This is a genomic window from Sodalis sp. RH24 (assembly GCF_047324145.1).
Taxonomy (GTDB): domain Bacteria; phylum Pseudomonadota; class Gammaproteobacteria; order Enterobacterales; family Enterobacteriaceae; genus Acerihabitans.
The window spans coordinates 3,388,487-3,444,724 of sequence record NZ_CP178729.1 but is presented as its reverse complement, the minus strand read 5'-3'; the positions used below and the strand labels follow the sequence as shown (position 1 = coordinate 3,444,724).

The 56,238-nt window shown below is 54.9% G+C and carries 59 protein-coding genes (2 of these 59 only partly in view); 29 read left to right on the top strand and 30 right to left on the bottom strand.

The features are described from left to right. On the bottom strand, positions 1 to 226 hold the beginning of the coding sequence (gene idnD / locus ACL2XG_RS15660; RefSeq protein WP_413721786.1) for an L-idonate 5-dehydrogenase. 806 nt of this gene lie to the left of the window's left edge; the window shows 226 of its 1,032 coding nt (coding positions 1-226); it begins with the start codon at positions 224 to 226; its stop codon lies off the left edge, out of view. Between the two features lie 407 nt (positions 227 to 633). Beyond that, a complete protein-coding gene (locus ACL2XG_RS15655) occupies positions 634 to 1,353 on the bottom strand; it encodes a sulfite exporter TauE/SafE family protein (RefSeq protein WP_410016663.1) in 720 nt (239 codons plus the stop codon). A gap of 107 nt (positions 1,354 to 1,460) precedes the next feature. On the opposite strand from ACL2XG_RS15655, the gene ACL2XG_RS15650 reads away from it, so the two are divergent. Then, positions 1,461 to 2,378 (top strand): LysR substrate-binding domain-containing protein, encoded by a 918-nt coding sequence (locus ACL2XG_RS15650; protein WP_413721787.1) that lies wholly within the window; start codon positions 1,461 to 1,463, stop codon positions 2,376 to 2,378. A gap of 105 nt (positions 2,379 to 2,483) precedes the next feature. Here ACL2XG_RS15650 and ACL2XG_RS15645 read toward each other — a convergent pair whose 3' ends face one another. Beyond that, positions 2,484 to 3,050, bottom strand: a complete 567-nt coding sequence (locus ACL2XG_RS15645) for an AAA family ATPase (protein WP_413721788.1) — start codon at positions 3,048 to 3,050, stop codon at positions 2,484 to 2,486. A 1,297-nt stretch (positions 3,051 to 4,347) separates the two neighbouring features. On the opposite strand from ACL2XG_RS15645, the gene ACL2XG_RS15640 reads away from it, so the two are divergent. From ACL2XG_RS15640 to ACL2XG_RS15615, 6 genes are all read left to right on the top strand, one after another. Then, complete coding sequence (locus tag ACL2XG_RS15640) at positions 4,348 to 5,817, top strand: MFS transporter (RefSeq protein ID WP_413721789.1); 1,470 nt, start codon at positions 4,348 to 4,350, stop codon at positions 5,815 to 5,817. A 2-nt stretch (positions 5,818 to 5,819) separates the two neighbouring features. Continuing rightward, on the top strand, positions 5,820 to 6,923 hold the full coding sequence (locus tag ACL2XG_RS15635) for a mandelate racemase/muconate lactonizing enzyme family protein (RefSeq protein WP_410012762.1): 1,104 nt from the start codon (positions 5,820 to 5,822) through the stop codon (positions 6,921 to 6,923). Between the two features lie 28 nt (positions 6,924 to 6,951). After that, on the top strand, positions 6,952 to 7,779 hold the full coding sequence (locus ACL2XG_RS15630; RefSeq protein WP_410012761.1) for an SDR family oxidoreductase: 828 nt from the start codon (positions 6,952 to 6,954) through the stop codon (positions 7,777 to 7,779). Then, positions 7,773 to 8,684: a dihydrodipicolinate synthase family protein gene (locus ACL2XG_RS15625; protein WP_413721790.1), complete on the top strand. Its 912-nt coding sequence runs from the start codon at positions 7,773 to 7,775 to the stop codon at positions 8,682 to 8,684. Before ACL2XG_RS15630 ends, ACL2XG_RS15625 begins: the two co-directional genes overlap by 7 nt. Beyond that, on the top strand, positions 8,674 to 9,108 hold the full coding sequence (locus tag ACL2XG_RS15620) for a GlcG/HbpS family heme-binding protein (protein WP_410012759.1): 435 nt from the start codon (positions 8,674 to 8,676) through the stop codon (positions 9,106 to 9,108). The genes ACL2XG_RS15625 and ACL2XG_RS15620 overlap by 11 nt, the downstream gene beginning before the upstream one ends. A gap of 348 nt (positions 9,109 to 9,456) precedes the next feature. Further along, the gene (locus ACL2XG_RS15615; RefSeq protein WP_413721791.1) at positions 9,457 to 9,795 is read left to right on the top strand and encodes a YebG family protein; all 339 of its coding nucleotides are present in this window, start codon (positions 9,457 to 9,459) and stop codon (positions 9,793 to 9,795) included. A 238-nt stretch (positions 9,796 to 10,033) separates the two neighbouring features. Here the strand turns inward: ACL2XG_RS15615 and ACL2XG_RS15610 are convergent, their stop codons facing one another. The 4 genes from ACL2XG_RS15610 to ACL2XG_RS15595 all read right to left on the bottom strand — a co-directional run bounded on the left by ACL2XG_RS15610 (position 10,034) and on the right by ACL2XG_RS15595 (position 13,641). After that, a complete protein-coding gene (locus ACL2XG_RS15610) occupies positions 10,034 to 10,651 on the bottom strand; it encodes a LysE family translocator (RefSeq protein ID WP_413721792.1) in 618 nt (205 codons plus the stop codon). A 452-nt stretch (positions 10,652 to 11,103) separates the two neighbouring features. Continuing rightward, positions 11,104 to 12,186: a mechanosensitive ion channel family protein gene (locus ACL2XG_RS15605; RefSeq protein ID WP_413721793.1), complete on the bottom strand. Its 1,083-nt coding sequence runs from the start codon at positions 12,184 to 12,186 to the stop codon at positions 11,104 to 11,106. 424 nt (positions 12,187 to 12,610) lie between these two features. Continuing rightward, positions 12,611 to 13,213 carry a site-specific integrase gene (locus ACL2XG_RS15600; RefSeq protein WP_413721794.1) on the bottom strand — a complete coding sequence of 201 codons (603 nt, stop codon included), beginning with the start codon at positions 13,211 to 13,213 and terminating at the stop codon, positions 12,611 to 12,613. Between the two features lie 191 nt (positions 13,214 to 13,404). Then, entirely contained in the window at positions 13,405 to 13,641 is a 237-nt protein-coding gene (locus ACL2XG_RS15595) for a hypothetical protein (RefSeq protein WP_413721795.1), read from the bottom strand. Between the two features lie 143 nt (positions 13,642 to 13,784). On the opposite strand from ACL2XG_RS15595, the gene ACL2XG_RS15590 reads away from it, so the two are divergent. Together ACL2XG_RS15590 and ACL2XG_RS15585 are read left to right on the top strand one after the other, a co-directional pair. After that, positions 13,785 to 13,973, top strand: a complete 189-nt coding sequence (locus tag ACL2XG_RS15590; RefSeq protein WP_413721796.1) for a hypothetical protein — start codon at positions 13,785 to 13,787, stop codon at positions 13,971 to 13,973. 342 nt (positions 13,974 to 14,315) lie between these two features. Beyond that, on the top strand, positions 14,316 to 14,807 hold the full coding sequence (locus ACL2XG_RS15585; protein WP_413721221.1) for a lysozyme inhibitor LprI family protein: 492 nt from the start codon (positions 14,316 to 14,318) through the stop codon (positions 14,805 to 14,807). Between the two features lie 314 nt (positions 14,808 to 15,121). Here ACL2XG_RS15585 and ACL2XG_RS15580 read toward each other — a convergent pair whose 3' ends face one another. Then, positions 15,122 to 15,985 (bottom strand): YicC/YloC family endoribonuclease, encoded by an 864-nt coding sequence (locus tag ACL2XG_RS15580; RefSeq protein ID WP_413721797.1) that lies wholly within the window; start codon positions 15,983 to 15,985, stop codon positions 15,122 to 15,124. Positions 15,986 to 16,112: 127 nt separating this feature from the next. Here ACL2XG_RS15580 and rph point away from each other — a divergent pair, with 127 nt between their 5' ends. Both rph and pyrE read left to right on the top strand, forming a co-directional pair. After that, positions 16,113 to 16,829: a ribonuclease PH gene (gene rph, locus ACL2XG_RS15575; protein WP_413721798.1), complete on the top strand. Its 717-nt coding sequence runs from the start codon at positions 16,113 to 16,115 to the stop codon at positions 16,827 to 16,829. A gap of 52 nt (positions 16,830 to 16,881) precedes the next feature. After that, the gene (pyrE, locus tag ACL2XG_RS15570) at positions 16,882 to 17,523 is read left to right on the top strand and encodes an orotate phosphoribosyltransferase (RefSeq protein ID WP_410012749.1); all 642 of its coding nucleotides are present in this window, start codon (positions 16,882 to 16,884) and stop codon (positions 17,521 to 17,523) included. A 94-nt stretch (positions 17,524 to 17,617) separates the two neighbouring features. Here pyrE and slmA read toward each other — a convergent pair whose 3' ends face one another. From slmA to coaBC, 3 genes are all read right to left on the bottom strand, one after another. Next, complete coding sequence (gene slmA, locus ACL2XG_RS15565; protein ID WP_410012748.1) at positions 17,618 to 18,214, bottom strand: nucleoid occlusion factor SlmA; 597 nt, start codon at positions 18,212 to 18,214, stop codon at positions 17,618 to 17,620. Between the two features lie 127 nt (positions 18,215 to 18,341). Next, positions 18,342 to 18,800, bottom strand: a complete 459-nt coding sequence (gene dut, locus ACL2XG_RS15560) for a dUTP diphosphatase (protein WP_410012747.1) — start codon at positions 18,798 to 18,800, stop codon at positions 18,342 to 18,344. After that, on the bottom strand, positions 18,778 to 19,992 hold the full coding sequence (gene coaBC / locus ACL2XG_RS15555) for a bifunctional phosphopantothenoylcysteine decarboxylase/phosphopantothenate--cysteine ligase CoaBC (RefSeq protein ID WP_413721799.1): 1,215 nt from the start codon (positions 19,990 to 19,992) through the stop codon (positions 18,778 to 18,780). The genes dut and coaBC overlap by 23 nt, the downstream gene beginning before the upstream one ends. A 186-nt stretch (positions 19,993 to 20,178) precedes the next feature. On the opposite strand from coaBC, the gene radC reads away from it, so the two are divergent. From radC to mutM, 4 genes are all read left to right on the top strand, one after another. Then, complete coding sequence (radC, locus tag ACL2XG_RS15550; protein ID WP_410012745.1) at positions 20,179 to 20,865, top strand: RadC family protein; 687 nt, start codon at positions 20,179 to 20,181, stop codon at positions 20,863 to 20,865. A gap of 240 nt (positions 20,866 to 21,105) precedes the next feature. Next, a complete protein-coding gene (gene rpmB / locus ACL2XG_RS15545) occupies positions 21,106 to 21,342 on the top strand; it encodes a 50S ribosomal protein L28 (RefSeq protein WP_132924257.1) in 237 nt (78 codons plus the stop codon). Between the two features lie 11 nt (positions 21,343 to 21,353). Next, the gene (rpmG, locus tag ACL2XG_RS15540) at positions 21,354 to 21,521 is read left to right on the top strand and encodes a 50S ribosomal protein L33 (RefSeq protein WP_012882902.1); all 168 of its coding nucleotides are present in this window, start codon (positions 21,354 to 21,356) and stop codon (positions 21,519 to 21,521) included. Between the two features lie 163 nt (positions 21,522 to 21,684). After that, positions 21,685 to 22,494 carry a bifunctional DNA-formamidopyrimidine glycosylase/DNA-(apurinic or apyrimidinic site) lyase gene (mutM, locus tag ACL2XG_RS15535; RefSeq protein WP_410012744.1) on the top strand — a complete coding sequence of 270 codons (810 nt, stop codon included), beginning with the start codon at positions 21,685 to 21,687 and terminating at the stop codon, positions 22,492 to 22,494. A 1-nt stretch (position 22,495) separates the two neighbouring features. Here mutM and coaD read toward each other — a convergent pair whose 3' ends face one another. The 16 genes from coaD to envC all read right to left on the bottom strand — a co-directional run bounded on the left by coaD (position 22,496) and on the right by envC (position 39,536). Next, positions 22,496 to 22,978, bottom strand: a complete 483-nt coding sequence (gene coaD, locus ACL2XG_RS15530) for a pantetheine-phosphate adenylyltransferase (RefSeq protein ID WP_410012743.1) — start codon at positions 22,976 to 22,978, stop codon at positions 22,496 to 22,498. Further along, the gene (locus tag ACL2XG_RS15525; protein ID WP_413721800.1) at positions 22,978 to 23,757 is read right to left on the bottom strand and encodes a glycosyltransferase family 2 protein; all 780 of its coding nucleotides are present in this window, start codon (positions 23,755 to 23,757) and stop codon (positions 22,978 to 22,980) included. Before ACL2XG_RS15525 ends, coaD begins: the two co-directional genes overlap by 1 nt. Continuing rightward, positions 23,758 to 25,026 carry a lipid IV(A) 3-deoxy-D-manno-octulosonic acid transferase gene (gene waaA, locus ACL2XG_RS15520; RefSeq protein ID WP_413721801.1) on the bottom strand — a complete coding sequence of 423 codons (1,269 nt, stop codon included), beginning with the start codon at positions 25,024 to 25,026 and terminating at the stop codon, positions 23,758 to 23,760. A gap of 128 nt (positions 25,027 to 25,154) precedes the next feature. Next, on the bottom strand, positions 25,155 to 26,285 hold the full coding sequence (locus tag ACL2XG_RS15515) for a glycosyltransferase family 4 protein (protein ID WP_413723525.1): 1,131 nt from the start codon (positions 26,283 to 26,285) through the stop codon (positions 25,155 to 25,157). Between the two features lie 10 nt (positions 26,286 to 26,295). Next, positions 26,296 to 27,381, bottom strand: coding sequence for a putative lipopolysaccharide heptosyltransferase III (gene rfaQ, locus ACL2XG_RS15510; RefSeq protein WP_410012740.1), 1,086 nt, complete (start codon positions 27,379 to 27,381; stop codon positions 26,296 to 26,298). Between the two features lie 56 nt (positions 27,382 to 27,437). After that, positions 27,438 to 28,442, bottom strand: coding sequence for a glycosyltransferase (locus ACL2XG_RS15505; protein WP_410012739.1), 1,005 nt, complete (start codon positions 28,440 to 28,442; stop codon positions 27,438 to 27,440). A 66-nt stretch (positions 28,443 to 28,508) separates the two neighbouring features. After that, complete coding sequence (locus ACL2XG_RS15500) at positions 28,509 to 29,831, bottom strand: O-antigen ligase family protein (protein WP_413721802.1); 1,323 nt, start codon at positions 29,829 to 29,831, stop codon at positions 28,509 to 28,511. Continuing rightward, positions 29,828 to 30,835 carry a glycosyltransferase family 8 protein gene (locus ACL2XG_RS15495; RefSeq protein WP_410012737.1) on the bottom strand — a complete coding sequence of 336 codons (1,008 nt, stop codon included), beginning with the start codon at positions 30,833 to 30,835 and terminating at the stop codon, positions 29,828 to 29,830. The genes ACL2XG_RS15500 and ACL2XG_RS15495 overlap by 4 nt, the downstream gene beginning before the upstream one ends. Then, positions 30,828 to 31,919: a glycosyltransferase family 9 protein gene (locus tag ACL2XG_RS15490; protein WP_413721803.1), complete on the bottom strand. Its 1,092-nt coding sequence runs from the start codon at positions 31,917 to 31,919 to the stop codon at positions 30,828 to 30,830. Before ACL2XG_RS15490 ends, ACL2XG_RS15495 begins: the two co-directional genes overlap by 8 nt. Beyond that, entirely contained in the window at positions 31,919 to 32,914 is a 996-nt protein-coding gene (rfaC, locus tag ACL2XG_RS15485) for a lipopolysaccharide heptosyltransferase RfaC (protein WP_410012735.1), read from the bottom strand. The genes ACL2XG_RS15490 and rfaC overlap by 1 nt, the downstream gene beginning before the upstream one ends. Beyond that, on the bottom strand, positions 32,914 to 33,963 hold the full coding sequence (gene rfaF / locus ACL2XG_RS15480) for an ADP-heptose--LPS heptosyltransferase RfaF (protein WP_413721804.1): 1,050 nt from the start codon (positions 33,961 to 33,963) through the stop codon (positions 32,914 to 32,916). The genes rfaC and rfaF overlap by 1 nt, the downstream gene beginning before the upstream one ends. 27 nt (positions 33,964 to 33,990) lie before the next feature. Next, positions 33,991 to 34,923 carry an ADP-glyceromanno-heptose 6-epimerase gene (gene rfaD, locus ACL2XG_RS15475; RefSeq protein WP_410012733.1) on the bottom strand — a complete coding sequence of 311 codons (933 nt, stop codon included), beginning with the start codon at positions 34,921 to 34,923 and terminating at the stop codon, positions 33,991 to 33,993. A gap of 142 nt (positions 34,924 to 35,065) precedes the next feature. After that, complete coding sequence (locus tag ACL2XG_RS15470; RefSeq protein ID WP_410012732.1) at positions 35,066 to 35,983, bottom strand: hypothetical protein; 918 nt, start codon at positions 35,981 to 35,983, stop codon at positions 35,066 to 35,068. A 7-nt stretch (positions 35,984 to 35,990) separates the two neighbouring features. Next, complete coding sequence (locus ACL2XG_RS15465; RefSeq protein WP_410016661.1) at positions 35,991 to 37,208, bottom strand: glycosyltransferase; 1,218 nt, start codon at positions 37,206 to 37,208, stop codon at positions 35,991 to 35,993. A 95-nt stretch (positions 37,209 to 37,303) separates the two neighbouring features. Beyond that, positions 37,304 to 38,236: a divergent polysaccharide deacetylase family protein gene (locus ACL2XG_RS15460; RefSeq protein WP_410012731.1), complete on the bottom strand. Its 933-nt coding sequence runs from the start codon at positions 38,234 to 38,236 to the stop codon at positions 37,304 to 37,306. 1 nt (position 38,237) lies between these two features. Further along, entirely contained in the window at positions 38,238 to 39,536 is a 1,299-nt protein-coding gene (gene envC, locus ACL2XG_RS15455; RefSeq protein ID WP_410012730.1) for a murein hydrolase activator EnvC, read from the bottom strand. Between the two features lie 240 nt (positions 39,537 to 39,776). On the opposite strand from envC, the gene ACL2XG_RS15450 reads away from it, so the two are divergent. The 5 genes from ACL2XG_RS15450 to cysE are packed head-to-tail and all read left to right on the top strand — an operon-like array spanning position 39,777 to position 42,889. After that, complete coding sequence (locus ACL2XG_RS15450) at positions 39,777 to 40,208, top strand: rhodanese-like domain-containing protein (RefSeq protein ID WP_410012729.1); 432 nt, start codon at positions 39,777 to 39,779, stop codon at positions 40,206 to 40,208. Positions 40,209 to 40,231: 23 nt separating this feature from the next. Further along, on the top strand, positions 40,232 to 40,483 hold the full coding sequence (gene grxC, locus ACL2XG_RS15445) for a glutaredoxin 3 (protein WP_331122111.1): 252 nt from the start codon (positions 40,232 to 40,234) through the stop codon (positions 40,481 to 40,483). Between the two features lie 57 nt (positions 40,484 to 40,540). Further along, the gene (secB, locus tag ACL2XG_RS15440; RefSeq protein WP_410012728.1) at positions 40,541 to 41,011 is read left to right on the top strand and encodes a protein-export chaperone SecB; all 471 of its coding nucleotides are present in this window, start codon (positions 40,541 to 40,543) and stop codon (positions 41,009 to 41,011) included. Between the two features lie 2 nt (positions 41,012 to 41,013). Further along, positions 41,014 to 42,030, top strand: coding sequence for an NAD(P)H-dependent glycerol-3-phosphate dehydrogenase (gpsA, locus tag ACL2XG_RS15435; protein ID WP_410012727.1), 1,017 nt, complete (start codon positions 41,014 to 41,016; stop codon positions 42,028 to 42,030). Between the two features lie 43 nt (positions 42,031 to 42,073). Further along, positions 42,074 to 42,889, top strand: a complete 816-nt coding sequence (cysE, locus tag ACL2XG_RS15430; protein ID WP_410012726.1) for a serine O-acetyltransferase — start codon at positions 42,074 to 42,076, stop codon at positions 42,887 to 42,889. Between the two features lie 13 nt (positions 42,890 to 42,902). On the opposite strand, the gene trmL is transcribed toward cysE, so the two are convergent. The 3 genes from trmL to cpxR all read right to left on the bottom strand — a co-directional run bounded on the left by trmL (position 42,903) and on the right by cpxR (position 45,550). Then, positions 42,903 to 43,370, bottom strand: a complete 468-nt coding sequence (trmL, locus tag ACL2XG_RS15425) for a tRNA (uridine(34)/cytosine(34)/5-carboxymethylaminomethyluridine(34)-2'-O)-methyltransferase TrmL (protein ID WP_410012725.1) — start codon at positions 43,368 to 43,370, stop codon at positions 42,903 to 42,905. Positions 43,371 to 43,445: 75 nt separating this feature from the next. Next, complete coding sequence (cpxA, locus tag ACL2XG_RS15420; RefSeq protein WP_410012724.1) at positions 43,446 to 44,855, bottom strand: envelope stress sensor histidine kinase CpxA; 1,410 nt, start codon at positions 44,853 to 44,855, stop codon at positions 43,446 to 43,448. Beyond that, a complete protein-coding gene (gene cpxR, locus ACL2XG_RS15415) occupies positions 44,852 to 45,550 on the bottom strand; it encodes an envelope stress response regulator transcription factor CpxR (RefSeq protein ID WP_410012723.1) in 699 nt (232 codons plus the stop codon). The genes cpxA and cpxR overlap by 4 nt, the downstream gene beginning before the upstream one ends. A gap of 148 nt (positions 45,551 to 45,698) precedes the next feature. On the opposite strand from cpxR, the gene cpxP reads away from it, so the two are divergent. The 9 genes from cpxP to rbsK form a co-directional block, all read left to right on the top strand. Next, on the top strand, positions 45,699 to 46,190 hold the full coding sequence (gene cpxP, locus ACL2XG_RS15410) for a cell-envelope stress modulator CpxP (RefSeq protein WP_410012722.1): 492 nt from the start codon (positions 45,699 to 45,701) through the stop codon (positions 46,188 to 46,190). 523 nt (positions 46,191 to 46,713) lie between these two features. After that, positions 46,714 to 47,676 (top strand): 6-phosphofructokinase, encoded by a 963-nt coding sequence (gene pfkA / locus ACL2XG_RS15405; protein WP_410012721.1) that lies wholly within the window; start codon positions 46,714 to 46,716, stop codon positions 47,674 to 47,676. Positions 47,677 to 48,014: 338 nt separating this feature from the next. Continuing rightward, positions 48,015 to 49,004, top strand: coding sequence for a sulfate ABC transporter substrate-binding protein (locus ACL2XG_RS15400; RefSeq protein ID WP_410012720.1), 990 nt, complete (start codon positions 48,015 to 48,017; stop codon positions 49,002 to 49,004). Between the two features lie 334 nt (positions 49,005 to 49,338). Then, positions 49,339 to 52,116 (top strand): hypothetical protein, encoded by a 2,778-nt coding sequence (locus ACL2XG_RS15395; RefSeq protein ID WP_413721805.1) that lies wholly within the window; start codon positions 49,339 to 49,341, stop codon positions 52,114 to 52,116. 197 nt (positions 52,117 to 52,313) lie between these two features. Next, positions 52,314 to 52,733, top strand: a complete 420-nt coding sequence (gene rbsD / locus ACL2XG_RS15390) for a D-ribose pyranase (RefSeq protein WP_413721806.1) — start codon at positions 52,314 to 52,316, stop codon at positions 52,731 to 52,733. A 7-nt stretch (positions 52,734 to 52,740) separates the two neighbouring features. Continuing rightward, positions 52,741 to 54,252, top strand: coding sequence for a ribose ABC transporter ATP-binding protein RbsA (gene rbsA, locus ACL2XG_RS15385; RefSeq protein WP_410012717.1), 1,512 nt, complete (start codon positions 52,741 to 52,743; stop codon positions 54,250 to 54,252). Beyond that, on the top strand, positions 54,252 to 55,220 hold the full coding sequence (rbsC, locus tag ACL2XG_RS15380; protein ID WP_410012716.1) for a ribose ABC transporter permease: 969 nt from the start codon (positions 54,252 to 54,254) through the stop codon (positions 55,218 to 55,220). The genes rbsA and rbsC overlap by 1 nt, the downstream gene beginning before the upstream one ends. Positions 55,221 to 55,243: 23 nt before the next feature. Then, a complete protein-coding gene (gene rbsB / locus ACL2XG_RS15375; RefSeq protein ID WP_410012715.1) occupies positions 55,244 to 56,131 on the top strand; it encodes a ribose ABC transporter substrate-binding protein RbsB in 888 nt (295 codons plus the stop codon). Positions 56,132 to 56,208: 77 nt separating this feature from the next. Next, a protein-coding gene (gene rbsK, locus ACL2XG_RS15370) for a ribokinase (protein WP_413721807.1) crosses the window boundary here: on the top strand, positions 56,209 to 56,238 show its start. It continues 891 nt past the right edge of the window; only the first 30 of its 921 coding nucleotides appear in the window; it begins with the start codon at positions 56,209 to 56,211; its stop codon lies off the right edge, out of view.

Here is a 56,238-nt window from a genome sequence, read left to right as displayed (position 1 = left end):
CATCGCTTTTTACCACATGGCCGATAACTTCGTGCCCCAGAATCATGGGCTGGCGCACTTTGAAATTTCCGACCGCACCCTCCTGGTAATAATGCAGATCGGATCCGCAAATCCCGCCGCGGGATATTTTAACCAAGGTCCCCTGGCCGGAATATTCTACGTTTTGCGCCACCACGGCAACGGCTTTTTTTCCGGTAACCACGCAAGACTGGGTATCAACGTTCATTTTTATTTCCTCAACGGTAATGTCGTTGAGGTGCAGTTAAACGGCTATGGATGTGCAAAACTGTGATGGATGTCACTTAAAAATGATGTAACGAAAATGATGTAACGCATAACGTGATTGACTTAATAAAAAGCAACCTCCGTTCAAAATGAACAAGAAATAATGTGAATAACCCGGTATGGTAAATTGGCCGCTAAATAGATGCTAATTATGTTATTAGGTATTTGCTATCCCTCATTATTACGGATCGCGAGAGTACGCCTCTGATAAACAGGCGATAGTTACCGCCGCCGCCTGTCCAGGCATTGTCGGTTGCCGGTGCTGGCTTTATGTATGCTTGGCCATTGGGTTCTATTTTTTATTTTTATGGATTTTATAGCGCGTTATATTCCGCAGGGAATCATTTATCAATTAAGCGCGTCCCAAATCATTGAGGCGCCCGCCACCAGCATCATGGCGTCAATCAGGCGGTTAAAGGTTTTTTCAGCCATTTTCACCAAGAATATTTTACCGATGTACATGCCGGCAACCAGCGTACCGCCTACCATCAGGCCACTGATAACGACGGACCGCGGCAGGGCGCCGATGGCCCCGAACGCCGATGCCTTGGCAAGGTAGATAGCAAAGGAGGCGGCCGCTTCCGTCGACAGCAGCGCGCCTTTTGTCAGCCCATACCCGGCAAAAAGGGGGATGGTCAGCGGGCCCGTGGAGAAAACCACCCCGGTGAGGTAACCGACCAGTGCGCCCGCCAGCGCCAGTTGCATGGGGTTGAGCGTTATTGCCCGGGCATTGGCCCAGTGGCGCGCCGGGATCAGCAGGAAGAAAAACAGGCCGATGCAGAAGTTGGAGAGGGGCGCAGGCATCAGCCACAGCGTATTGGCGCCCAGGACGGCGGCGGGGATACCCGGCAGGGAATACCACAGAAAGGCCCTGATATTGATGTCCCTGCGCCACATAAGCACACGCGAAACATTACCCATAATGGCGGCGATGGCCATGATGGGAACCGCGGCCTTGGGACCAAAGGTATACGCCAGCGCCGGCAACAGCATGATGGAAGCGCCTGTGCCCACCATGCCGCTGATGATGCCGGCCGCTATTCCAATAATGACAATGATCAGATACATCACGCCGGCACGTCCTTTTTCAGGGGGTAGTAACCATGATGATAGCGATCAGAAATGGAATGGCTCGTGATAAAATATCACGCAATAGTGATAAAAAAGGACTGGTTATGCATTCACTCCCACCCCTGGCGGCATTACGGGCATTTTTGGTTGCATGCCATGCCGGCAGCTATACCGCCGCCGCCAAAGAATTATGTATTACCCATGGGGCGGTCAGCCGCCATATGCAGGTGGTTGAAAAATGGTTCGGCGTTAATTTATTCAGCCGGGAAGGCCAGCGACGCGTGCCGACGCCTTACGCCCTGACGCTGGCCGGGGAGCTGGGGAGCGCGTTTGATAACCTGTCCGACATCGCCCTGCGCTACGGCAACGGTGGACGTAATAATGTCTTTAATGTCAGCGTGCCGACCACACTGTGCCTGAAATGGCTGCTGCCCCGCCTCGATGATTTTTATACGCGCTTTCCCCAGGCAAATTTGCAGATTTCCACGGCCAATACCGAGCAATTGCACATTATCGGGCACTATGACCTGTTGATCCGGCGTGATATCAGCGTAGCGGAGTATTCCGCGATCGCGTTTTTGCAAGATCAGCATTGCCTGATGGCCTCCCCCGCGCTGCTTAAGCGTTATCCGCTCCGCCTGCCCGCGGATGTCCTCGCCTGTCCCCGCATTGAAACCCTGACAAGGCCTGAGCAGTGGAATCTGTGGCTGGCGGCGGCCGGCCTGCGAAAAACACCCGCGAGCTTATTTCGCCGTTACGACCATTTCCACGTTTCCCTGCAGGCGATGCTGGAAGGGATCGGGGTGGGATTGGGGCCGGTCAACACGCTGTCGGCGGAGATAATGCATGGCCGTCTTGTCCCGCTGTTTCCGCAATTTACCGTTGCCCCCTGTCAATACCAGGCCTTAACGCCGGTGAGCGTGCAAAAAACCGTATTGCACCAAGCGTTTGAGCAGTGGCTGGTGGTGCAGGGGAAAGCGCTAAATGCCGATGGCGATAACGACGCAAACACAACAGTCTGAGCGAATGCCGTGCCGGATACGGGGGTCAGGAATGCCGGCAGCAATGGAATAGTCGGGGCGCTGGCAACGTTTACTTCACCGGCGGCGTGCGGTGCGGCGGTGGTATTATTCTCCGTTGCCGGACAGAGCATCAAGAACAAACGTGGCCCGATCCGCTACGTTGGTTTTTGGTATTGCCAAAATGTCATAATCCAATGCCGGGTAGGCGGTGACCAGCAGGCCGTATTCAGCCAAAGCCGCGTCAAAAGAATGCCGCCGTTCTGGATCTTCGGCATAAATTTCGGCCCAGGGCGGCGTTAAAAAAACCTTGTGATGATAGCGCAAAGAAATGCCATAGCGCTTTAAATAAGGCTTACCCGTGATGTGCTCAAGGTTGGCCGCCGCGTCCACCACCCCGCGATCGAAAAATATCCATTCGTTTGCGGTGCCGGCCCTGGTCCAATCGGTTATGGACAGTTGGATAACGTTGCGTAAGAACGCCGCCATATCAATCCAGGGTAATGCCTGGCCGCCTCGTTTCAACTCTTCGCTCACGACGCGCCGGCCGGGTTCTTCGACAACGGTATAGCCGCGTCGCTTCAGCTCGGCGAGTAACGTGGATTTCCCACCACCGGAACAGCCGGAAATAACGACAAGTCGATTCATGTTTTCCTGTGCCTGCTGGATATGCATGCCACGATAGAATTATGCCAGGTTTGAACGTTGAGCCACCATGGGTAAAGGCCATCCTGGCCTGTTAACGTCTTTGATGATCCCCGCTATTGATGACCGGTATGGGCTTAGAAAGAGACGCGCGCGGGGGAAGGCTTGCCCACCCGCGGTCAGAAAGCATGGCATCGCCTTAACGGCCGGGATCCCCTTGCTTAAATTATCGGCACTCAGTCAATAGATGAGGGTATTGGAGCAAAAATGGATCCGGCAGGGTGTAAAAATCGCCGGGCCCGAAAGCCCGGCCAGCAACATTAGCCTACCAATGCAACCCGCCCATAGCTCACAGAACCAAAGCTTGAATGAGACTGTATAGTGGCAGAACGAATCTTAATGGTTCCCTAACTGTTCCTAATCTTGCCAAATCAGCGTAGTGAGGCCATAGGACGACGTCTCGCCCGGCATAGCGCGTTTGCCGCCGGCGCGCCTGCAAAAGCGGATTGAGGATCATTCGCCCCAATACAACGTGCACTTCACTTCTCTCAATGCGATCTCCTCACCCACCCTTATCCAGCCGCAATTCCGGGGCGGCCGCCAGGCATCCGAATCCCGCGCAGATATTTCGGCCGCCTTTGCGGGTGGCGGAAAACGTGATTATTTTTAATGACATAAAGCTACCCAGGCTAAAATATGTATTAATTATTTTTCAGTTTCTTAATCAAATTGTCGTGAACGTTATCACAAATCTTACAGGGCATTATTGCCGGGGTAAAAATCTTCGGTAAAAATGCTAACTCGAATTAGCAAGAATATCTTTACCTGAAAAAACGTGCCGGCGGCAAAGCCTGTGCTCATTTTATACAGGCAAGCATGTTAACGCATTGTTTTGAAAATGCTTAATGATGTAACGGGACGGGTGAGGTTTCGTCTTCACCCGGCGGCGATGGCGGCGGACCCGTATTGACGGCCCATGGGGCGGGTTGTGAGGCAGAGCCGCCGGTGGGCGGATAACGCGCAATGCCGCGCCTGTGAGCTTAAGCATTGTTTCCCCTGTATTTTTTTTGTCGCCAAAGCTAACTCGAAGCAGCCTGTTAAATGTCATTGGATACACGTCATGGCATTTGGCGCCCGGGCGCTGACGCAATATAGACGGGTCTTTATCGCCGGCGATGCGGTGAAACCTAGCAACGCGTGACCCTGTTGCCGGCCGCTGCGTCTGGCGCGGCCAACAGGAAGCGCCGGCATCAACGAAGGATGAGTAGGACAGACAGAACGGCGAAATACTCGTGTACCTCAATAAGCAAGGTAAATGGGAGTATATATGCACCAGAATATGAATATCGACAAGCTGATCCTGATGGCCAAGAAACGGCTGGATTTGCAGGAGGCTCCCGGATCCACCAAAGCAGGATGGCTGATGATCACCGCCCTGCTTATCGAGTCATGGGATATCTATTCGATGGCGTTTATTATCTACGCTCTCAAAGATATCTATCATCCGAGCAGCTGGCTGCTGGGATTCACCGCCGCCGGCACCCAGTTCGGCGCCATTATCGGCGCCATGTTGGGCGGCTGGCTAACGGACAAGGTGGGCAGGCGTAAAATCTTCCTCGGCTCAATGCTGATGTTTGCGCTGTTCGCCATACTGCAGGGGCTGGCGCCGAATATCTACTGGCTGGCGATTATCCGCTGCTTCGCCGGCATTCCGGTGGGCGCCGATGTCGCCAACGGCTTCACCTACATCATGGAGGTGATGCCGAAAGGCAAACGGGAGGTGATGGCCAACCGATGGCAGTTTATGTTCGCCCTCGGCATCCTCGCGGCGATTTCCCTGGTCACTCTGTTGGTCGCCCTTGGCGTGCATAGCGATCATGTTTGGCGCATCGTCCTGGCGGTACCCGCCATCCCCGCCTTTATACTGCTGATGCTGCGCCGTGAACTGCCCGAAACCCCCGCCTGGTTTGTGGAACGGGGCCGGTTTGTCGACGCCCGCAAGGCAGCGCGCCAGTACTATGGCGATCGCGATGGACAACTGCTGGACGATCTGCTGCCTGAACACGATGTCACTATCCAACAGCCGAGCATGGGCGAAGCGCTAAAAGATTTGTTCAGTCGCAAATTTTCGCGCCGCACCACGCTGTTCGGCTGGATTTCCTGCGCGGTCCAGTCGTTTGAAAACTACGCTTTTTCCTTTTACCTGCCCCTGATCCTGGTGACCATCGGCATTTCCGGCCAGATCCAGAACAACCTGGCGCTGCTGGCGGTGAACTGCGTGGCGGCGCTTTCGGCCTTTGTCGGACCGCTGTTGCTCAAACGGCTGGGACATCGCGGCTTAAGCCAGCTCGGCTTCCTGCTGGTGACTTTCGGCATATTGTTAGCCGCCTACGGTGTATTCAAACTGAATTATCTGATGATCACCAGCGGCGCCGCCCTGATGCTGTGGGGCCATTACTGGGATTCGGAAAGCGGCATGACCGTGGTATCGCTGGTGGCCAAACCGAAATACCGCGGCGTGGCATCCGGCATCGGCTATACCATCGTAAAAATCACCGCGTTCCTGACCACCCTGGTCTTCCCGCCGCTGTTTGACACCCTGGGCGTGCCGCTGGCCTCATCGCTTATCGCCATCGCGCCGTTCCTGGCTTTTCTGGCCGCGACATTCCTGCTGCCCGAAGTCTTCGGCCATGTCGCCGGCGACAATGAATATGAAAATGATGTGCAAGACACTTCCCACGGGATGTCGGGATTCACGCATCCGGAATTGTTGAACGGACTAAAGAAAGAGGACTGATCATGACTATCACCAAAATGCCGGTAATTGAAAATATCGAACTGATGACGGCGCGCGTACCGCTGCCGGAAGGACCCTGGGGCGACCAGATCCACCACGTCACCGATATTGAGGTGGCAATCGTCGATGTGCATGGCTCCAACGGACTGGTGGGCACCGGCTTCAGCCACACTTCCGGCTGGTGCGGCGCCACCATTTCGGCCTTGATCAAGGAAATCATCCCGGATGTTATCGGACAGCGCTTGTCGCCGCGCGCGCTCTGGGATCGCAGTTACAAATATATTCACGATGTCGGCGGCGCCGGCGTCACCACCCATGCGCTTTCCGCCCTGGATATCGCCTACTGGGATTTGCTGGGCAAAACGCTGAATGTGCCTCTCATCGACTTGCTCGGACGGGTGCGCGATCGCGTGCCGTTGTATGGCAGCGGCATCAACCTGCACATGTCGGTGGAGGAGGTGATCGAACAGGTGCGCCGCTGGAAATCGAAGGGGTACCTCGCGGCCAAGGTCAAGGTGGGTAAACCCGACCTGGAAGAGGATGTCGAGCGCTTAATCAAAATCCAGGAAGCCGTGCCGGGATTCCCTCTGGCGGTGGATGCCAATCAGGGATGGAATTTCCCCCAGGCCCTGCGGGCATTCAAGCTGTTTGATCCGTTGAACCTGCTGTGGATTGAGGAGCCGCTGCCGTCGGACAATATCGCCGGTCATAAACAGCTGCGCGAGAGGACCAGCACGCCGATTGCCCTGGGCGAGAATGTCTATAATCTCAGCCAGTTCAGCCAATATATCGACAACGGTTCCGTGGATTTTGTCCAGGCCGACCTGGGGCGCGTCGGCGGTATCACCGGATACCTGGATGTCGCGACGGTCGCCCGCGCGCATAACCTGCCGATGACGCCGCATTTCGTCCTGGAACTGAGCGCCAGCCTGCTGGCCGCGGTGCCCAATGTGTCCTATGCGGAAGTCACCGACGGCGGACGCTGGAAAGATCTGCGCATCGTATTATCCGCCGGCGAGGAGGTGGACGGGTACTACGTTCCCAGCGAGCGGGCCGGTCACGGCATCATTTTGGACAGAGACTATTTGCATGCCCACAAAATATAACGTCATCACTCGATAGCAGGAGATGCATATGGAAGATACCTTATTTTCCGTCAAAGATAAGATTATCGTCGTGACCGGCGGCCTGGGGCAACTGGGCGCCCAATATGTCAAGGAGCTGCATAAACGGCAGGCCAGGGTGGCGGTTTTCGCGCAGAACATCGCTGAAGAACGGCTGCTGAAGGTGTTCGGCGAGCAGCGGGAATCCCCGCGCCTGGCGTTTTATCAGGTTGATATCACCGACAGCGGCAGTATCAATCGTGCGCTGGATGATATCGAGCGGCAATGGGGCGTACCAGACGGGCTGGTGAATAATGCCGGCATCGATACCCAGCCCAGCGCGCCGCCGGAGGTCTCCGGCCCCTTTGAGCAGTTCCCCGTGGACGTCTTCCGTAAAGTGGTGGAGGTCAACCTGGTGGGCACATTTCTGGCGACCCAGCAGGTAGGCGCCAGGATGAAAGCGGCGGGGAAAAAGGGATCCATCATCAATGTCGGATCGATCTACGGCGTGGTATCGCCGGTGCAGGATATCTACAGCTACAAAAAAGAGGATACCGGCGTGCCCTTCATCAAGCCGGTCGCCTATTCCGCGGCCAAATCGGGACTGTACAATTTTACCCGTTATTGCGCCACCTACTGGGGCCGGGACGGTATCCGGGTCAATACGCTGACCATCTCCGGCGTGGCGCGGCCGGATCAGGATCCGCGGTTCCAGAAAAATTATATCGCCCGCATGCCCATCGGCCGCATGGCCAATGAAGATGAATATAACGGCACTATCGTGTTTCTCCTTTCCGACGCGTCAGTGTATATGACCGGCGCCAATGTGGTGGTGGACGGAGGATGGACGGCATGGTAAAGCGCGGCGGGTGGGATAAATACCGGGGGGTCATTTCAGCGCTGGTCACACCGATGCATGAGGATGAATCCGTCAATTACGATGCGCTGGCAAAGGTGGTGGAACATCAGCTCGAGCGCGGCGTGGAAGGATTTTACTGCTGCGGATCTTCCGGGGAGGGCCCGCTCCTGGGCATGGAGGAACGGGCACAGCTGCTGCGCGTTCTGGCGGCGCAGGTGAAAGGCCGGGTGCCGGTGATCTCCCATGTCGGTACGGTGAGGACCGCTGACGCGGTCTCTCTGGCCCGGCAGGCGGAGCAGGATGGCGCCGACGCGGTATCGCTGGTGCCTCCTTATTATTACAAATTCTCCAAAAAAGAGATCATCGCGTATTACCGGCGGGTGCTTGCGGCCATATCGCTGCCGGTGATTGTTTATAATATCCCGCAATTCACCTCGGTTGAACTTGACGAAGAAACCGCCGACGCGCTATTAACCGATGAACAGGTGCTGGGGGTGAAGCATACCTCGCACAACCTCTATTCGCTGGAGCGCATGGCGGCAAAATATCCCGACAAGGTTTTTTTCAACGGCTTTGATGAGATCTACCTGTCGGCGCTATCGGCCGGCGCGACCGCCACCATCGGCACCACGGTCAATCTGCAGCCCGAGCGATTTTTGGCCATTCGCGACTTATTCCGGCGGGGCGAGCTCAGCCGGGCGCGGGAAATCCAGCTGCAGATTAACAATGCCGTCGAATTTATGGTGGCGCGGGGGATCTTTCAGTCGGCCAAGTATATGACGGGCCTTGGCCTGGAGGACCTCGGGCCGGTGCGGGAGCCGTTCGTTCCCTTGACGGACCGGCAAAAACACGAGCTGGGCGTGCTCAATGACACTATCCGGGAGGGTATCGCGCATGGCCAATGAACCTGCCGGCCTTGCCGCGCGTTATATCCTGCAGGATAAGGTGGCTATCGGTAAAGTCGCCGAAATCATCGCCTCGGCTTCGCTGGATCCCGCCACCACTGGGCTGGCGGTGGCCGTGGTGGGCGTTCACGGCGAATTGGCGGCCTTCGGCGCCCATCACTCCTGTCCGCCTTTGCCGCGGCTGTTGGCGCAACGTAAAGCCTATACTGCGCTGATGCTCAGGCGCAGTACCCGTCTGGTGTCGGAGGAAGTGAAAAACGGTTCCCTGGATATGCGCATGCTCAATGACGCCGCCTTATTGCCAATGCCCGGCGGCGTGCCGATCGTGATAAACGGCGCCCTGGTGGGCGCAATCGGCATAAGCGGCTTGCCGGCGGAAAAGGATATCGCGCTGGCGGACCACTGGGCGCGGCAGTTCGGTTGATACGGCGCGGATGTCAAGACGGCACGCAAGGCTATGTTGACCCAGCAAGACATCGCGCTCAAAACCGGGATAATAAAGCAGCACGTTTCCACCAGCGTTACGGTTTCGCCGTTTCACCTGCACGGGAGCAGCAGTTGCCGTTATTGCGCAAAGATGCGCGTAAGTTGCTGCTGGTTGAGTATTCCAGCGGCAGATAAATCGCATAGCGGCTTGCATGGCTCCCGGCATGAGACCAGCAAGACTTGTTTAATGGGAATGGATTACAGCACATACAGCCGTTGAATGTGTGGTGGACGATGAGCGACACTTGCTGATATACTGGCTATAATTACAGTATTGGAGGCGGTTATGGCTATTGAAACAAAATATGTGGTCGTCAGAAAGGGTGAAGAGAAAATGACATTTGCCAGTAAGAAAGAAGCGGAGGCCTACGACAAGATGCTTGATATGGCTGAAGCGTTCAGCGACTGGTTGTTGACCAGCGGGATGCCGTTGGATGAACCGCAGGCTGAAAAGCTGGGTCTTTATTTGGCCGAGCATAAAGATGACGTCCAGCATATACTGCGCACCAGCAAATTGCCGGAAGCCATCGGCGCTCAGGCTCCCGCAGATGAATCGGAAAGCATGGAAACCGATGATAATGCTGATGCCGGCACAAAAAAAATCAGAGCGGTAAAAGCAGCCTGATCCCCTGCGGGAAGTACCCCAATACAGAACAGCGCCGTGAGTGATAACGTCTTGCGGTGTAGCGGGATTTTTTCATCGGCCTCACCTCCGTCAACGGCATGGATTTATCATGCCGGATTTCCAGTTCTGGGTGGAGCAGAATATTGGGGTAGGGTCATGCCCGGCGCCGCTCCGGTCAAAGATGCACTTTATAACGGTGCTTTACTGGTTAAGCTTCTGCAGGGATAATTTTGGCTGATTAATTAATAATCTGCCTGATCCCTAACAGCATGATCAACCCGCCGCAAAGTCTATCAATGGCTTTTTTGGCCCGCTGATAGGCGGAAGAAATGCGAGGTTGAGAAAGGGTGATGGCAACCGCTCCGTACCAGAGTGATGCAATGATGCCGACAACGCTGAGCATGGCGATAAAGGTGCCCGCAGAGACATGCGCCGGAGCGGCAGTAGAGAATATGGCGGCGTAAAAAGCCATGGATTTCGGATTACCGATATTAGTCATCACGCCCTGAATAAAGGATTGGCGGAAATGACCTGGCAATACGGCATTTTCGTTCGCAACGGGTTGGCTTCCGGCATTGAGGATAAGGCGTAAGCCAAACCACAGCAGATATCCTGCCCCTACTATTTTCACAATCAGCGCAACCCAAGGGAATGCGGCAAATAGCAAACCGATTCCGCCGATAGCGCAACTTGCCCAGAATAGGTTGACCACCACAATGCCAGCAACCAACGCAACGGCGGCCGAGCGCGTGGAAGCGACCGCTTTATGCACCACGGCGACAAAGTTTGGCCCGGGTATCACCACGCCAGCGAGATAAATCAGCAACACGGTAAGAACTGCATGTGTATCGACCATGTATTTTCCTTATAACTCGCTGACGTTAAATCAGTTTAAACTCACCAATAAATCATTGGCTTTCCATTATGCCGGGAGCAGGCCAGCAGTTCGATAACTTTGGTTTAACTCATCAAACAAGCTGAGATCGGGCCGACTCCTGGCTATTTTCACCGCTTCGGGTAGCTCATTGTCTTCAGCGGCCATCCATATAGCTGCCCAGACACATGCGATTATCACTCTACAGCGAACGGCGAAAGATGTCCGGATATTGGCGCAGGCCGTTTAATGGGTCCTGCGGTTCGCCTCACATAGCCTGCAGGTCAGCCGCAAAGCCTCATTAAGCAGGGAATAAAGCGAAGTTGACCAGCTGCTTTGAGCGAGGAGCGGAAGCTCAGTTGTCCTGGTGCTCACGCAGCACGCTTAAAGTATCTGTACGTTCCACGGTATACAGAAAAAATGAAAACGATTAACTACTGATCTTTCGGACGATCACACACCGAATCGGTCAGTGTAGCCCTCACGTGAGGAAGGCTCTGCGGATAATTTTGCTGAATAAACTCAATCATTTTTTCCCGCACATGGCAGCGTAAATCCCAGGCGATGGGGGAATTCTGTGCAGTCATCAATAATCTGATGGTCATGGTTTTGTCAGTAGTTTCGGTTACCTGGAGCACCTGAGTCTGTTGATCCCAGAGTTTTGTTTCACTGAGGACTTTTTCAAAATGCTTACGGAGAGGATCTAATGGCATGGAATAATCGAGGTAAAGAAAAACAGAGCCTAATATCTGTGCGTTATTACGCGTCCAGTTCTGGAAAGGATTTTCTGTAAAGTATGTAATGGGCAGGACCAGGCGGCGCAGGTCCCAGATACGCACAACGACATAAGTCAGATTTATCTCCTCTATCCAGCCCCATTCATTTTCGACGACTACAGCATCATCAATTTTTATAGGTTGCGTAAAAGCTATCTGAATTCCGGCAAACAAGTTGACAAGCGACTTCTGAAGGGCAAACCCAATGATTATTCCGGCAACCCCAGCACCGGCCAGGATTGTAGTGCCGAATTTTCGGAAACCGGGAAAACTGAGAAGTATCAGAGTAAGGCAGAATGACACGAGCAATACAATAGCGACTTTTTTTACATACATTATTTGAGTGCGAATTTTACGGGCACGAAGATTATTCGAAAGATTAATGTCATAGCGGATAAAAAGCATATCTTGCGCAACATTAACTAATCGAATTAAAATGGAGCAAAATGATAATATAATAAAGATATTAAGGGTGGATGTAATAAAATCAAGGGAGTTTGGCTGAATGTTAATATAATTAACCCCTACATTTATCAACAGTAAGGGAATGAAAAGAAACATTGATCCACGAAGATGTTTTTCAAGTGATTTGAAGAGCTTTCGGTCACGATTCTGCCAGTAGCGGATGAACCTGAGAAGTATAAATCGGGCCAGGAACCCCAGTGCGAGTGAGAGAATGACGAGCAATACCGCAGGCACCCAAATTGGAGCACCAGATAACTCATCGAATATCATTAGCATTCTTTTCCCTTATATCAAGTCAACAACCTCTGGTTGTCAGATCAGTAATAAAAATTCAGTAACCGTTGTCTTAACGGTTATCTGCGGAGTAAATGGTGAACGCACATGAGTTGATGAGAAATGTAGTTAACTGATTTTTTTAACATAAAAAAACCTCGAAAGGAAACCGATAATACAAGCGTAGCATAAATGCAACTCACTGAAATTAATGATGACGTTTAATTTACTCAATCCGCCAGCAGGATGTCCGCGCTCAAACCGCTCTCGTGTCATCTGCCTGTACCCGCCCCTAGTGATGTGTTCATGCTAATAGCACAGGTTACAGATATCCATGCCGCACCTGAGTACGATCTTTTGCGCGTTGGTCGCCCAAAGCGCCAGGGTCAGCTTCTGGCACAAGGCTGCTGTAGCAGCCCTGACGACCTCATACTTCAATCGACTCAGAGATCTCCAACGCATCATCGACTTCAATGCCCAGATAACGCACTGTGCTTTCCAGTTTCTTATGACCCAACAGAAGTTGGATCACCCGGAGATTCTTGGTTTTCTTGTATATCAGGTAAGGTTTTGTTCTTCTCATGGAATGTGTGCCGTACAGCGAAACTTCGAGACCAAGCTTTGCGACCCAGCCATGAAAAATTCGGTTGTATTGCCGAGTTGATATATGTTGGCAAGAACCGACGCGGGATTGGAACAAATAGTCTTTACTGTGCAGCTTGCCAAGTTTTATCAACTCGGCGACAGATTCTCTCGTCCCCTTAGTTAACTCGAACTGTACAGGGCTACCGGTCTTCTGTTGCAACACCGTCGCTCTGCTTGAAACAGAATTACCATATGAAACATCTGACACTTTTAGTTTAACCAGATCACAGCCACGCAGTTTGCTGTCCAAAGCCATGTTGAACAGAGCCAGATCGCGTGTTCTACCCTCCAGTTCAAGCCTGATTCTAATCCCCCAGATATGAGATATCTGAAGTGGTCTTTTCTGGCCGATGATACGGTCTTTGTTCCACGGTGATGTGTTCATACTCAAATCTCATGCAATGTGGGAGATTTGAGTATGGTTGTCCCTCAAGAGCGATGAGCGGATGTTGCTGCTTGTCTTCATAGAAAAAGTTGTTTGGCTATTAATGGCTGAGGGCATATCCCACATGAAGTAAATATTAAGTCAGATTTTTACTTCATGTGAATGGTATCTACCAACCATATATTTGATTATCATAGATTATTCGGATTATTCATCATTCTCAAACCCGCCCAATCAGTTACCTCGGATACCACTAGGCGATCGTCACTATCAATAAAATTTTGAAAGTTACCTCGTAAATTTTTTGATTCACCGGAAGCAGATCGAGTTAAACACCAGTTAGACTCGAGCATGCGCCGAGCACCAAGTCTTTTTAGCTCATCAAAAATTTTTGAATAATTTTTATTTTTAACCAAATCATAACTCACAATATATAGCGAAAACTCTTACATTAACAACTCATATTTAGTTGATCAAAATCAATTAATTAACAAAAGCATCAAGGACTGCTTGCTTGTTTTTATCCAAGGATTACTGTTTATCTATGTACAACAAGAGAGGAAGAAAATAAATGCCTAAGTCAGATTGGGACTATGTAAATACCTCACAAGATTATGAACTTAACGACCTTCTAAGCAAGCACGGTTACAGAGAAACGGCAGCTAATAGAGAGTTAATTAAAGATAATCTACCAGCAAACACGAAACACGGCGATGTTGCTAAGTTAATACATAGTATTAAAGGATTAGAGAAAAAATAATCTGTTCGCATAATAATGTTTTGCTAAAGAGGCCGCTAAAGGATTAGATTTTCTTGGCGGTCTTTTTTACATTACTGAAATCTGAACGTGGACAGTATTAACTACTTCCGCTTCTGACTCGAAGCGGATGAGTTAACTGAGCTGAAGGTCTGCTGTGAGCGAGGAGCGGAAGTTTGCGATTGCTTTCAAACCAGGTATTGTCATTTCTGACATAGCCGTATGTTCATCAACGAGCAGCAGGTCACAGACCCGGTATAATCCAGGAATTCACTGTGCAGGATGTTCTTTACCCTCAAGTTGGATTACTGTTGATGTATCCGTAACTTTTAATAATTTCCTACCATGACTCAACTACGCTATCGCCTTATACCGCTAGTTTTTTTATCAGGATACGTTTTACACAGTTATGCCGAAGTTCCGCTGCCAGACAGTGTACTGAAGGATAATACCGAAACTTTTGAAATAGCTTGCCCTGACAATCCCCAGCAGACAACTATTGATATGAATGATTGTATAGGCACAAAACGTGATGCAGTTAAGTCTGTCGAAGCGAAGTATTTAAACACAGCACGTCAACGTATTTCGGCAACACAAGATAACCAGACCCTTAATGCCTTTGAGGCAGAAAATAAGGCGTGGGACATTCTGATTGATACGGCATCACATGCTACTGGTGTAGAGTGGCAGGGAGGCACAATTCGAGGGGTTAAAGCTACTGACCGTGAGATAGCCCTGATTGAATTAAGGATTCATAATCAGTGGCAGAACTGGCTGCGCTATGAAGACTCGACACCGCCAGTACTACCGGAACCACTTTTCCATAACGTCGAATGAAATACTAGAAAACAGTGCAACAAGCATGCTTTCCATGAGTACAGAATCGGTCTCGGGAGATCGATTGAAAATGCGGGTTGAGTGTATTTAGCATAAAGCCTCATGCCTCATGATACATCAATGTGATGTGGGGCTTTCCGGCGCTTTTACACTCTTCCCTGCCCCCCGTTTATTAACATAGACTGATTTAGCAACGTCTGCTTTTGGCACATAGCCGACCATCAGTTCAGATGAGATTGTCGAAATAGACGTTAGTGGCAATAAAAATGCCCTGAAAACAGGGCATTGCGGCATTCAGAGGATGTCAGCAGATATTATTCGATATTCTGTATCTGCTCACGCATCTGTTCAATCAGCACCTTCAGTTCAATCGCCGACGTCGTCACGCTGGCATTAATCGACTTCGAGCCCAGCGTATTCGACTCGCGGTTAAATTCCTGCATCATAAAGTCCAGGCGGCGGCCGACGGCTTCTTGCTTGGTCAGGATATTATAGGTTTCCTTGACATGGGCATCCAGGCGGTCCAGCTCCTCGGAGACGTCCACCCGCTGGGCCAGCAGCACCAGCTCCTGCTCCAGGCGGTTGTTTTCCAGCTGTACCTGCGCGTCTTCCATTTTGGCCAGCAGTCGCTCGCGCTGCCATACCAGGATATCGGGCATCTGCTGGCGCACTTTGGCCACTTCGGCGCTGACGCCGGCCAGGCGTTGCTCAATCATGATTTTGATCGCCGCGCCTTCGGATTCGCGGGCGAGGATAAAGTCATCGAGGGCGGCATCCAGGGCGGCCAGCAGCTCCGCGCCGATGGCGTCCAGATCCTGCTCTTCGGCCGCCATCACGCCGGGCCAGCGCAGGATTTCCATCGGGTCGATTTCACCCTCGTCGCTTTGCATCTTGACCCATTGGGCCGCTTCCACCAGCTGCTTGGCCAGCGGCTGGTTTAAAATCAGCGCGCTTTGCGTATTGGGATTGACCTCAAAACGCAGGTTGCATTCAATCTTGCCGCGGGTGAGGCGGGTGCGGGTGCGTTCCCTGATGGCAGGCTCCAGGCCGCGAAACTGCTCCGGTAAACGAATATAGGTTTCCAGATAGCGTTGATTAACGGAGCGCAGCTCCCAGGCGGCGTTGCCCCAATCACCTTTAACTTCGCGCCGTGCGAATGCGGTCATACTGCGGATCATATGCGTACCCGTCTCGATAAAAAAGTTGGGGGGATTATACCGTCGCATGGCCGGGCATGATAGGCATATGGTCCCGAAGACCGTATAATGCGCAGCCAATACACGAAATACCAGCCCGGAGAGAGTCATGCGTCCAGCAGGCAGAAACATTCAGCAAGTCCGTCCCGTCACCATTACCCGCCATTTTACCAAGCACGCCGAAGGTTCGGTGCTGATTGAATTCGGCGAGACCCGGGTGCTGTGCACCGCCACGGTGGAGGAGGGCGTGCCGCGTTTTCTGAAAGGCCAGGGCCAGGGCTGGATCACCGCCGAGTACGGCATGCTGCCGCGCGCCACCCATACCCGTAACGCCCGCGAGGCGTCCCGCGGCAAGCAGGGCGGCCGCACCCTGGAAATCCAGCGCCTGATTGCGCGCTCGCTGCGCGCCGCGGTGGACTTGAAGAAGCTTGGCGAATATACCATTACCCTCGACTGCGATGTGTTGCAGGCCGACGGCGGCACCCGCACCGCGTCCATTACCGGCGCCTGCGTGGCGCTGGCCGACGCCCTGGCGGTAATGCAGAAAAAGGGCCAGCTCAAGGCCAGCCCGTTTAAGGGATTTGTCGCGGCTATCTCCGTCGGCATCGTGGCGGGAGAAGCGCGCTGCGATCTGGAATATGTGGAAGACTCGGTCGCCGAAACCGACATGAATGTGGTGATGATGGAAGACGGCCGGATGATTGAAGTGCAGGGCACCGCCGAAGGCGAACCCTTCAGCCAGGAAGAGCTCATCACCCTGCTGGAGCTGGCCCGCGGCGGCATAGAAACGTTAATCCAGGCGCAAAAGGCCGCCCTGGCCGGGTAAAGGCCGGTAATATCGGGCGGCGTTAGTCGCCCCGTTGTGAGGAGTGGTAGCCGTGAAAGCGTATCAGCGTGAGTTTATCGAGTTTGCTTTAAATAAACAGGTCTTGAAATTCGGCGAATTTACGCTGAAGTCGGGCCGGATAAGTCCTTATTTTTTTAACGCCGGACTGTTTAATACCGGTCGCGACCTGGCGCTGCTCGGGCGTTTTTACGCCGCCGCGCTGATGGATTCCGGCATCGATTTTGATTTGGTGTTCGGCCCGGCCTATAAAGGCATCCCCATCGCCACCACCACGGTCGTGGCGCTGGCGGAACACTTTGAGCGCGACGTGCCCTACTGCTTCAACCGCAAGGAAGCCAAGAACCACGGCGAGGGCGGCAGCCTGGTCGGCAGCCCGCTGCAGGGCAAGATTATGCTGGTGGACGACGTTATCACCGCCGGCACCGCCATCCGCGAATCCATGGCGATTATCGAGGCCCATAAGGCGCAGCTGGCCGGCGTGCTGATTTCCCTCGACCGGCAGGAAAAAGGCCGGGCCGAGATCTCGGCGATACAGGAAGTGGAACGCGATTACCATTGCCGGGTGATCGCTATCGTCACGCTGCGCGATCTTATCGATTACCTGGAAGAGAAAAGCGAATTGGCCGATCACCTGGCGGCGGTGCGCGCCTATCAGCGTCAATATGGTGTCTAAGTTAACCCGGCGGGCAAAACAGTGTAACAATCGGCTGCCGCCGGACCATGCCGCGCGCTAAGGGCTCAGCGCCGAAAAGCGCGGCTGGACCCGCTCAGCGCAGCTGGGCCACCAGCAGCGGCCAGCGCACGTCGAACTCGTGCATCGGCGAATAGCGGAACTCAGTACGCACGAAACGCGACAGCATGCCCTCGCAGTACGCCAGCAGCTGGCTGGCCAGCAGGGCCTCATCCAGTTCGAACGCCTGTCCTTCCCGTAATTTCCGCTCGCGCAGCACCTGGCGCAGCTGCACTTCGATACGTTCATACAGCTGGTTAATCCGGCCCTGCAACCGGTCCTGCTCAAACATCAGCGCATGACCGGTCATGATGCGGGTCAGCCCCGGGTTGCGTTCGGCAAAACCCAGGATCAGCTGCAGAATCAGGCGCAGACGATTAAGGGTGTCCTTTTCATCTTGCAGGATCAGGTTGATACGGGAAATCAGGCTATCTTCGATAAACTCGATCAGGCTGTCGAACATCCGCGTTTTGCTGGGAAAGTGGCGATACAGCGCCGCTTCCGAAACGCCGACGGTGGCCGCCAGCTTGGCGGTGGTGATACGTTGGCTGCCGTCGCCGGATTCAAGCATTTGCGCCAATGCCTGAAGAATCTCCTCGCGGCGATTACGTTTCGTATTCTTTTTTTCTACCATGCCGAATAGGTCCCTGAGTAACAACATCAATAATGAATTAACATCAGGCATCGGCCGTAACAGCATGATGTGTTACGGCGTTAAAAGAGTGAATTGTCGATGCCGGGGAAGATCCGCCCGTTAACGCCTACTGGCGGCCGGAATGGCCGAAACCGCCTTCCCCGCGGGAGCTGGCGGTAAACTCGTCGACGACGTTGAATTCCACCTGGACGATGGGTACAAACACCATTTGCGCCAGGCGTTCTCCCGGTTCGATGGTGAACACATGCTGGCCGCGATTCCAGACGGACACCATCAGCGGTCCCTGGTAATCCGAATCGATGAGCCCCACCAGATTGCCCAGCACGATGCCGTGCTTATGGCCCAGCCCTGAACGGGGCAGCACCACTGCCGCCAGGCCGGTATCGGCGATATGTACCGCCAGGCCGGTGGGGATAAGGGTGGTTTCACCGGGCGCCAGCACCACGGCGTCGTCGATACAGGCGCGTAAATCCAGCCCGGCGGAGCCCGTCGTGGCATAGGCGGGCAAGGGGAAACGATCGCCTATGCGGCTATCGAGGATCTTAAGGTCGATTTTTTTCATCATAACGGCTGACAATCTCGTCAATTAAACGTTGACCAAGCAGGGACTTATCGCTTAGCGGTAACCGGGTATCCCCGTCTTGCCAAAACAGATGCAGCGCGTTGGTCTCGCTGTTAAAACCCTGTCCCGGCTGGGAAACATCATTGGCGCAAATCAAATCCATATTTTTCGCCGCGCGTTTGCGCCGGGCGTATTCTTCCATATTCTGGGTTTCAGCGGCAAATCCGACCACATAGGGACGATGTTGCGTTAGCGCGCCGACGCTTGCCACGATATCCGGGTTCTTGATCATCCTGATGGTGATTTCCTCACCCCGGGTTTTGATTTTTTCCTCCGCCGGCTCGGCCGCGCGGTAATCCGCCACGGCGGCGCAGCCGATAAAGATGTGCTGATTGCCGATGTCTTTCATCACCGCATCCTGCATTTCCTGCGCGGTGGTGACATTGACGCGCCAGACGCCGGCCGGCGTGGGTAAATTCACCGGGCCGGTCACCAGCGTGACGTGGGCGCCTTTCCGGGCCGCCGCCATGGCAATGGCGTAACCCATCTTGCCGGAGCTATGGTTGCTGATATAGCGCACCGGATCGAGGGCTTCGCGGGTGGGGCCGGCGGTCACCATGATATTGAGATGTTCCAACGAGCGATCGACGGTAAAATGCCGGCGCGCCAGATCGACCAGATCCGTGGGATCGAGCATCCTGCCCGGGCCGATATCGCCGCAGGCCTGGCTGCCGATATCCGGGCCCCAGAGCAATACGCCGCGGGACTCCAGGGTGCGCAGGTTGGCCTGGGTAGCCGGCGCCCGGTACATTTGCTGGTTCATGGCCGGCGCTATGGCGATCCTGGCGGCGGTGGCCAGGCAAACGGTAGTGAGCAAATCGTTGGCCATGCCCGCGGCGATACGGGCCATCAGATCGGCGCTGGCGGGGGCAATCAGGACCAGATCCGCCCATTTGCCCAGCTCGATATGGCCCATGGCCGCTTCGGCGGCGGGGTCGAGCAGATCGTCGGAAACAGTATGGCCCGATACCGCCTGCATTGTCAGCGGAGTAATAAACGCTTTGGCCGCGGGCGTCATGACCACCCGCACATCCGCTCCCCTGTCGCGCAGACGGCGCACGAGTTCAGGGCTTTTATAGGCTGCGATGCCACCGCTCACACCCAGCACAATATGCTTGCCGGCAAGTTCCGTCATTTCGGTTGTCCGCTTGTAAGCTTAAGTAAAAAACATTTTATCATAACCCTTCCGAGAACAGGCATCTCTCTCGTCAAGAAGCACCCAGTGTTAAATTGCAGCGCCGGCCGCAACTTCTCTCTTATCGCGTCGAGCCGGGCCGCGCATGGTGGCATGATAGGCGGGCGGATGAATGGAGGCGGGCGGATGGAAGAGCAGCATAAGGTGAAAGGATGGCGCGATAAACTGGCGCCGCGCGAGAAATTACTGTTGTTCGGCCCGGCAATGCTCAGCGATGCGGAGCTGCTGGCGCTGTTCCTGCGTACCGGCGTGCCGGGCATGCACGTTATGCAATATGCCGAAAGCCTGCTGGCGCGGTTCGGCTCCGTCCATAAACTCATCACGGCGGACCGGCAGACCCTTTGCGCCGTCAAGGGACTGGGCAATTCTAAATACGCCCAGTTGCAGGCCATTGGCGAGATGGCGCATCGTTTTTATTGCTCCCATCTGATGCGCGAAAACGCCATGACCAGCCCGGAGATCACCCGCGGCTACCTGCAATTATTACTGGCGCGCCGGGAGCGCGAAGTCTTCGTGGTCATGTTCCTGGATAACCAGCACCGCCTGATTAGCCATCAGGAGATGTTCCAGGGCACGGTGAACAGCGTTGAGGTGCATCCGCGTGAAATCCTGCGCGAGGCGCTTAAAGTCAATGCGGCGGCGATAATTTTAGCGCACAATCATCCGTCGGGAAAAGCCGAACCCAGCCGCGCCGATCGGGATGTAACCGATCTGGTGGTCAAAGCGTGCTTGTTCCTGGATATCCGGGTACTCGATCATTTGGTCATTGGGGCGGGAGAATACGTCTCTTTTGCCGAAAAAGGGTGGTTGTGAGACGCTTTCCTGCGATCCTCCGGGATCTTTAGTTGCGCGGGACTTGAGCACTTGCGCTTCAAAGCGTATACTACGCCACCTTTGAGAATCCTGGGTGTAGCGTTGAGAGCCTATCTCAGCAGATTTAAATCTGTTGAAAGTCTCTCCTCAGTGAATGTGCTGAGATGGGCTCTAAAGCCTGACGAGGCGGCTAACACCTTTTTACGAAGCTCGAGCTGATTAGATTTTTGGAGAATAGACATGTCCCGAGTCTGCCAAGTTACCGGCAAGCGCCCGGTGAGCGGCAACAACCGCTCCCACGCAATGAATGCGACCAAACGCCGTTTTCTGCCTAACCTGCACTCTCACCGTTTTTGGGTTGAGAGCGAAAAACGCTTTGTTACGCTGCGTGTATCTGCTAAAGGTATGCGTGTGATTGATAAGAAGGGCATCGAAACGGTCTTGACCGATTTGCGTGCCCGCGGTGAAAAGTATTAAGGAACTGAATCATGGCTAAAGGTGTTCGCGAGAAGATCAAGCTGGTTTCTTCTGCTGGTACTGGTCACTACTATACCACTACGAAGAATAAACGTACCAAACCGGAAAAGTTGGAATTGAAAAAATTCGATCCGGTTGTACGCCAGCACGTACTTTACAAAGAAGCTAAAATCAAATAATTTTAGCGGATTGCAAAAAACCCGGCCCCGGCCGGGTTTTTTTATGACGTGTTTTGCAGGCGTTTTGTTGAAAAGGGCCATTGTGCTTCGCGCTCTTTATCATCATGTTATTTTACCTGAGCAACATGTGCCTGCGCGGCATTAAAAAAACAACAGGTGGTATATGCCAGAACTACCCGAGGTGGAAACCAGCCGGCGCGGCATAGAGCCTTGGGTCGCCGGTCAGCATATTGTCCGGGCGGTGGTGCGCAACGCGCGCCTGCGCTGGCCGGTGTCCGACGAAATCATCGCCCTGCGCGACCGTCTGGTCATCAGCGTGCAGCGGCGGGCCAAATATCTGCTGCTGGAGCTTGGCGACGGCTGGATCATTATCCACCTGGGTATGTCCGGCAGCCTGCGTGTCTTGCCTCAGCCGGCGGCGCCGGAAAAACATGACCATGTGGATCTGCTGATGAGCAACGGCTGCACCATCCGCTATACCGACCCCAGGCGTTTCGGCGCCTGGCTGTGGAGCGCCGATCTGGCCACCAGCCGCGTGCTCGCGCATCTGGGGCCGGAGCCGCTGAGCGATGAATTTAACGGCCGCTGGCTGTTCGGCAAATCACGCAATAAGCGCACGCCGGTCAAACCCTGGCTGATGGATAATAAACTGGTGGTGGGCGTGGGCAATATCTATGCCAGCGAGTCGCTGTTTGTGGCGGGCATCCTGCCCGGGCGCCCCGCCGGTTCGCTGACCGAGGCCGAGTCCGGGCTGCTGGCGGAAACCATCAAGGCGGTATTGCTGCGTTCTATAGCGCAGGGCGGCACCACGCTGCGCGATTTTATGCAAACGGACGGCAAGCCCGGCTATTTTGTGCAGGAACTGCAGGTCTATGGGCGCGGGGGAGAAAGCTGCCGGGTATGCGGGACACCGATCCAGACGGCGAAGCACGGCCAGCGCAGCACCTTCTTTTGCCCCCACTGCCAGCATTGAGTCAGGGCTGCAGGCGCGCGTTAACTTCCCGGGCGATAGGGTCCGGCAGGAAATGATCGACGTTGCCGCCGTGCAGGGCGACCTCTTTGACCAGCGTCGATGAGATATAAGACCACGCCTGGGCCGGCATCAGGAACACGCTTTCCAGTTCCGGCATCAGGTGCTGGTTCATCTTGGCCAGCTGCATTTCATATTCGAAATCCGATACCGCCCGCAGTCCGCGCACCAGGATATTGGCCTGCTGCTGGCGGGCAAAGTTGGCCATCAGATCGCTAAAACCAATAACCTCGACGTTGGGCAAATGGCCGGTAACCTGCCGGGCCAGGTCGACGCGTTCCTCAAGGGAAAACAGCGGCTTTTTGCTCGGACTGTAGGCAATGGCCAAGATCACGTGGTCGAACATCTTCGCGGCGCGGGTCACCAAATCGAGATGGCCATTGGTGAGCGGATCAAAGGTGCCCGGATAAATGGCTTTGGTTGTCATCAGGCTTCTCTCTTGATAGTGCGGCCAAGCGCCCACAGGGCGGCATACTTATTAAATGTATACTGCGCGTTCACTATTGCCAGCAACAAACCCTGCTTGCCGTCCAGAAAACCGGCGCGGAGCAGCCAGGTCTTGATAAACGCGCCGAGCGTATGTCCGATGATGGCGAAAAAACCACATTTTTTATTTTGCCGGTGGCGCTCAAGCGCCCAGGCCTCGGCATATTGCAGCTGTTTGCGCTGGAAGGCCATCAGATCGCGGCAGGTAAGATGTTGCAGGCAACCTTCAAGTTTGACGACCCGCGCGCTGCCGATATCCAGGGATTCATGCACCGGATTATCGTTGTAGCGAAAGTGTTCGCGGGCATACAGCCGTACCACCCGATCCGGATACCAGCCGCTGTGGCGCATAAAGCGGCCGAGAAACAGGTTGGAGCGCGCGCAGCTGTAAACGGTATCAGGTTGGGGGGGCAGGCGGATTATCTGTTCAATGGCGCGCTTGAGGCCGGGTGTTACCCGTTCATCGGCGTCGAGCATCAGGATAAAATCCCCGGTGGCGTACCCCTGCGCGCGCTGGCGCTGTTTACCGAAGCCCGGCCACCCTTCGGCTTCAAAAACCCGGGCGCCGGCCTGCAGGGCGATGTGGCGCGTCGAGTCGGTGCTGGATGAGTCCAGCACCACGATTTCGTCCGCCCATTGCACCGATGCCAGGCAGTCCGGCAGCAGCCCGGCTTCGTTATGGGTAATGAGCACCACCGACAGACGCGTTTGCGACGGCATTTATTGACTCCGCTGTGGCAGGTATGGCTCCAGCAAGTGTAGCAGCCGCTGCAGGGCGCCCTGGTTTTGGTGCAACACTTCCACCGCGTGACGGCCGTAATACAGGCGATAATCTTCGTCGGTCAACAGGGTAGTGATTTCCTTGACCAGCGTCGGGACGTCGGTCACGGTAATCAATCCCCCGGCTTCGGCAAGCTTGCCGCAGATGTCCTTGAAATTGATGGTATGGGGGCCCATCAGCACCGGGATGGCATGGGCCGCGGCCTCCAGCGGATTATGGCCGCCGCGCTCGACCAGGCTGCCGCCGACAAAGGCCAGATCGGCAATACCGTACAGCAGCATCAGCTCGCCCATGGTGTCGCCGATCACCACCTGCGTATCATGAGCGGGAATATCGCCGGAGCTGCGTAATATCGAGGTTAAACCGGCCTTTTGCGTCATTTCCCGCGCCACCGGGAAGCGTTCCGGATGGCGCGGCACCAGGATCAGCAGCAGATCGGGAAAGGCGGCCAGCAGCTGGCGATGGGCCTGCAGGAGAAGGGTTTCCTCACCTTCGTGGGTGCTGGTGGCAATCCATACCGGGCGGCGCGACGCCCACTGGCGCCGCAGCGTCAGCGCCCGCGCCGCCAGTTCCGGGGTGACTGATATATCGAATTTCAGGCTGCCGGTGACGGCCAGCTGGTTTCGTTTCAGCCCCAGTTGCAGAAAGCGGTCGCCGTCTTCCTGGGTTTGCGCGGCGATAAGCGTAATCCGCTCCATGATCCGGGCGATAAACGTGCTGAATTTTTTGTAACCGGCGGCGGAGCGGGCGGATAAACGCGCGTTGGCGACCACCAGGGGGATTTTACGTTTGTGCAGGGCTTTGATCAGGTTAGGCCAAAGTTCGGTTTCCATCACGATAACCAGCTTGGGATTCACCTGGTTCAGGAAACGGTTCATGGCCCCCGGCAGATCGTAGGGCAAATAAACATGGTGCACATCCTTGCCGAAGGCGGACTGGACCCGCTCCGAGCCGGTGGGCGTCATGGTGGTGACGGTAATGGGCAAAAATGGGTAACGGTGGCGCAGTGCGCGTACCAAAGGTATCGCCGCCAGGGTCTCGCCGACCGATACCGAATGCAGCATAATGCCGCCGGGTTTTACCTTGCCCTGGCAATATCCGTAGCGTTCAGCCCAGCGGCGGCGATATGCCGGCGCCTTACGGCTGCGCCATAATAACCGAATCCATATCAGCGGCTGGATAAGATAGATGAGTATGTTATAGATCATTATAGTTAGCTATAGTAAGGCACCGCGGCTGGTGTGCAGAGTTAATGTTTAACCAAATTATTAAAAGCGCATTTTAAGCGCGTCCATGCTAACAGATAAGTCGCTTTCCCACATTATATCAAGTGTTTTTATACGGATAACAATTGGGTGTATAGCCCGGTCAATTGCTGGGAAAGACGCGCGGGAGTACAGTCTTTCACCCGTTCGCGGGCGGCCAGGCCCATCCCGGGCTGGCGCTGGCGTGAAGGTATGGCGTTGGCGCACTCCGTCAGCGTTTTGATATCCAGCGCATCGCAGACAAATCCTTCTCTCCCGGCCTCGATAAACTCCGCGCCGCCGCAGCGCTCGCTGGTAATCACCGGCAGGCCGCAGGCCATGGCTTCCAGTATTACGTTTGGGAACGGATCGTAGAGGGTGGGTAAAATCAAACCGTCGGCCCCATGATAAAAGGGGAGTACGTCCGTTTGTACCCCGACAAAACGAATGCGCTGCAGGCAGCCTAATCCCTGGGCGAAAGCGCGATATTTATCCTGCTGCTTATCCTGGCCCACCACGATCAGGTAGCGATCGGTGGCGGCGATGGCGGCGATGGCCGCTTTCAGTCCTTTGCGTTCAAATCCGGAACCGACATAGATCAGGGCGCAGGCCTGCTCCGGGATAACCATGTGCTCCCTGACGCGCCTGCGCTGTTCCGGCGCGGCGGGATAAAAGCGGGTCGAATCGATGGCGTTGTAAATCAGGGAAAATTTCTCTTCCGGCACTTGATAGCAACGGATAATGTCGTTTTTCACCATCAGGGAATTGCAAATGATCTTTTTTAACTCGGGCGCGTGAAACATCGCCTCTTCCGCCGCCAGCACATAACGGTGATAGCCGCTTAACGAGGTCAGCCACCGCTGGTGCGCCGGGATAATACGCGCCCGCTGCTCAAGCCAGACCCGGTGCACGCCGTCGCCGGCGCGGAAAACATCGCAGCCGGCGATACGCTCATGGCTTTGCACTAAATCGAAATGCTCATGTTGCCAGCAACGCCGGGCGGCCCGGGCAAAACCGCGCTCACGGGACACCCGGCCCCATTTGGCCGGGTTGCAGATATGCACATGCCAGTCGGGCCGGGGTTCGCCCGACCATTGCCGTGTCAGGATATTCAGTTCCAGCCCGGAATTATCCAGGGCATCCAGCGCCCGGGTAATAAAACGCTCCGCGCCGCCGTCGGGGCGGTACTTTTGCCGGACTATCGCCAGCCTGGTTTTTTTCATCATGCCCTGCTTACGGTGCTGTTGATAAATAATACCGCGCGGCGTCCAATACCGTCTCAACGGGAATGGCGTCGAGATAACGCTCCCGTGTCCGGGTATCTATGGCGTCGGGCCGCGGGATCTCGGCAAAATCGCCGGCCCAGATCACGGTGCTGTTATCGCTCCACGGCCGCCAGTGCTGCAGTTTGGTCGGGCCGAACAAGGCCACGCAGGGGGTATTGAGCGCCGCGGCCATATGCATCGGCGCCGAATCGACGCCGATAAACAGCCTGGCATGATCGATAAGCGCCGCCAGCTGGGTCAGCGTCAGCTCCCCCGCCAGGGAGACGACCTGGGGATTATGGCAAAGGGACTGGATATGCGCGATCATGTCGCGCTCTTTTTTATCCGGCCCGGCGGTGAGGATAATGGCTAATCCCTGGGATTGCAGGGCGTCGATTAACTGCGCCATCTTGGCGTCGTCCCAGCATTTGTAGGTCCAGCGCGACGTGGGCTGGATAACGATATATTCGCCGGTGACGGCGCGTTCGGCCAGCAGGCGCCGCCGGCTGGCCTCGTCGTCGGGGGAGTAGTGCATCGAGGCGCGGCGGTCGGTAATCGCGATATTCAGCGGCGCCAGGATACTGAGGTTTTGCTCAACGGTATGCAGCGCGCCATGGTTGTCGGTGGCGACCAGGCAGGTATGCGCCCTGCGCCAGATAAACGACTGCCGTTTTTGATAATTGAAGCCGATGCGCACCGGCGCCCCGCTTAATAACGTGATGGCGGCGCTGCGCCACTGATCGGCCAGGTTGATCACCAGGTCGAAATGGCGGGCGCGAATGCTTTTCAGCAGCGCCAGCTCCTGTTTAAGCTGATAGCGGATGCCTTGTTTTTTCCAGGAACGATCGATGGCATGGATAACCGCTATTGCCGGATGGTAGCGGAGTATGGCTTCGGTTTCTTTGTAGAGCAGAACATCGATTTCGCAATCAGGATAGTGCCCGCGCAGGGTATTGATAACCGGCGTGGTCAACAGCATATCGCCGTGATGGCGTAGTTTGATTAACAGAATTCTTTTTACCGGGGCGGATGGAACGGCATGGCGAATGGACATGTTGGCGCAGACCTATTGATATTCTGATAACTCAGACCATGGAATTACGCTAAAATTCAGCGCTCGCGCCACGCATAGATCCTGCGCAGCCACAGCAATAGCTGGTACCACTGCTTAATGCCGCGGGCATTGCGGATCATACGCTTATGGGTTCCGCTGGCAAAGATATCATTAATCATGATTTGCCTGGCCGCCGGGTCAGGTTCGCGGCGCAGGGAATGACAAACGGATAATGCTTCATGCGTCACCTGGAAGGCGAATTCGGGATACATTGTTATCTTGCCGCGATAGCGTTGGTTTATTTCTTCCAGGCGTTGCGCAATGCGGATGTAATGGCGCTGGTACTCAACGTTTTTCATGCCGGTTCTTTTTTGATTGCTGATGGACTGATCATGGATGTAATAGCGGTACAGCACCTCTTGGGTATAGCGCACCCGGCGGGCGTTAAACATCAGCTCCGTGGTCCAGGGAATATCCTGATGATGCAATCCCGGCTCAAAGCTGAGGTTGAGCTGTCTTATCAACGCCAGGCGATAGATGCCAAGCCATACCACATGCAAATAGCGTCTGGTCGCCAGGGCCTTGCGCAGCCAGGTCGGTCCGTCCAGCACCCCGGTGGATGTCAGGCGCTCCGGCGGTATTAACGTTTTAATGCGCTTCGAGCCAAGGAAAAAACGCTCGCCGTTACATTGGGCGACGTCAAGGTCATCCCCCTCGGCCATGTCCATGAGCGTCTGGTACAGCGCGGGATACAGCAGATCGTCGGCATCGGGGAAGGTGACATAAGCGCCGCGGGCAATGGCCAGGCCGGCATTGCGCGCGCGCGATACGCCGCCGTTGGGCTGGTTGATAACGGTAATATGCCCGTAGTCTTGCGCATATTTTTGGGCCAGGGTTTGCGAACCGTCGGTGGAACCGTCGTTGACGATAATGATCTCAATGTCATGCAGCGTCTGGGCGAGCAGCGAATCCATAAAAGCGGCAAACTTTTCGCCCGCGTTATACAGGGGGATAATGACGCTCAGCTTAACGGGGGCTACGGACGGCATGTTAGCAGTCATACAATAAACTTTCCGGCCAAAGTGACGCTATACCCCCGGGCCGTATCGGCCGATAGGCTTGCATGGTTAAACGGCATTGGTGGTCTTATCAGCGCTGTCTACCCGGCTTTTTACCGTTTCGGGGGCCGGGGCGACCTGGCGCAACAGCAGCAGATAACCCAAAACCATCATGATAAAGTAGGGCGATTCGCGATTATAAAATTGACAGTCGACCTGGCTAAAGATAACCACCGGCAGCGACAGCAGTAAAAATGCCCCCGCGCCCGAAAACAGGACAAACGGGTAAACCAGCAGCGCCACAAACACCGCCAGCATCAAAAGCGCGCCAAAGATACCCTGTAATGAGAGCGTATCCAGCAGATCGTTATGCATGTGATATTGTACGTTATTCAATGCTTCCTGGTTTCCCGCTTCGTGCTGCTGAATATAGCGCGTTGCCAGCGCATTGCGGCTGTCCACCGATTGTCCGAACGGGTGCTCGCCAAAACTGTGCCAGGCGGATTTCCATAAGCTAAGGCGCGCTCCCAGCGAGGTGCTGTTTTGACCTTGCATATAGAGCTCCGCCTCTTGCTGGATACCGTCCAGGCGGTCCAACGCCGGGTGATAATAGGATTTGCCGTAGAGCAGGGCGCAGACGCCTAAAATCACAATGGCGGTGGCAAAAATGCGTTTATGGTTTTTTTTGCCGTAAAACAATTCATGCCCCAGGCAAAAGATCACGAATATCCCATAAAACACCAAGGCCGAACGGGTCTCGGTGGCCAACAATGTCACCAGGGTCAGGCCGATGGCCAGCAGGCAGAGCGGACGGTAGAGATGCGGCGCAAATCGGCGCAGGCAGTAGACGGCGATCATTGAAAACAGCACCAGCATATAGGCGCCCGAGGTGGCGGCATCGGCGTTGATTTTTATCCGCACGCCGGTCTTCAGGTATTGCAGCGTATCGGTAATAGCGATGAGCGCCAGCAGCGCAAACATCAGGTAGCCGGCGAGGTTGGCGGCGCGGAAGCTGAAATGCCAGGTTGTCCTGTTGCGTTCGATGCAGTAAAGCACAAAAGCCCCCAGAACCATACGCTTACCGCTAATTTGATAATGGTAGGCAACCAAGGGGAAATCGGGACTGCTGGTTAACGACAGCCACACTAATTTGCTCAGGCCCAACAGGAAAAACAAGGTCGGAAAAACGTAAAAATGAATTTTTTTATCGACTTTGAAAACCAGGATGAGGAAATGTATGACGCTGATATAGGTCAGGATGTAAAACGCATTGCGGCTCACCGGTCCTGAAAACAAAAAAAAAGCGATGGAAATACTGATGAGAAAAAAGTAGGTCAGCGAAAGAACGTGATCAACATTGCGCCAGCGATAAGCATTATTCAAAGCAATCATTTAGCGGTTCCAGCATGGAAATATTTATTTTTTATGTATCTTATCAGCCACATCAGGCTATCAGAATAACGCTTTTGAAACCAAAGCACATAAGCGTAGCGCTTCATTTCCTTATGTTTGACCGGGATATCCAAGGGTTCGGATTGCCAGGGCGTACGCAGATAATACGTACTGTAGAGATCGGCCAACGGCCCCGAGCCCCATAAATGCCAGGGTTTACATTTGCCGGTGTAGTGGATCAGCACGGTATCGGCGGGGAGTTTGGGCCGATGATTGACCTTATTGGCAATAATATCATAGATGTAGTTATATTTTTTAGGCAATAGCAGGACTTCTTTTTCCAACACCAGGTTAAGCGCATCCTGGTCGGGAAAACGGAAATAATCGCCCTTTTCGTTCAGTACCTTCAGCAAGCGCGCGGTGGTGTTACGCTCCAGCCATAGCGGGACATTGATATACAGAAACCCCGAATTAAAATAATTTCCCGAGGCCAGGCTCAGCTCCGGGCAAAGCGTAGCGCGCGCGCGTTTATTATCGTTGACCGCGCAGAGGGTGTAATTATCAAAAGAGAGATCAATCAAGGGCTTGATGCTACCAATGCACAACGTATCCGCGTCCAGATAGATCACCCGCGACACCCTGTCCTTAAGTATTAACGGAATAAAAATACGGTAGTAAATCGTTTTGGCATACCGGCCGATACAGGGCATGTCATCAAAACAGCCGCTATGGTATTTGTATAATGTCATGGCAAGCGCGCGCCCCGCCACCAGGGTAAGCAGCTTCTTTTTGACGTCATCGGCCAAGCCGTTGCTGAAAATATGGATATGAAAATAGCTATCCGGATTATTTTCCAGCAAAGAAAACAACGTTACACCCATACCGCGCGCATACTGGTTATCAACGCCAAACGCAATATGACAGACAGGTTGGGAGGCGGCCGGCAACGTATCAATGAGCATCTCTTGATGCTCAATCATGTTTGTCACGACTTTGCTATCCATTGATCACTTCCTTATGACTAAGTCTAGCAACAAAGGCGAAAATATCGTCGCGATTAGCCGGCGTTAGCGCAAATAATCTGAGCGGCGAGTGTTCAAAGCGGTAAGGCGCGGAAAATACAAACGATGATGGCGCAATATCCGCCGGCGCGATGATAAGCACCTGGCCCAAAGGCCGCTGTTCGGCCATACAGCATGGGCCCGCCAGGCAGATTACCGGTACCCGCTGCGCGTCGGCGATATACACGTTGCCCGAATCCGATGCTATGTAGCAATCCATGCGCGCTATGGCGCAGGGAATTTCCTCAAGCCGCAACTGTCCGACCAGGCTAACCACATTGCCGGCGTCGCCGTTAACCTGGTAAAACTCGTCCAGGTAGCGCTGTTCATCCTGTGGCCCGAAAACATAAAAAACACAGGGCAGGGGCGCAAGGGTGGCCAGGATTTGCCCCCAGACGGCGGCGGGAATGGTTTTGGCTTTATTGCCGGCGGAGATGCTGATGCCGATTTTTATTTTCCCCGGCGCGTCAGGTATCGGCAATGCCCGCGGCGGTTGCCAGAGCGGAAACGTGGCATGTTTGGGCTGGCTGCGCCAGGTCAGAGAGCGGTCGGCAAGCTTCAGGTAGTTCTCAAGCGTCAGCGTGTCGCGGCGGTGTTCAACGCAGCCTGAGGCCGTCAGATAAAAAATGCCGTGGTACCATTTGCGCGTGTAGACGGTAAGAAACTGTTTATTGGGCGCATTGCAGACGGCGGCGTAAAACAGGTTGGTGCTATTGGGTTGCAGCAGGTAGACATTGCTATAGCGGTTAAGCAGCTTCAGCGCCAAACGCATTTTTTTTAACAAGCCGGATTTGTATTCTTCAATAAAAAAGTAGTCCGCCAGCGTGCTGTCGCGGGAGGCGAGCGGCGCCACCGTCCGGCTAAGCAGCGCGTCCGATCGGCCAAGCTGCTGCAGCAGCGGCGTGATATTGACAAAATCGCCAATCTTGGCGGTTTGGATAATTAAATTTCTACCAGTGTGCTTTTGGAATGGCTTTAGCGCTAACTTTATTGGTAGCAATAAAATAAACAGAAACACATAGCTCATTAGTTAATTCGTCCGCTTGCCTCACGCGATAACAGGGCAGCCAACTCGGCGTAAACACGCGTTGCCGGGAGATTCTCCAGCCGGTTATCCTCTGACTGCAATGCATGCTGATTATTGCCGTAACCACCAATAAGCCCGGGATCGGTGGGACCGTATAGCGTAATATTCGGCCGATCGAGCGCGGCGGCAAGATGGCTTAAGCCGGTGTCAACCGAGACCACCGCCGTCGCGCCGGCCAGCACGTCGGCCACTCCCGCCAGATTAAGCCTGGGAAGCACCACAACTGAAGGGAAATTGTCCGAAAGACGCAGGGCGCGTTCATATTCCGACGCGGTGCCCCAGGGCAGCCTGATGTCAAAACCGCTGGGCGATAACAATTCTATCAGCTCGCGCCAATGCGTTTCCGGCCAATGTTTTTCTTTCCGGGTGGTGGCATGCAAAAAAACCAGATAAGGCGCGACAGGATCATGCCGGGCGGCGGCGCCGGTAAAATGTCCGGCAATGGCATAATCCCCGGGTCCCGCCGGCACGTCATAACCGAGGCTGACGGCAAACAGCTGGCGAATGCGCTCAACGGCGTGCTGCTGGCGATCGATGTGATGGCGATGATTATAAAACCAGCTCGCAAAAGGTTCACGCGCGCTTTTGCCATCCAGTCCATGTTTTTCCCCCCGGGCAACCCGGGTCACCAGCGCGGCGCTTTTTATCAATCCCTGCGCATCGATCACCCGATCGTAGCGTTTTAGCTGCAGCTGGCGCTTAAAGTCGCAGCGTTCCTGGCGGGTTGCCGCGCCAAACCAGTTTTTGCGCCAACGCCTGATTGCCACCGGTATCACCCGGTCGACCGCCGGGTGCCATGAGGGGATCTGCGCAAAACCTTCTTCCACCACCCAATCAAAACGAATGCCCGGCAACGCATGCATGGCGTCGGTCAGGGCGGGCAGCGTATGCAGCACGTCGCCCATGGAGGAGGTTTTGACAATCAGCACCTGCATCAGCGCCCCTCATCCGCAGCGAGCAGTGTGTCCAGCTCTGCCGCCACCCGCTCGGGCTGGATATCCATCAGGCTTTGATGATAGCCTTGTGCGTCGCTCCCTTTACGGATGCGCTGATAACCGCTGATTAAACGGATCACTTTGGCATGCCGGGCCAGCGGCGGGGTAAAATCGGGACTGCTGGGGCCGTAAAGCGCCACCAGGGGTCTCTCCAGCGCGGCGGCGATATGCATCAAGCCGGAATCGTTGCTGACCACCGCCCGACAACCGGCCAGCAGGGCCACCGCCTGTTCAAGGGATGTTTGCCCCGCCAGATTGCGGCAGTGTTCGCCCGCGGACGCCTCCAGCATGCCGGTTATCTCGTCGCCGGTGGCGCGATCTTTCGCCGAGCCGAACAGCAGGACCTGATAGCCGCGGGCGATAAGCGTGCCTGCCAGCGCGGCGTAATGATAATGGGGCCAGCGCTTGGCCGGCCCGAATTCCGCGCCGGGACAAAAACCGATGGCCGGCCGTTCCGTGGTGAGGGAAAAGGCGGCGCGGGCAGCCAGGATTTCATCCCGCCGGACCTCAAGGCGCGGCCAGAGCAATGGCTGCGGTAAATCCTCCGCGCTGCGGATATCCGCTTTATCATATGCCAGCGCCACATAGCGCTGCACCATGAGGGGAAACGCGGTTTTATCCAGCACGCGCAGATCGTTTAACAGGCCGTAGCGCATTTCACCGCGCCAGCCGGTGCGCCTGGCGATGCCGGCAAAAAAAGGCACCAGGGCGGATTTGAAGGAGTTGGGCAGTACGATGGCCTGCTGATAATGCTGCTTTTTCAGGCTGAGGCCAAGCCGCCGCCGCTGCGCCAACGCCAACGCGCCATGGCCAAGCGGCATCGACAGCGCCTGCTTCACCTCCGGCATACGGTTTAGCAACGGACGGCACCAATCGGGCGCCATCACCTCTATTTCCGCGCCGGGATGAAGGCTCAGCAGGGTACGGTACAGGCTTTGCGACATCATCATATCGCCAACCCACGACGGCCCGATAACCAGTATTTTCATACCGCTGATATCATCCTTGCCTGTGCATTAATGGTTGCGATTTAACCATGCTAAATATTCGCCCACGCCTTCGGCCACGGTTTTGAACGACTTAGTGTAGCCCGCGGCCCGCAGCTGGGTCAGATCGGCCTGGGTGTAAGCCTGGTAACGCCCCCTGAGTTTCTCGGGGAAATCGATATACTCAATCTGGCCTTTTTTATGGAAATCCAGCACCGCGTCCGCTACCGCCTGGAAGGACTCCGCCCGTCCGGTGCCGCAGTTGAAAATACCGGAAACCCCTTTTTGCCAAAACCATAAATTCACCTCGGCCACATCGCCGACGTAGATGAAATCACGTTTAAAGCCTTCGCTGCCGGAAAATAATTTGGGGTTTTCACCGGCATTGATCTGGTTATTCAAATGGAACGCGACGCTGGCCATGCTGCCTTTATGACCTTCATGCGGACCATACACGTTAAAGTAGCGAAAACCGCAAATCTGGGACTCGGCTTCCGGCAATATAGCGCGAACATACTGATCGAACAGGAATTTTGAGTAGCCGTACACATTCAGCGGCTGCTCGTACTGCCGTTGTTCGATAAAATGTTCCGTCCTGCCGCCGTAGGTGGCGGCGGAGGAGGCGTACAGAAAGGGAATCGAACGCTCAAGGCAATAATGCAGCAGCTCCTTGGAGTATTGATAGTTGTTATCCATCATATACTTGCCGTCCCATTCGGTGGTGGAGGAACAGGCGCCCTCATGGAATACGGCTTCGATATCGCCAAAATCATCGCCGGCCATGATGCTGGCGATAAAATCTTCCTTATCCATATAATCGGTGATATTCGCCTCTACCAGATTAATGAATTTTGTGCCGTCCTTGAGGTTATCCACCACCAGGATATCGCTGTGCCCGAGGTTGTTCAGCGACTTAACAATATTACTGCCGATAAATCCGGCCCCACCTGTGACGACTATCATGGGATACCCTTGTTGAGCTTACGCGGAGCTGGCACTGTGTCTGCTCCTTTATGTCCACTATGATACCATTTCCTCTGTGACCTTAGTATCCGTGCGGTAAAATGCCGCCGGGTTATCGCCATGCCATGAGGAATGCATGCAGTCATAATGATTGCTTTTCATTATCAGTGAGATAGCGCACTTTTCGGGTATAATCCTGTGATTTGAACAGCAGTTCGCCATCGGGGGACGCCAGATATTTTTGCCACTCCGCCAGCGGAAAACCCCCATGCGCCCCCACTACCTGCGCTGGAATCACCGAGGGCGTGCCGCCGATTTTTTTCGACACCGGCCAATTCATCCAGTCGCCCAGGTTGATGGTGCGGATATCAAGCGTATCGAGCATGGCGGCCAGAGGCAATTGGTCGGTCGGCGGCTGATCATCGCCCAACTGCGTCCAGGTATCGATGAAAAAAGCCGTCCATATGGGACACATCCGCCGCCAGGTGCTGGCCGTAGCCGCAAGAAAAGCGCCGTTAACATGATCCAGCAGGCCCGGCCGCACGGCATCGCGATAATATGCCGGGATGCGTTCCGGCGCGGCGCGACTGAGTTTAGCCGTCATTTTCCCCTGCCGGAAACTGGAGTAAATATGATCGTCCACCAGGCGGATAACGGGCATCCGCAGCAGGTTCAAATCGGAATCGATCATCAATATACCCTCGGTGCGGGCCTGCAGAGGCGCCTGCAGCTTGACCAAGCGGCTAAGATAGATTTGTTTATAGCGATAATCGCCGTCACGGGTTTCCAGCGCCAGGGTAACTATCCTGACCTTTTCGGGCAGCGGCGGAAATTTATGCGCCGGCTGGTCGGTGACAATCACGATTTCACGCACCTCCTGCGCATAACGCTGCGCAAAGGTGGCGCTCAGCATCGCTTCCTCAATATAATCCTCGCCCACCGAGGGGATCACGACGGACGTTACCGGCACCCAAGGCAGGGAAGCGTCTCTTTTTTCGTCATAAGCGATATTATGACGACGGACGATATGGCGATATTTGGCGTTAAGAAATTCGAACATATCTACCTCAAAGCGTTTTTATGCTGCCGAGCACGGCTTCGACACCCAGGACATATTTATCAATGGTGAAGTGGGTCTTTACCATATGGTTGGCCTGCTGGGCCAGCGTGCGGCGGTATTGGGCGTCCAGGTAAACCGTTTTCAACTGTTTGAACAGGGCCTGGGTATCGCCGTAGGGGAATAGTAGTCCGGTTTCCTGATGTTTAATCAATTCCATGGTGCCGGTGACATCGGAACCGATGACCACCGTATTCAGCAGCATGGCTTCAAGGATCACGCGCGGCAGTCCTTCGCTGCGCGACGCCAGGATGAAGGTATCAAAGGCGGCCAGGTATTCCATGGCGTTGCTTTTGAAACCGGTAAAAATCACCTTGTCCAGCAGACGAAAGCCGGCGGCCATCCGGACCAATCGCTGATGCTCGGGACCCGCGCCGACGATCACCATTTTCCAGCGTGCCTCGGGGTAGGCCTGGTTGAATAAATGCAGGGCCTGCAGGGTATGGTGATGGGCCTTGCGCGGGATAAGCGAGCCTATGCTGCCGAAGATAAAGGTGTGATCGTCGGCGCCAAGGGTGTGGCGCAGCGGGAGTCCGTCCGGCAGGGGCTGATCGATGTCGATACCGTTAAACACCGTATAACAGATCTCCGGCTGCACGCCGCTTTGGATCAGCTTGTCCTGCACCCCGGAGGATACCGAGATAATGGCATGGCACAGGGTATTGACCATTCTGACTATCTGGCGGCTCATCACGGGTTCGATACGGCAATGTTGCACCACGGTGGTCGATAAGCCCATGGTGGCGTAGTACCCCTCGACATTGGAGCTGGGCTGGTTGTTCATATATAAAATATCATATTGGCCCATTTCTAGTAATGAACTGATTTTATTGATATTGGGATCAATGCGCCAGATTTTGTCGATGGCGTAAATCGCGGCGAGACGAACCTTTTTATTGAAGAAAAGCAGGGTGCGCAGGATTTCCTTGCCCCATTTGGCCCAGGCAGGTTGCCGGGTCTGGGGAATGAAGAACACCTGAATCCCCAGCGCGGCCAGGACCTCGCTGACCGTTTCGTTATTATCGCGGGCATAATTATTGTAAAAACAGCAGCTGATGTCGAATTTTTCGCGGTCGATGCGTTTAAGCAATTCCAGCATGCTGTTGGTGCCGCCGCCCCATTCCTTGCCGCTGTCCAAGAGAAGAATTTTCATCCGGCTTTGTGGCATCGTCATGCATTCCCAATATTTGAATGATTATCATTTAAGGTACATTAACGCGGGCACTGCCCCGTCACTATTCCGTTATTTATTGCCGGGATCCGCTATTTTTCCGGGCGCAGCGGCGCCGGGAGCGGTTTGCCATGCTCCCCGAGCATAACCCGCCGCGTCTCATCCAGGCTAGAGAATATGGCCTTGAACATGGCGTCGGCGTACACCGGCGGCGGCGCCTGTTTCACGGTACATTGCGGGATGCCGTGGAACGGGTTGCGCGGCCTGACGGGCTTCGGTTCCGGCGCGGGGGCCGGGGCGTAACGTTCATTCAATAACATGCTCGGGCGCACCAGCACAATATCCGCGGGCAGCGTGGGCAACATTTGCGCCAAGACCCTGACGGTATTGGGGTGGGGGTGACCGATGGCGATGGCTGAACCGTTACGCCGGGCCAGGGCCACGGCGCGGTTAAACTGCTGGCGAATGTCCGCTTCGTTGCTGGTATCGTCCAAAAAAACGTTGCGCCTGATGACGCTGATGCCGGTGCCCGCCGCCGCCTGGCGCGACTGGCTGTTGCCGATGGTCATGCTATCGAGAAAATAAAAGGGGTATTGTTTCAGCACCTGCATGACATTCTGCATGCCGCCAAGGCTTGAGGTCATGGCGCTGCCCATATGGTTGTTGACCCCCACGGCGAAGGGCACCTTGCCGACCGCGTCGCGCACGATGCGCGTTATTTCATCGCGGCTCATCTCGGGGCGCAGGGTATCGCGTTCCAGGGGTTGCTTGCTCAGGGGCGCCATCGGCAGGTGGATCAGCACTTCGCGCCCCTGCTGATGCGCCCTGGTGGCCATTTCCCGCGCGTAGGGCGCATTCGGCAGCACCGCAATCGAAACCGCCGTCGGCATGGCGAGTACCTGATACTCGTTATGCGGCTGATAGCCGAAGTCATCAATGACGATGGCCAGTTTGCCGGCGTCCACACCGGTGGAGGCGGCGAGCAGCGTGCAGACTAAAATGCGATGAAGGTTTTTCCTTAGCAAACTATCTTCCTAACCAGGGTAACGGATTCACCGCCTGGCCCTGGCGACGAATTTCAAAATAAAGCGCAGGAGTGCCCTGGCCGCCGCTGCTGCCCACCAGCGCAATAGGCTGGCCGGATCGGACCTGGGCGCCCACGCTGACCAGCGCGCTCTGGTTATAACCGTAAAGGCTCATATCGCCTTTGCCATGTTCAACCACCACCACCAGCCCATATCCCTGCAGCCAGTCGGCCATCAGGACGCGTCCGTCGGCGATGGCCCTGACTTCGCTGCCTTCGGCCGCGGCGATGACCATGCCCTTCCAGCGTAGTTCACCCTGCAGGGATTCACCAAACCGATGCAGCGTACGTCCCCGGACCGGCCACAGATCCTGGCCCGCCGGCTGGCCCAGGCCGCCGGTGCGGGATACCAGGGCGCGTTCGCTGGGCGAAGGTTTATACGTATCGCCTTTGCGTTTGGCCTGTTCCTGACGTTCGCGCACCTGCTGCGCCTCCCGCGCTTCACGCTCGGCCCGCGCCCGCGCTTCCCGCTCCGCCCGGGCGATATTATCCCGCAGTCGCGATTCGTTCTGGCGCAGTTCGTTCAGTGTTTGCTGATCCTGCGCGATAGACGAGTCGAGACCGGAGAGGGTTTTACGCCTGGCCGCGCGGGCTTTTTCCAGCGCATCTTGCTGCGCGTGCTGCTGTTGCAACAGGGCGGTTTGCTGCTGCTGCTTTTGCTGCAGGTCTTTTTTCTGGTCCGCCAGCGCCTGCCGGGTCGCGCCCAGGTCGCGGATGGATTTTTCCCGCGCTTCATTCAGGTAGCTGTAATAAGCGAAGATACGCTCGTTACGCTGGCTCTGCTCACCGCTCAGAATCAGCTGCATGCCCGCATTGCGGCCTTGGCGGAACGCGGCGTCAAGCTGTTGTGCCAGCAGTTTTTGCTGCTCGGCCAAACGCGCTTCCAATTGTTTGATGGACTGGTTCAGCCGGGCGATAGCCTTGTCCAGCGCCGCAAGCGTGGTCTGCGTTTCGTGCAGGATGCGGCTGGATTGGGAAACGGCGATTTCCTGCTGTTTCAACTGTCCGAGCAGTTTGCCGCGCTGCTGCTGTTGCAAATGCACGTTTTTTTCTTTTTCGGCAATGCTTTGCTGCAGGGTTTTGAGCTGTTCCTTGTTATCCTCGGCATGGCTGCTGGCAGGCAATAACATAACGCCAGCGAAGATAATGCTGGCGTACATGGTAAGTTTTCGCGCGGAAGGACGGCGCTGCGGGCCGTTTTCCCTGTGACTCAATCTGTTCAACGATGCCTTTCCCCTCATTGTCTGGATTATTCCACGTTGACCAGCCGCTTACCAGTCATCTCTTGCGGCAATACCGCGGCGGCGGCGTGCGCGGACCGGAGGAAACGGTTGATAAACCGCCCGGTTTTTAGCGACATGACGCGCATTGCAGGTAGTTTCTTCTTTCCGGTCATGTATATTGGCTGAATTTGCCGTAATGCGAGGGTATACTCGAAGGCTTTAAAGCGTGGCCACAACTAACGGGAGCTTTTACACCCCATGCAAGAAATTACGCAGTTTGTCAGCGATCACCCTATGCTATGTTTGGCGTGGGTCGCTTTATTGATCGCCGTCATCGTAACAACGTTCAAAAATCGTTTTTCCAAGGTTAATGAAATTTCCCGCGGCGAAGCCATCCGCTTGATCAACAAGGAAGACGCAGTGATCGTTGATCTGCGTACCCGGGATGATTACCGTAAAGGGCATATCGCCAACGCGCTTAACCTGACGTCGGCCGAGATAAAAAGCGGCAGCCTGGGCGAGCTTGACAAGGCCAAGACCAAACCGGTTATTGTCGTTTGCGCTACCGGCAGCACGTCTCGCGAACCGGCCGAAAACCTGAATAAAGCAGGCTTTGATCGGGTTTATGTTCTGAAAGAAGGCATATCCGGCTGGAGCGGAGAAAATTTACCGCTGGTCCGGGGTAAATAAATTATCACCTGAGAGGGGGAACCATGGCCAATATAGAAATCTACACTAAATCAACGTGTCCATATTGCCATCGCGCCAAGGCTTTACTCACCCGCAAGAACGCCGTGTTCCAGGAAATACCCATTGACGGGGACGCGGATAAACGGGAAGAAATGATTAAACGCAGCGGGCGCACCACGGTTCCACAAATTTTCATCGACGGACAGCACGTGGGTGGCTGTGATGATTTACACGCGCTTGATGCGCGCGGCGGCCTGGATCCCCTGCTGAAATAGACGGGGCCGGCTGACGTGCGCGGGCGCATGCAGCAAATTAACCATAGGGTTTTTTTAATGTCAGAACAAAATAGTACCGAGATGGCGTTTCAGATCCAGCGTATCTACACCAAAGACGTCTCGTTTGAAGCGCCGAACGCGCCGAAGGTTTTCCAGCTGGAATGGCAGCCGGAAATCAAACTGGATCTGGATACCGCTTCCAGCCAGCTGGCGGAAGGCATCTATGAAGTGGTGCTGCGGGTTACCGTCACTGCCTCGCTGGGCGAGGAAACCGCGTTTTTATGTGAAGTCCAGCAGGCGGGGATTTTCACCATCTCCGGCATCGACGGCACGCAAATGGCCCATTGCCTGGGCGCGTACTGCCCGAATATCCTGTTCCCGTATGCCCGTGAATGCATCACCAGCCAGGTTTCGCGCGGCACGTTCCCGCAGTTGAACCTGGCGCCGGTAAACTTTGACGCCTTGTTCATGAACTACCTGCAACAGCAGTCGGAAAGCGAAGGAAGCCAACCGGCGCAGGAAGCCTGATAATGCACGCTAACGCCTCAATGATTGTTATCGGTGCCGGTTCCTACGGTACGGCCCTGGCTATTACCCTGGCACGCAACGGTCATGAGGTGGTGCTGTGGGGGCACGATCCGCAACATATCCAGGCGCTGCAGGCGGCGCGGTGCAACCAGGCGTTCTTGCCCGATGTGCCTTTCCCGCCCTCGCTGCGCCTGGAGAGCGATTTATCGCTGGCGCTCGCCGCCGGCCGCGATGTGTTGATCGTAGTCCCCAGCCACGTGTTCGGCAGCGTCCTGACGCAGCTTAAGCCGCACCTGCGGCCGGATGCGCGGGTGGTCTGGGCGACCAAGGGCCTGGAGACGGAAACCGGACGGTTGCTGGCGGATGTCGCGCGCGACGTGCTGGGCGACGCTATTCCCCTGGCGGTCATCTCCGGACCGACCTTTGCCAAGGAACTGGCGGCGGGCTTGCCCACCGCTATCGCCCTGGCCGCCACCGACGCCGTTTTTTCGGCGGATTTACAGAATTTACTCCACTGCGGCAAAAGTTTCCGGGTCTATGGCAACCCTGATTTTATCGGCGTCCAGCTCGGCGGCGCGGTTAAAAATGTCATTGCCATCGGCGCCGGCATGTCCGACGGCATCGGTTTCGGCGCCAACGCCCGTACCGCCCTGATTACCCGCGGACTGGCTGAAATGACCCGCCTCGGCACGGCGCTGGGCGCCGATCCGAGCACGTTCATGGGCATGGCCGGTTTGGGCGACCTGGTATTGACCTGTACCGACAATCAATCCCGTAACCGGCGTTTCGGCATGCTCCTGGGCCAGGGCATCGATGTGCAGTCCGCGCAGGATACCATCGGCCAGGTGGTGGAAGGTTACCGTAACACCAAGGAAGTACTGGCGCTGGCCGGGCGCGCAGGGGTGGAAATGCCGATCACCGAGCAAATCTACCAGGTGCTCTACCGGGATAAAAATGCCCGGGAAGCCGCCCTGACCTTGCTGGGCCGGGCGCAGAAAGATGAGAAAACCGGCGGCTGACGCCGGTATGTCAGAAGATAGCCATCCGCGGAAGGTAGTGAGTATGTCCACTGAAGAATTGGAATTAGTCTGGAATAACATTAAAGCTGAAGCACGTTTGCTGGCGGATTGTGAACCCATGCTGGCCAGTTTTTTTCATGCGACTCTGCTCAAACATGAAAACCTCGGCAGCGCGCTCAGCTATATGCTGGCCAATAAGCTCGCCAACCCGATTATGCCGGCCATCGCCATCCGGGAAATCGTCGAAGAGGCCTACAGCGCCGATCTGCAGATGATTATTTCGGCCGCGCGCGATATCCACGCGGTGCGCCTGCGCGATCCGGCGGTGGATAAATTTTCCACCCCGCTGCTGTATCTCAAGGGGTTCCACGCCCTGCAGGCCTATCGCATCGGCCACTGGTTGTGGCGCCAGGATCGCAAGGCGATGGCGATCTATTTCCAAAACCAGATTTCGGTTTCCTTCGGCGTCGATATCCATCCGGCCGCCAATATCGGCTGCGGCATTATGCTCGATCATGCCACCGGTATCGTTATCGGTGAAACGGCCGTTGTGGAAAACGATGTCTCCATTCTCCAGTCGGTCACGCTCGGCGGGACCGGAAAAACCAGCGGCGATCGCCACCCCAAGATCCGCGAAGGCGTAATGATTGGCGCCGGCGCAACTATCCTTGGCAATATCGAGGTCGGGCGGGGCGCCAAAATCGGCGCGGGTTCCGTGGTGCTGCAATCGGTGCCGCCCCATACCACCGCCGCCGGCGTGCCCGCAAGGATTGTCGGCCGGCCGGATAGCGATAAGCCCTCCATGGATATGGACCAGTTCTTCGGCGGCCATGGTTTTGAATATGGCGACGGCATTTGACCGGCGTTAACGGCTACGGGCGCGCGCTTTCATACCCTAATTGGCGCCAGGCTTCATAAACCACCACTGCGACGGCATTGGACAGATTCATGCTGCGGCTGCCGGGTTGCATTGGAATGCGGATTTTATGATCCCCGGGCAGGGTATCGAGAATGGCGGGCGGTAAGCCGCGCGTTTCCGGACCGAACAGCAAATAATCTCCCGGCTGATAGCTCACCGCGCTGTGGGCGGGACTGCCCTTGGTGGTCAGGGCAAACAGCCGCCGCGGCGCCTGCGCGGCCAGGAAGGCGCCATAATCATGGTGACGCCTGATATCGGCGAACTCATGGTAATCCAGCCCGGCGCGGCGCAGGCGCTTATCATCCCAGGTAAACCCCAACGGCTCGATCAGATGCAGCTGAAACCCGGTATTAGCGCACAGGCGTATGATATTGCCGGTATTTGGCGGGATTTCCGGCTCGAATAAAACGATGTGTAGCATGGTGCCCCCTTGACGAGGGCGAAGGATAGCAAATAAAACGCCGCCATGCCGCAATTGCCCACTTCCGGCCGCGTCTTATTTGCTCTCGGCTTTGTTCTCCGTGCCCGCCGCCGGGCGCCGGTGATGCAACGGTAGCCACATGACCAGCCGCAGCCCGCCAAGCGGGCTGTCTTGCGCTTTAACCCAGCCGTGATGCTGCTCCACCGCTTTTTCGACAATGGCCAGGCCCAGTCCCGAGCCGCCGGATGCGCGATCGCGCGCTTCATCGGTGCGATAGAACGGGCGAAAAATCTGTTCGCGATCTTCAGCGCTGACACCCGGCCCGTCGTCATCGACGATAATGGTGACCCCCTGCTGATCGGCGGTAAACGTCACCGAAATTTGCTGATTCGAGTAACGCAGGGCGTTGCGCACCACATTTTCCAGCGCGCTGTCGAGCGCGGCGGGATTGCAGACCAGCATCCAATTGCCGGGAGGCGAGGCGATGCGCAGGGTTTTGCCCATCTGTTCGGCTTCGAATTTGGCATCGTCCAGCACATCGTTCCACAAATCGCCGGCCGTGACGTATTCGCGGGTCAATTCGTTCTTATGCTGATTGCGCGACAGCACCAGCAAATCATTAATCATCGAGTCCAGACGCTGCGCCTCGGTCTCGATACGGGCCAGTTCATGGCCCTCGCCATGTTTACGCCGCATCAGGGCGGTGGCCAGCTGTAAACGCGTCAGGGGGGTGCGCAGTTCGTGGGAAATATCGGACAGCAGGCGTTGCTGGGCATTAACCATTCTTTCCAGGGCGCTGACCATCTGGTTGAAGCTTACGCCGGTGGCCAGAAATTCTTGTGGACCGGCTTCCAGCTCGGGATGCTGGCGCAAATTGCCCCGGGCCACTTCATCGGCGGCATGCTTGAGTTTACGCGCCGGTTTCGCCAGGCTCCAGGCCAGCCAGAGCAGCAGCGGGATGCTGATAAGCATGGTGACAATCAACAGCAGCAGCGGCCGGTCGAACATCAGGCTGATGAAGTCCGACTGTGAATTGCCGGCGGGGCGGATTTGATACAGCTGATAGTTATCCTCGCCGTCCCGCACCGGGAACGGCCCCACCAATTCCACGCGGCCATATTTTTTCTTTTGCGGATGATCGGAGTTGTCGGACTGGCCGATAAAATTACGGATAACCTGCATTTCATTACGCTGGGCGCCGATGACCCGCCCTTCGCTGGTGACCAGAATCAGCCGCTGCCCGGGAGGCGCCCATTTATCGATGGAGCGGAACAGCCGCCGCCACCACATCAGGTCGTTGGCAGGATCTCCCGCCAGCTCCGCTTCCACATGCTGTTGCAGCATAATGCCCTGGCGCTGTTCGCTGTCGAGCAGCGGCGTCAACTGACGGGAATCCAGCTTGGGCACCATCAGCACCAGCATCAGCACCAACGCCAGGGTCAGCCAGAAAATGGCGAAGATCCTGGCGGTTAAACTGTTTATCATGCGGCGGATACCATCAGGTAGCCTCGTCCCCGCAGGGTTTTAAACCACGGATGCCCGTCCCTGCGTTCCGGCAGTTTACGCCGCAGGTTGGAGATATGCATATCGATCGCCCGGTCGAACGGCGTCAGGCGTTTGCCCAGCACCTCCTGGCTCAGGTGTTCGCGGGAGACCACTTGGCCAAGATGCTGGGCCAGCAGGTAAAGCAGCGTAAACTCGGTACCGGTCAGCTCCAGCGCAACGCCGTCGAAGGTGGCTTCCTGACGCCCCGGATTCAGGCGCAGAAAATCCACCTCCAGCGCGGGCGTGCCGGCATCGCCGACCTGCTGCTGCTCGGTCCAGTGCGAACGGCGTAAAATGGCCCGGATACGCGCCACCAGCTCGCGATCGTTGAACGGTTTGGGCAGATAGTCATCCGCGCCCAGCTCAAGCCCCAGCACCCGATCCAGTTCGCTGCCGCGCGCGGTCAGCATAATCACCGGCGTTTGATGCTGCTGGCGCAGCTCCTTAAGCGTATCGATACCGTTTTTGCGCGGCATCATCACATCAAGCAATAGCAAATCCACCGAGCTGTCCAGCATGTTCAGCGCCTGCTCGCCGTCATAGGCGACCAGGACTTCAAAGCCTTCCATCTCGAGCAATTCTTTTAATAATGCTGTTAATTCGCGATCGTCATCAACCAAAAGGATTTTATTCATTTTTATTCACCTCATGATGCAAAATACGTCAACAATCACTACCAATCCATGACTTTACGTAGCTTTACATCCCCTGACGCATGTTTGCAGCGGCCTCAGTAGAATGACTTCATGGTTAAGCAACAAAGAAAGAGTCAAGGGGTTAAGGATGCACAAGCTTAACGTATTGGTCATCGCCGCCGCCCTGGTAACAGGAAGCACCCTGGCCGGCGAGCAGACCGCTACGGAAAGTTGGCATCACGATGATATCGCCAGTCGGCTAAGCGATAGCCATTACAGCATGTTTGACGGCGTCAGGCTCACCGAACAACAGCGGCAACAAATGCGTGATTTAATGAGTCAGGCCCTGCTTGCCACTCCTCGCTTTAATATTAGCGAAATGGAACGGCTGCATACATTGGTGACGGCGGAAAATTTTGACGAACCGGCAGTGCGGGCCCAAACGGAAAAAATGGCGCAGCAGCAGGTGATCCGTCAGGTTGAAATGGCCAAAGTACGCAACCAAATGTACAACCTGCTGACCCCGGAGCAAAGACAAATTTTGAATCAAAAACATCAGCAGCGTATCGCCGAGATCCAGCTGCAGATGGCGGAAATGACCCAAACTTCGTCCCAGAAGCCAGCGTTGAGTAACGAGTAGCAACGCCCAGTGTAGTGATGTGAGATGTGAAAAGTTGTGATGAGTACCGTAACGCGTAAGTAAGTAAATAGTGCATTCCCATTTTTCCTTGCCATAGACACCATCCCTGTCTTCCCCACCGAAAGGTGGGGTTTTTTTTGCCTGAAGATCCTGGATGCGACCCGCTCGGAAAAACCGGGCGTCGGCCATATGGCATCGGAGGCCTACAGCGAGACGGTAACATCTGTTATCAACTGCAATGCTGCATTCATCCGGCGGCGGCATTATGGTATTACGCGGCTGCGTTTATCGGCACCCCATATCCTTTTTGTGGCGAAAAAAAGCGCGGGCAAGCGGAAATGCAATGCATTATCATATGGCTTAAAACCAGCAGATAGTCGGATGTTGCCTGACCTGAATCAATTCAGCAAATCGGATTTGAGATACTATTTTTACCATAAGCCAAGGGCCTTAGTGCAAATGGGACCCGATATTCAGCCGGCATAGTGTATTCTACAATTATATTTAAAGTTCAGAGGTAGTCATGATTAAGAAAATCGGTGTACTGACAAGCGGCGGTGATTCACCAGGCATGAATGCAGCGATCCGGGGCGTGGTGCGCGCCGGCCTGTCCGAGGGATTGGAAGTGTACGGCGTCTATGACGGCTACCTCGGCTTGTTTCAGGATCGGATGAAGAAGCTGGACCGTTATAGCGTGTCGGATATGATTAACCGTGGCGGCACCTTCCTCGGCTCCGCCCGCTTTCCAGAATTCCGGGAAGAGGGTACCCGCGCGATAGCCATAGAAAATATGAAAAAGCGCGACCTTGACGCCCTGGTGGTCATCGGCGGCGACGGTTCCTATATGGGGGCGAAACGCCTTACCGAAATGGGTTTCCCCTGTATTGGCCTGCCCGGCACCATCGATAACGACGTCGCCGGCACCGATTATACCATCGGCTATTTCACCGCGCTTGAAACGGTGGTCGAGGCGATAGACAGGCTGCGCGATACGTCCTCCTCGCACCAGCGCATCTCCATCGTCGAAGTTATGGGGCGCTATTGCGGCGACCTGACTATGTCCGCGGCTATCGCCGGCGGCTGTGAATTCATCGTGCTGCCGGAAGTGGAATTCAAACCAGACGATCTGGTGTATGAAATCAAAGCCGGGATCGCCAAAGGTAAAAAACACGCCATCGTCGCCATTACCGAACATATCTGTAATGTTGCCGAGCTGGCGCAATATATCGAAAAAGAGACCGGCCGCGAGACCCGCGCCACGGTTTTAGGGCATATCCAGCGCGGCGGCAGCCCCGTGGCCTACGATCGCATCCTCGCCTCGCGCATGGGCGCGTTTTCGATTGAGCTGCTGCTGCAAGGCTACGGCGGGCGTTGCGTCGGGGTGCAAAACGAAAAACTGGTTCACCATGACATCGTCGATGCCATAGAAAATATGAAGCGACCATTTAAAAGCGATTTGCTGGAATGCGCTAAAAAACTGTATTGATATCCGCGCCGCAAGCCGATGGCCACGGCGCCGCCAAAGGACAAGGCCTTGGTTCTCACGGATGAGAACGCCATTGCGGCGTTTCCCGGCCCCCCTAGAATAATACCCGGCCTTTCTTGCCTCACCCGCCTTTACTCCGCCCAACCTCTCGTAGACGCCAATCCCAGAGCACGCCCGTTACGCCGCCGTTCCTTTGCCGTGCCGTTGCGGCACATTCACTGGTTATCTCTTTTGATTATATAAATTACGTTTTTATTCTTTAAAACACGCAGCGATTTCTGACACTCTCTGGTTAAGCACTATTCACATGACAAAAAATTCTCTTGGGGAGTGGAACGATGTCGAAATGGCAAGCAGGGCTGTTGTTGATGCTGTTATCTGGAAGCGCACTGGCAAAGGATGTTCAATTATTAAACGTATCCTATGACCCGACGCGTGAGTTATACCAGGATTATAACGTGGCTTTCAGTAAGTATTGGCAGGACAAGACCGGAGATAAGGTGACGGTGCGCCAGTCGCACGGCGGCTCCGGCAAACAGGCCACTTCGGTTATCAACGGACTCGACGCGGATGTCGTAACCCTGGCGCTGGCATACGATGTGGATGCGATTGCCGAGCGCGGCAGCATCGATAAAAACTGGATAACCCGCCTGCCCGATAACTCCGCCCCCTACACCTCCACCATTGTCTTCCTGGTGCGTAAAGGTAATCCTAAACAGATCCATGACTGGCCGGATCTGATTAAACCGGGTATTTCGGTCATTACGCCAAACCCGAAAACCTCCGGCGGCGCGCGCTGGAATTACCTGGCTGCCTGGGGTTACGCCCTGCATCATAATAATAACGATCAGGCGAAGGCCCAGGACTTTGTCAAAGCCCTGTTTAAAAACGTCGAAGTACAGGATTCCGGCGCGCGTGCCTCTACCAATACGTTTGTGGAACGCGGCATCGGTGATGTGCTGATCGCCTGGGAAAACGAAGCGCTGCTGGCCGTCAATGAAGTCGGCAAAGATAAATTCGATATCGTGGCGCCAAGTGAATCCATCCTGGCTGAGCCTACCGTATCGGTGGTTGACAAGGTGGTCGACAAGCGGGGCACGCGTGACATCGCGACCGAATATCTGAAGTATCTTTATTCAACCGAAGGTCAACGTATCGCCGCCAAGAATTATTATCGCCCGCGCGATCCGGCAATCGCCAAAGAGTTCGCCAAGGAGTTTCCGCAGATTAAATTATTTACCCTTAAGGATGACTTCGGCGACTGGCAGAAAGTGCAAAAAGTCCATTTCTCCACCGGTGGCAGTTACGATCAAATCAGCCAGCGTTAATTATAAATTAACTCAATACGAAGTTTTATCTTAAAAAAATGCCGTGCGGCGACACCGTACGGCATTTTTATGATTTGTATGACAGCCGTTTAAAATATCCCGCAGCGCGGTCTGCCGCCGGCACAAGGGCTGGCCGCTTCGTTAATCTATCGTTAACCCACTGTATTCCATATTTTAATTATCTCCCGCTAATTTTTTATGCAACATATGGATAACAGCACCAAATTCTCAATTAATGAACACCCGGCTTGTCATGATTAAGGGTTTTTTGCCTTGGCAAAGGTCATTGCGACTTGAATAACATCATGATAAAGGGAGGGAAGGGATTCACATTATGCCATCATCCGCTATTCAGCACAGGGAACATATCGGACGCTACCACAGCCAGACTCACGATTATGTCAGTAATAAAAAAATCCAGCAAAAATTGAACGGCATGGCCGCGTCGCCAGGCGATGGGGTCGTGGGCGCCAGGGCGCATCTCATGCTTCAGGCGCTCACGCTGGCCACCAATATATCAGTGAGCCTGGCGCCGGCAGCCGTGCGGCCATCCGGGCGCGCCGTTTCTCCGTTGCTTTCTCGCCAGGCCGCGCCCGCAGGCCCGGCGGCGGCGCCACCCGCAAACAGCATCCATGAAATGAAGGGCAAGGCACCACAACGGCTACTGTTTAACATGTTAAGCGCGGGACAAGGCTATGCGGAGCATGGCATCGGTCAAGACGCGATTGCGTTTATGTATATTTCGTCAAAAAAGGATAAGTCTTTTAGACAGAAGCGAATATCTTTAGATATCTCAGTCGGTCTGCAAGAACAGGATTACCGGGATTATATTGAAAAGAATTGCCATATCAGGACCAAAACCAACCAAGGGAAAGTATTGGGGGATAGTCTGCTTGTCACCGGCGAATATATCAGGAATCCCGTTCGTGGTTTCGCCGAAAAACTTAAGGAGTGGATCTGGGGTAATGGTGAACTTTCTGAAATAGGGGCCATACTGTTTGAAGTTGTCAATCTTGGTCATGACATCATTTTCGGGATTTACACTATTGGCGCGTACCCGATTATAAAATATACTTCGGCAAAAGCCTTGTCTGTATCAGGCCATTCCATCAATGGTGACAGCAACTGCGTCAGGAACGAATTTTCGGCTGAGGAAATGGCCAATCTACTGTTCAATACCGAGGTTGGCATTACCGACCGCAGGGCTTTTTCAAATCCACTGTTACATCACAAACCACGGGAATTGCAAAAGGCAAATGCCTTTGATCCAGACGGGGTATTTGTTCACGAAAAATATCCGACCGGTATCAATACTGTCAAACATCTTGCCGTTGACCTGGATGGCGCCATCCAGCGTGTTCGGCAAACAGAAGCGGGTGAATACATTATTCCAACTGGGCAGCAGGGTAATAACGCTAAAACTGGCCGGAAAGTTTTTTATGACGCGATAAATGATAAGATCCATATCGACGGAGATGTGCCTGAAGGGCAGGGAGTTGATTATACAGTACAAAACGGTAAGAAATTTATTAAATTATATGGCGAGAATTATGAACTTAAGTATAGCGCGGGGAAAAGAACGCACGAAGTGAAATTGCGGAACCATGACGGAACGGAATCCCGGATTCCGGTATATCATGAAAAAATCAGCCATTCTTGGCATCTTGGCACACACAATAACAAACCTGCCTTCACGTTTAGACAAGAGAAAAGAATTAAGTCGTTCAAGGTGAGGTTTGACGGCGCCTATGAATATATTCAGGTTGATAACCTTAATCCCAAACACTATGGTGCCGGTAAAATTATTGAAGTCAGGTCAAAAGACACAATGGCTATGGGTGATAATGTCATAATGAGGGTGGTTGAGCTGAAGGGAGAATTAGTGCCTGTGCGCGCGGCGGTAGTGCCCAAAAGAGGCCTTAAATATGAAATTTTTAATCGGGCTATGCCTGGCCGGCGCGGCCATCCCGTCGAGTTTGACGGTCGCCGCTGGTTGTTTGAAGCGCCGACGTCAATCCATGTCGCCAAAACGCTGCGACGCGCCATTGCCAAGGATATTGTCGGGGAGAGCGTCAACGCGTTCGATTTGTCCACGCCTGATAAGCTTGGCCTGCGCTGGGATATAAATAATAATTCATATCTGAAAATTAAAAATAAATATTTTAAAGTGAAAAGATATCCGCAAACCGCATACAAGTTTTTTCTGATGAATAATCATCGAAAAATCAACCTTCGCTTCAAGAAAAATAAATTTCATGTCGAAAATTTTAGGGAAAGGATTAACGATCTCCTTAAGATTGGCATGAGCGGCCGGGGGGGACTCAGGCCGCGTAAGCATGCTGTGGATATTCTCAAGGACCTGGATGGGTTCGACCTTGAACAGGCCAAAACACTGCTGTCTCAATACCATTTCCCCCAGGAGGGACTGTTTAACGAATATTCGTTTGCCTTGCATATTGAACAGTTTAGTGAAATTCCTCCCTGGGCAAAACGGTTTAAAATTGATGAAAGCGCCGTCAATGTGGCGCCGGCGCAAGGGCGGAAAGTGCCTGTGTTTGATCCCGATGACGAATCCGTTAACCTTGAACTCCTGCTCGGTACGCAGATTGGTGAAGGTGATTACGGTATCGTTTTCCAGGATGGCCAGGATCCCAATTGGTATATCAAGATGATGCGCCCACATCCGGATGGCGACGCCGATATAGATATTGAAATGTTGGCGGAAAAGGAGGCTGAAAGCTTTCGTTTATATTATGGCCCGGAATCGGCAAAGGTATTTGCTGATAATGATGGTAATTTTTATAACAGAATGTACAAAATTCCCGGCATAACGTTAGATTCACTTCCCGAGGGCTCCCTGCCGCACGATGCAGTTGAACGCTTTGTCGATATGCTGGAAAAACTAAATAATGTCAATATGATACACGCTGATCTCCATGGGGCGAATATGTTGTGGGATGCAGAAAGTGAAATGTTTTTCCCCATTGATATCATTGATATTAAAAAAGATTTTTTTCGCAGCGGCAACGACTATAAACACAGTCTAAACATGCGTGGCGAAGAAAGATGGGACGATGTGATTTATGAGATCAAACAAAAGATGGCGTCCTGAGGCCATGGCAAGGATGCGGCCGCTCTTTATCCGGCGATAATGAACAACGCGCCGGTGGTCACGCCAGCCGCCGCCGTGCCGCCTGGTCCAGCGAAACGTTTCGATGGCGATCACATTTTTGATGTTTCCCGCTTGTGGCCTGGCCCGTTTGTGATTATTTTCAGCCCAGCGAAACGTTTCGCTGGGAGGATCAGCCAATGAAAAAAGGATTACTGCTCAACGCCGAGGTTTCCGCGTTGATTTCCCGCTTGGGGCATACCGATGAAATCGTCATTGCCGATGCCGGGTTGCCCATACCCGCGACAGCCGCCAGGATCGATCTGGCGTTGACCCAGGGCGTGCCGGGCTTTTTACAGGTGTTCGACGTCGTGGCCAGTGAGATGCAGGTGGAAAGGGCGATAATCGCCAGCGAAATGGCCGCCCATAATCCCGCGCTGCACCAGGCGTTGCTGGCCGGGCTGTCCCAGCTGGAGCAAGCGCAGGGCAATACCATCGTCATCGACTATATCAGCCATCAGGCATTCAAAGCGCAGACCGCCCACAGCCGGGCCGTTATTCGCAGCGGGGAGTGCTCGCCCTTCGCCAACGTTATCCTCTGCTCCGGCGTCACCTTCTGAGGCATTTATGCAACCCTTACTGCAACTGAGCGGGATAGACAAGTCGTTTCCGGGCGTCAAAGCGCTTTCCGGCGCGGCGCTGACCGTGTATCCCGGCCGCGTGATGGCGCTGGTGGGGGAGAACGGCGCCGGTAAATCCACCATGATGAAGGTGTTGACCGGGATTTACAGCAAGGATGCCGGTACGCTCATATTTATGGGAAAGGAAGTTGCCTTCAGCGGCCCCAAGGCGTCGCAGGAGGCCGGTATCGGTATCATCCATCAGGAACTTAACCTGATCCCTGAACTGACGATCGCCGAAAATATCTTCCTGGGGCGCGAATTCCTTAACCGTATCGGCGGCATCGACTGGAAGCGGATGTATCGCGAAGCGGACCGACTCCTGGGCCGCCTGAACCTGGCCTATAGCAGCCACCGGTTGGTGGGGGAATTATCGATTGGCGATCAGCAGATGGTGGAAATCGCCAAGGTAATCAGCTTTAAGTCGCAGGTGATCATCATGGACGAGCCCACCGATGCGTTAACCGATACGGAAACGGCATCGCTGTTCAGTGTGATAAACGAACTGAAGCAGCAGGGGTGCGGCATTGTCTATATCTCCCATCGGCTAAAGGAAATTTTCGAGATCTGCGACGATGTCACGGTGATGCGCGACGGGCAGTTTATTGCCGAACGGCCGGTAAACGAGCTGCAGGAAGACAGGCTGATTGAAATGATGGTGGGCCGCCGCCTGGAGGAACAGTATCCGCGCGTCACGCAGCGTCCGGGCGAGGAGCGCCTGCTGGTCAGCCACCTGTCGGGCCCCGGGGTGCATGACGTCAGTTTCTCCCTGCGCCAGGGGGAAATCCTGGGCTGCGCCGGGCTGATGGGCGCCGGCCGTACCGAACTGATGAAAACCCTCTATGGCGCCGCCAGGCGCACCGGCGGCAGCGTGACGCTCGACGGACGCGCCGTGGTCGCCAGGTCGCCCCAGGACGGGCTTGCCAACGGCATTGTCTATATTTCCGAGGATCGCAAGCGCGACGGACTGGTGCTGGGCATGTCGGTAAAGGAAAACATGACTTTAACCGCCCTGCGCTATTTTAGCCATCAGGCCGGTTGGCTGAAACACGCCGACGAGCGGGTGGCTGTCGGGGATTTTATCCGTTTATTTAATATCAAAACGCCGTCGATGGAGCAGCCTATCGGCCTGCTGTCCGGTGGCAACCAGCAAAAAGTCGCCATTGCGCGCGGCCTGATGACACGCCCTAAGGTGCTGATCCTGGATGAGCCGACCCGGGGCGTCGACGTGGGCGCCAAGAAAGAGATTTACCAGTTGATCAACCAGTTTAAACAGGAAGGGCTCTCCATCATCCTGGTGTCCTCCGAGATGCCGGAGGTCCTTGGCATGAGCGATCGCGTCATGGTGATGCATGAAGGCCGCTTAAGCGGCATATTCCCCATCGAACAGGCCACCCAGGAAGTGCTGATGGCCGCGGCCGTCGGCAAGCTTTATCGTACCCAGCAGGAGAATCAGTAATGAATTCCCGGACTATCCCCGTTAAACGCGGCATCAGCAAAGCCTGGCTGCTGGAGCAAAAATCGTTGATTGCGCTGCTGGTGCTGATCGCCGTGGTTTCTTCAATGAGCGCCAATTTTTTCAGCCTCAACAATCTGTTCAATATTCTCCAGCAGACCTCGGTCAACGCCATCATGGCGGTGGGTATGACGCTGGTGATCCTCACCGCAGGCATTGACTTGTCCGTCGGGTCCCTGCTGGCGCTGACCGGCGCGGTAGCCGCCTCGGTGGTGGGGCTGGAAATGAATGTCATGGTGGCGGTGGGCGCCTCCCTGGCGCTGGGCGCGGCCATCGGCGCCATCACCGGCCTGATTGTGGCGAAGGGCAGGGTACAGGCCTTTATCGCCACCCTGGTCATGATGCTGCTGCTGCGCGGTATCACCATGGTGTATACCAACGGCAGTCCGGTAAACACCGGTTTCAGTGATACGGCCGACGCGTTTGGCTGGTTTGGCATCGGTCGTCCCCTTGGCGTGCCCACGCCGGTATGGATCATGGCCGTGGTGTTTCTTGCCGCCTGGTACATGCTGCATCACACCCGCCTGGGCCGTTATATCTATGCGCTGGGCGGTAATGAAGCCGCCACCCGGCTGTCCGGCATCAGCGTCGATCGGGTCAAGGTCATCGTCTACGCGCTGTGCGGGTTGCTCGCGGCGTTGGCGGGCGTTATCGAAGTGGCGCGCCTGTCCTCGGCGCAGCCCACGGCGGGTACCGGCTATGAGCTGGACGCCATCGCCGCGGTGGTGCTGGGCGGTACCAGCCTGTCCGGCGGGAAAGGGCGCATCATGGGGACGCTGGTCGGCGCGCTGATCCTGGGCTTCCTTAATAACGGACTGAATTTATTGAGCGTTTCCTCCTACTACCAGATGATTGTTAAAGCCGTGGTGATTTTGTTGGCGGTGCTGGTAGATAACAAAAGCAGTAAATAACCTCTCCCGCAGGAATGATAAAGATGAAAATGAAAAAATTAGCTTTTTTGATGTCCGCCGTGGCGTTAAGCGCCACTCTCAGCGCCAATGCCCTGGCGAAAGACAGCATCGCGCTGGTGGTGTCCACGCTGAATAATCCGTTCTTCGTTTCCATGAAAGACGGCGCCCAGCAGGAAGCGGATAAATTGGGTTATCAGCTGGTGGTGCTCGATTCGCAAAACAACCCGGCCAAGGAACTGGCCAATGTGCAGGATCTGACGGTGCGCGGCGTTAAGCTTTTGCTTATCAACCCAAGCGATTCCGACGCGGTGGGCAACGCGGTCATTATTGCCAACCAGGCCAAGATCCCGGTGATCACCCTCGATCGTAAGGCCAGCAAAGGGGCCGTCGTCAGCCATATCGCCTCCGACAACCGGGTCGGCGGCAAAATGGCCGGTGATTTTATCGGTGAAAAACTGGGCCAGAACGCCAAGGTTATCCAGCTGGAAGGTATCGCCGGCACGTCTGTTGCGCGTGAGCGCGGCGAAGGGTTTAAACAATCGGCCGATCAGTATAAATTTACTATGCTGGCCAGCCAGCCCGCCGATTTCGATCGCACCAAAGGGCTTAACGTGATGCAGAACCTGCTGACCGCGCATCCGGCGGTGCAGGCGGTATTCGCGCAGAACGACGAAATGGCCCTGGGCGCCATGCGCGCCCTGCAAACCGTGAATAAAACCGATGTGCTGGTGGTGGGTTTTGACGGCACCGCCGACGGCATCAAAGCGGTGCAAAGCGGTAAACTTGCCGCCACCGTGGCGCAGCAGCCCGACCAGATCGGTATAATCGGCGTGGAAACCGCAGACAAGGTTCTGAAAGGCGAAAAAGTGGATGCGGTGATCCCGGTTGCCCTGAAGCTGGTCACCAAATAAGCCCGTAAAACCTCGACAGCAGCGCCTTGCGTTATCGCCGCGCGCCGGCGATAACGCTTCTAACCAGGATACAGGCTATGGCAATAAAAAAGCTGGTGGTTCTCGGC

Coding starts and splice junctions, on each gene's coding strand:
- ACL2XG_RS15640 (WP_413721789.1), top strand. CDS start 4,348: ATGCACCAGAATATGAATATCGACAAGCTGATCCTGATGGCCAAGAAA.
- ACL2XG_RS15490 (WP_413721803.1), bottom strand. CDS start 31,919: ATGAGCTATGTGTTTCTGTTTATTTTATTGCTACCAATAAAGTTAGCG.
- ACL2XG_RS15505 (WP_410012739.1), bottom strand. CDS start 28,442: ATGACTGCTAACATGCCGTCCGTAGCCCCCGTTAAGCTGAGCGTCATT.
- ACL2XG_RS15610 (WP_413721792.1), bottom strand. CDS start 10,651: ATGGTCGATACACATGCAGTTCTTACCGTGTTGCTGATTTATCTCGCT.
- waaA (WP_413721801.1), bottom strand. CDS start 25,026: ATGATCTATAACATACTCATCTATCTTATCCAGCCGCTGATATGGATT.
- rfaC (WP_410012735.1), bottom strand. CDS start 32,914: ATGCAGGTGCTGATTGTCAAAACCTCCTCCATGGGCGACGTGCTGCAT.
- ACL2XG_RS15605 (WP_413721793.1), bottom strand. CDS start 12,186: ATGCTAATGATATTCGATGAGTTATCTGGTGCTCCAATTTGGGTGCCT.
- coaD (WP_410012743.1), bottom strand. CDS start 22,978: ATGACAACCAAAGCCATTTATCCGGGCACCTTTGATCCGCTCACCAAT.
- ACL2XG_RS15500 (WP_413721802.1), bottom strand. CDS start 29,831: ATGATTGCTTTGAATAATGCTTATCGCTGGCGCAATGTTGATCACGTT.
- dut (WP_410012747.1), bottom strand. CDS start 18,800: ATGATGAAAAAAATCGACCTTAAGATCCTCGATAGCCGCATAGGCGAT.
- ACL2XG_RS15635 (WP_410012762.1), top strand. CDS start 5,820: ATGACTATCACCAAAATGCCGGTAATTGAAAATATCGAACTGATGACG.
- envC (WP_410012730.1), bottom strand. CDS start 39,536: ATGAGGGGAAAGGCATCGTTGAACAGATTGAGTCACAGGGAAAACGGC.
- gpsA (WP_410012727.1), top strand. CDS start 41,014: ATGCACGCTAACGCCTCAATGATTGTTATCGGTGCCGGTTCCTACGGT.
- cpxR (WP_410012723.1), bottom strand. CDS start 45,550: ATGAATAAAATCCTTTTGGTTGATGACGATCGCGAATTAACAGCATTA.
- slmA (WP_410012748.1), bottom strand. CDS start 18,214: ATGGTAGAAAAAAAGAATACGAAACGTAATCGCCGCGAGGAGATTCTT.
- ACL2XG_RS15465 (WP_410016661.1), bottom strand. CDS start 37,208: ATGCCACAAAGCCGGATGAAAATTCTTCTCTTGGACAGCGGCAAGGAA.
- coaBC (WP_413721799.1), bottom strand. CDS start 19,992: ATGACGGAACTTGCCGGCAAGCATATTGTGCTGGGTGTGAGCGGTGGC.
- rph (WP_413721798.1), top strand. CDS start 16,113: ATGCGTCCAGCAGGCAGAAACATTCAGCAAGTCCGTCCCGTCACCATT.
- rfaQ (WP_410012740.1), bottom strand. CDS start 27,381: ATGTCCATTCGCCATGCCGTTCCATCCGCCCCGGTAAAAAGAATTCTG.
- rbsB (WP_410012715.1), top strand. CDS start 55,244: ATGAAAATGAAAAAATTAGCTTTTTTGATGTCCGCCGTGGCGTTAAGC.
- ACL2XG_RS15600 (WP_413721794.1), bottom strand. CDS start 13,213: ATGAACACATCACCGTGGAACAAAGACCGTATCATCGGCCAGAAAAGA.
- ACL2XG_RS15630 (WP_410012761.1), top strand. CDS start 6,952: ATGGAAGATACCTTATTTTCCGTCAAAGATAAGATTATCGTCGTGACC.
- rfaD (WP_410012733.1), bottom strand. CDS start 34,923: ATGATAGTCGTCACAGGTGGGGCCGGATTTATCGGCAGTAATATTGTT.
- cpxP (WP_410012722.1), top strand. CDS start 45,699: ATGCACAAGCTTAACGTATTGGTCATCGCCGCCGCCCTGGTAACAGGA.
- rbsA (WP_410012717.1), top strand. CDS start 52,741: ATGCAACCCTTACTGCAACTGAGCGGGATAGACAAGTCGTTTCCGGGC.
- ACL2XG_RS15395 (WP_413721805.1), top strand. CDS start 49,339: ATGCCATCATCCGCTATTCAGCACAGGGAACATATCGGACGCTACCAC.
- ACL2XG_RS15515 (WP_413723525.1), bottom strand. CDS start 26,285: ATGAAAAAAACCAGGCTGGCGATAGTCCGGCAAAAGTACCGCCCCGAC.
- secB (WP_410012728.1), top strand. CDS start 40,541: ATGTCAGAACAAAATAGTACCGAGATGGCGTTTCAGATCCAGCGTATC.
- ACL2XG_RS15590 (WP_413721796.1), top strand. CDS start 13,785: ATGCCTAAGTCAGATTGGGACTATGTAAATACCTCACAAGATTATGAA.
- ACL2XG_RS15525 (WP_413721800.1), bottom strand. CDS start 23,757: ATGCCGTCGCAAACGCGTCTGTCGGTGGTGCTCATTACCCATAACGAA.
- rbsC (WP_410012716.1), top strand. CDS start 54,252: ATGAATTCCCGGACTATCCCCGTTAAACGCGGCATCAGCAAAGCCTGG.
- ACL2XG_RS15645 (WP_413721788.1), bottom strand. CDS start 3,050: ATGCATATCCAGCAGGCACAGGAAAACATGAATCGACTTGTCGTTATT.
- ACL2XG_RS15450 (WP_410012729.1), top strand. CDS start 39,777: ATGCAAGAAATTACGCAGTTTGTCAGCGATCACCCTATGCTATGTTTG.
- ACL2XG_RS15585 (WP_413721221.1), top strand. CDS start 14,316: ATGACTCAACTACGCTATCGCCTTATACCGCTAGTTTTTTTATCAGGA.
- ACL2XG_RS15495 (WP_410012737.1), bottom strand. CDS start 30,835: ATGGATAGCAAAGTCGTGACAAACATGATTGAGCATCAAGAGATGCTC.
- rbsD (WP_413721806.1), top strand. CDS start 52,314: ATGAAAAAAGGATTACTGCTCAACGCCGAGGTTTCCGCGTTGATTTCC.
- cpxA (WP_410012724.1), bottom strand. CDS start 44,855: ATGATAAACAGTTTAACCGCCAGGATCTTCGCCATTTTCTGGCTGACC.
- ACL2XG_RS15470 (WP_410012732.1), bottom strand. CDS start 35,983: ATGTTCGAATTTCTTAACGCCAAATATCGCCATATCGTCCGTCGTCAT.
- pfkA (WP_410012721.1), top strand. CDS start 46,714: ATGATTAAGAAAATCGGTGTACTGACAAGCGGCGGTGATTCACCAGGC.
- rpmG (WP_012882902.1), top strand. CDS start 21,354: ATGGCTAAAGGTGTTCGCGAGAAGATCAAGCTGGTTTCTTCTGCTGGT.
- ACL2XG_RS15400 (WP_410012720.1), top strand. CDS start 48,015: ATGTCGAAATGGCAAGCAGGGCTGTTGTTGATGCTGTTATCTGGAAGC.
- ACL2XG_RS15650 (WP_413721787.1), top strand. CDS start 1,461: ATGCATTCACTCCCACCCCTGGCGGCATTACGGGCATTTTTGGTTGCA.
- ACL2XG_RS15620 (WP_410012759.1), top strand. CDS start 8,674: ATGGCCAATGAACCTGCCGGCCTTGCCGCGCGTTATATCCTGCAGGAT.
- cysE (WP_410012726.1), top strand. CDS start 42,074: ATGTCCACTGAAGAATTGGAATTAGTCTGGAATAACATTAAAGCTGAA.
- radC (WP_410012745.1), top strand. CDS start 20,179: ATGGAAGAGCAGCATAAGGTGAAAGGATGGCGCGATAAACTGGCGCCG.
- ACL2XG_RS15580 (WP_413721797.1), bottom strand. CDS start 15,985: ATGATCCGCAGTATGACCGCATTCGCACGGCGCGAAGTTAAAGGTGAT.
- ACL2XG_RS15625 (WP_413721790.1), top strand. CDS start 7,773: ATGGTAAAGCGCGGCGGGTGGGATAAATACCGGGGGGTCATTTCAGCG.
- ACL2XG_RS15615 (WP_413721791.1), top strand. CDS start 9,457: ATGGCTATTGAAACAAAATATGTGGTCGTCAGAAAGGGTGAAGAGAAA.
- trmL (WP_410012725.1), bottom strand. CDS start 43,370: ATGCTACACATCGTTTTATTCGAGCCGGAAATCCCGCCAAATACCGGC.
- rpmB (WP_132924257.1), top strand. CDS start 21,106: ATGTCCCGAGTCTGCCAAGTTACCGGCAAGCGCCCGGTGAGCGGCAAC.
- mutM (WP_410012744.1), top strand. CDS start 21,685: ATGCCAGAACTACCCGAGGTGGAAACCAGCCGGCGCGGCATAGAGCCT.
- ACL2XG_RS15655 (WP_410016663.1), bottom strand. CDS start 1,353: ATGTATCTGATCATTGTCATTATTGGAATAGCGGCCGGCATCATCAGC.
- grxC (WP_331122111.1), top strand. CDS start 40,232: ATGGCCAATATAGAAATCTACACTAAATCAACGTGTCCATATTGCCAT.
- rfaF (WP_413721804.1), bottom strand. CDS start 33,963: ATGAAAATACTGGTTATCGGGCCGTCGTGGGTTGGCGATATGATGATG.